Origin of the sequence: Marinobacterium stanieri (assembly GCF_900155945.1) — a bacterium.
Taxonomy (GTDB): domain Bacteria; phylum Pseudomonadota; class Gammaproteobacteria; order Pseudomonadales; family Balneatricaceae; genus Marinobacterium; species Marinobacterium stanieri.
Genome location: NZ_FTMN01000008.1, coordinates 57,672 through 114,163, shown reverse-complemented (window position 1 = coordinate 114,163; position 56,492 = coordinate 57,672). Strand labels below are relative to the sequence as shown.

The window sequence follows — 56,492 nt, the reverse complement described above, 5'->3', positions numbered from 1 at the left end:
GATGCAGGAGCAGGTGGAACGCTGCAGCCAACGCCTGCAGCAGTTGGCACATCAGGTGCGTGACGACCAGCCCCAGGCCAAAGCGCTTGGCAAACTGCTCACGCGCGTACTGGAAGAGTGGAGTCTGATGCGCCCCGAGGTCGAGTTCCAACTGGAGCCTCTCAATCCGCAACTGGAACAGGCCCGACTGCTGACCTCCGTGTCCCTGCAGCAGGCCTTGCTCAATCTGCTGAACAATGCCGCTGATGCCAGCCCTAAAGGAATCGAGATCAGTGTAGAGCGGGATACATCCGGTATCAGACTGCATATTCACGACCAGGGGCCCGGCTTGCCGCTGGAGCAGGCAGACCAACTGGGTAAACCCTTTGTAACCACCAAGGGACGCGGCCTGGGCATCGGCCTGTTCCTGACGGCGACCACCCTGTCACAACACCAGGGCGAGGTGCGCCTGTACAATCACCCGGCGGGTGGCACCTTGACCGAGGTGCTGTTGCCCCTGCTGGAAGAGGAATCAACGGATGGCTGAACACTTTCTGATTGTCGATGACGACCCTGCTTTTACCCGCGTACTGGCTAGGGCCATGACAAGGCGTGGTTTTGTCACCCAGGTGGCACGCAATGTGGAGCAGGCACTGGAGATGGCCCAGCAGCAGGTACCGGATTACGCTAGCGTCGATCTGAAAATGGAGGGTCCTTCAGGTTTGGCCTTGATTCCGCAACTGAGGGCACTCAACCCGAATATCCGTCTGCTGGTGCTGACCGGCTATGCCAGTATTGCCACTACCGTGGATGCCATCAAGGCCGGTGCCGACAACTACCTGCCCAAACCAGCCGATGCCGATCAGATCCTGAAAGCCTTACAGGCTGAGCCGGACTCGGAACCCGGCGACTCGGATATCCCGGACACCCCGTTGTCGGTGAACCGGCTTGAGTGGGAACATATTCAGAAAGTGCTGCACGAGCACGAGGGTAATATTTCTGCCACGGCGCGGGCACTGGGCATGCATCGCCGCACCCTGCAACGCAAGCTGGCCAAACACCCGGTCAGACGCTAGCCGCCGATCTGCAGTATTTATTGCTCGTCGATGTAGCGGCGTGCATCGAAGGTGCGGATCCAGTCCGGGTGAAACACCATCATGCCGGTCATGAGAATGCCGTTCAGCAGCCCTTCCGGGAACATGATCAGCGGCAGGAAGCGCACGTACTCCAGATAAATCTTCATCCAGGGATAGACGCCGTCGACCCAGAGCAGCAGTGCCATCACCATACCGCCCACTGCGGTGGCAACGCCCGCACCAAAGAACGCACAGAGAAACAGATAGACAAAGAAATTGGGCGGCAGCTTGGCTTCTACCAGCCGTAACACGCCCAGACTGGCCAGCACCGGCACCACCACTGAGCAGAGTACATTGACGCTCAGTGTGTCCCAGCTTTCCTGACCGATAATGGCCATACCTACCAAAGCCAGACTGCCCGAGAGGATCGCCAGATCCCAACCGAACATCAGCGTCAGTGTGGTCATGCCCAGGAAATGAATACTGAGGCCTGGTGACAACCCCGCCCGCATGGTCCACATCAACATCAGCACCACGGTGGCCCCAAACAGCAAATGCTGCAGGCGGCGCTCACCGGTTAGAACGCCCCAGGGAGCGCGAATCAACGCCAACAGAATTATCAGACCGGCCAGCAAGCCAGTGCCCCACAGCCAGCCAGTACTGATCAACCCCTGAGTCAGACTCATGTTTAATCCACGCTTCCTCGACACAAACTGAACAAGAGCGCATCCTCGCGCCCGGTTTCGGCCGGGTAGTAATCGGCCCGTCGCCCTGACAGCTGCCACCCTTGAGCCTGGTACAGCGCCTGAGCAGGTGTATTGGACGCCCGTACTTCCAGGTAAAGCTGCACAGTACCCGCCGCCAGCAAGGCCTGCTCGGCATGTTGCAACAGGAGTGCGCCCAAGCCCTGTCGACGGGCTTCAGGTGCCACAGCGATGCGTAACAGCTCCGCTTCATCCAGCACACGACTGAACAGGGCATACCCCACCAGCTCAGCCCCCTGCTGCAGCACCCAGGCATTGGCGCCACGCTGCTGTGCCGCCTTAAGCCACCAGCTGGATGCAAAAGGCTCACCCGGGAAGCAGCGCTCATCCAGCTTGATCAACGCTTCTATATCCCCCTCAGCCAGCAGGTTCGGTTCTGCCGTCATGAGGCCGTATTCCGGATGGGCTGAATATCCTGCCAGAGTTCAGCTTTACGTTCCGGCAGGCGCAGGAGTTCACTCAGGCTGATCGATGCCACACAAGTACGTCCGGACAACGACGGCAAGGCGCCTTGCTTAAAGGGCTCACCTGTTACCCAGTGCATGGCCGCATCACCCAGCAGCAGAATGCGGCTGATGTCCGGGCGAAACTCCAGCGTACGCTTAAGCTTGTGTTCCACGGCCAGCCTTGCTTCGGTCGGCCCCTGATCCAGCGTTTTACTGGCCAGCATGGGCCAGGGCAACATGGCGGGATCAGACAGTTCCTGCTCAGCCGTCAAGCCCAGTGCAGTGGTAACCCCCTGCAGCAGACGCTTGTGCTGGCGGCTGAAACCTTCGCGATGATGCGGTGGCAGGGAGTCGATAATCAACAGATCACCCCGTACCAGATAGGCCAACTTGAAGTGCGGTGCAGGCTCCACCGGCTTTTGTGCCGTCGGGGCAGCAGCATCCGCTGCAGGCGCTGGATCGGCACTGGCAGCCGGTGGCGGTGTTTGCGGTTTGGGCTGGGGTTTGGGCGCCGACCTGGTCTGGATATCACCCAGCAATGCCTGGGTATCGATACCCGAGCCGCCACCGGGTTTTCGAGCCGGTGCAGCTCCCTGGGCGGGCCCTGACAATGAGGATTCAGCAGCACTGTCCTCATAATCGGCGAAATCCGCCGCTCCATCAGCCTGCGGATAGCGGAAGTCGGCAACCCAACCAGCCGGCGCAGCGGCACCGGGCAGCGGCTGACGTGGCAACCAGCTGTCGATGCCGATTGCTTCCAGCCACTGGTGGCGCTGCTGCTCCTGAGCCTGTACCGACATCAATGCCTCTTAAACCTGGGGATGAGCTTTCTGGATGTTGGCATCCAGCATGTTCAGGGCATGAATGTAGGCCTTGGCCGACGCGATGATGATATCGGTATCGGCCCCCAGACCGTTGACGATACGACCGGCCTTCTCCAGACGCACAGTCACTTCACCCTGAGAGTCGGTACCGCTGGTAATGGCGTTCACCGAGTACAACTGCAGGTTGGCACCGGAATTGGCCAGCTGTTCCAGCGCTTTGAAGGCGGCATCCACAGGGCCACTGCCGGAGGACTCGACAGAGTGCTCGTCACCATCAACGGACACGACCAGGCTGGCCACCGGCGTTTCGCCGGTCTGGGAAGTCACGTTGAGGCTGCTCAGCTTGAACTTCTCGTGCCCGGCGGATGCGCGAGCATCGCTGACCAGTGCCACCAGGTCGTCGTCAAAGATTTCACTCTTCTTGTCCGCCAGTTCCTTGAAGCGGGAGAACGCCGTATTCAGCTCGGCATCGGACGCAAAGCTGGTACCCAGCTCTTCCATACGGGTACGGAAGGCGTTACGGCCAGACAGCTTGCCCAGTACCATGCGGTTGGTGTTCCAGCCCACATCTTCAGCGGTCATGATTTCGTAGGTTTCACGGTGCTTGAGCACGCCGTCCTGGTGGATACCGGACTCATGGGCAAAGGCGTTGGCACCCACGATCGCCTTGTTCGGCTGTACCGGGAAGCCGGTCACACTGGAGACCAGACGCGATGCCGGCACGATCTGGGTGGTATCGATGCCGGTGCTCAGGCCCAGAATGTCTTCACGGGTGCGCAGCGCCATCACGATCTCTTCCAGAGACGCATTACCGGCACGCTCGCCCAAACCGTTGATGGTACATTCCACCTGACGTGCACCGGCGCTGACCGCTGCCAGCGAGTTGGCGACCGCCAGACCCAGATCGTTATGGCAATGCACGGAGAAGATCGCCTTGTCCGCATTGGGGATACGCTCGATCAGCTGCGCGATGGTGTTACCATATTCTTGGGGTACCGCGTAGCCCACGGTGTCCGGAATGTTGATGGTGGTGGCACCAGCATCGATTACCTGCTCAATGATGCGGCACATGAAGTCCAGCTCGGAGCGGCTGGCGTCTTCCAGCGAGAACTCCACGTCGTCGATCAGGTTACGGGCACGCTTGACGGCCCTTACGGCATTCTCGACTACCTGATCCGGCTCCATCTGCAGCTTGTACTGCATGTGGATCGGAGAGGTGGCGATGAAGGTGTGAATACGACCGGAGTTGGCACCGCGCAGGGCTTCACCGGCACGGTCGATATCCGCATCCAGCGCACGGGACAGAGAGCAGACGGTGCTGTCCTTGATGCTGTCGGCAATCGCTTTTACCGACTCGAAATCACCCGGGCTGGCAATGGCAAAGCCGGCTTCAATTACGTCTACACGCAGCTTTTCCAGCTGTTTGGCGATACGCAGCTTTTCGTCACGGGTCATGGATGCGCCCGGGCTCTGCTCCCCGTCACGCAGGGTGGTATCAAAAATAATTACGCGATCATCATTGCGGCTCATGCTCACTACTCCCGTCAGCTGCGGACGATGCCTGTCCGGCGAAATAAGGCCTGCCTCTAACGCACCGATTGGAAGGCAGTCAAAGTTAGGCTTATTGTATCATCAAGCAGCAACACCAAACACGCTATCGCCGTTAAGGAGCAAGGACATGAATGCGACCCGCTTTGATGCACAGATCGACCGCCGCGCCACCTCCAGCCAGAAATGGGAGAAGTACGCCGACAGCGAGATTCTGCCGATGTGGGTCGCCGATACCGACTTCATGGCGCCTCAGCCGGTGATCGATGCTCTGCACCAGCGCATCGACCATGGCGTGTTCGGCTACACCAACACCCCGTCGGAACTGAACCGGCTGGTCATTGAACGCATGCAGGTGCTGTATGGCTGGCAGATTGAAGCCAACGATCTGGTCTGGCTGCCGGGCCTGGTGTGTGGCCTGAATCTGGCCTGTCGCGCCACTGGCGAGAGTGGTTCGGCCGTGATCAGCCCCTCTCCGGTATATCCGCCGTTCATGTCAGCGCCGCGGCTGTCGGACCGCAGCCTGATCAAGGTGCCACTGAAGCGCAACGAGGATGGCCGCACGCTGATCGATCTGGAGGCACTGGAAGCTGCGATCACCCCGGAAACGCAGCTGATGCTGTTCTGCAACCCGCACAACCCGGGCGGCACCCTGTATCGCTGCGAAGAGCTGGAAGCTCTGGCCGAGATCATCATTCGCCATGATCTGGTCATCTGCTCCGATGAGATCCATTGCGACCTGATTCTGGAAGAAGGCCTGACGCACACTCCCATTGCTTCGCTGGGGGATGAGATCGCTGCCCGCACCATTACCCTGATGGCGCCGAGCAAAACCTACAACATTGCCGGCCTGGGCTGCTCCTTTGCGGTGATTCAAAACCCGGAACTGCGCCAACGCTTCCAGCGCGTACGCAAGGGCATAGTGCCGGATGTGAACCTGCTTGGTTTTACCGCCGCGCTGGCGGCCTATCGGGATGGAGATGAGTGGAACCGGGCTCAGCTCGATTACCTGCGCGGCAACCGCGACTATCTGGTAGAAGCCATTAACGCCCTGCCCGGCCTGAGGCTGGACCCGATTGAGGCCACCTACTTGGCCTGGATCGATGTATCCGCTGCCTGCCTGGAAAACCCGCCGCACTTCTTTGAAAAAGCCGGCGTGGGCATGTCACCGGGGCGTGACTTTGGCGATGATCGCTTCATGCGCCTCAATTTCGGATGCCCAAGAGCCCTGCTGGAGCAGGCCGTCGATCGGATGCGCCGCGCCCTTCTCAATGAACTGCCGGCTTGATCCAAAAAACCACTGAGCCCGCCAAGGCCCCGCTCGTCGGATGGGGCTTCGGCTCGGGCAGTCAATAACTGATGTCCAACTCCCCGGTCAGATCATAGAGTTCGTTAATCTGCTCAATTCTTGATCGGCCCTGCTCCAGCTGATGGTGCAACAGCAGGTTACTGAGCAGGCTGGCCAGGCTCATGGGCAGGGCATAGCTGTCAAATGCGGATACGGTATCCAGCGGCAGTTCCAGCACCATGCCTTTTCCACCCGCCATCAAGCCACTATTGCTTTCACATAGCAGAACGGTCGGTATCTGCTGCTGTTGCAAGGTGTTCAAAAGGGTTCGGAAACCGGATGGGCGGCGGTGAAACGCCACCAGTATCACCAGGTCATCGGGCGTCAGTTCGACCAGCTCTTCGCCCAGCGTCTGCCCCGGCTGAGGCAAAAGCCTCACGGATGCACGCACCTGCTGCAGCTGCTGACGCAGGTGCAAGGCAATCGGGTAACTGTTGCGAAAACCGATCACGGCAACATTTTTGGCTTCGGCCAGCTGCTCGGTGATATCACTGAGTTGGCTGGACTGTGCCAATGCAGCCAGACGCTGCAGGTTTTGCTGCTCACTGGCGAAATGGCGATCCACCAGACTGACACCGGCTTGCATGGAACCGGGCAAGGGCACGCCCGACTGCCGCAGTCGACGCAGCTCTTCTCGGGCCTGCTTGAAGCTGTCGTACCCCAGACGACGAAACAGCCGACTGATTGTCGCTTTCGACGTATTACACTGGCGACTCAATTCAACCGAGTTATAGGTTGCCAGATCATCCAGATGATCAATGATGAAACCGGCCACTCGCCGCTCACTGGGCGAGAGCTGGTCATAATTTTGCCGGATCGTTTCGGTAATCTGACGCACAGCCCCTCTCCCTACAGCACGGCGTTGATGAAACTTTGCAACTCAGGGGTCGACGGATTGGCAAACACTTCCTGTGCAGGCCCACTTTCCCAGATGGTGCCCTGGTGCATGAAGACCACCCGATCCCCCACATCGCGGGCAAAGTTCATTTCATGGGTGACGAGGATCAGCGTCATGCCTTCCGCCGCCAGCTGTTCCAGCACTTTCAGTACTTCACCGACCAGTTCCGGATCCAGTGCCGAGGTGATCTCGTCACACAGGAGCACCTTGGGTGACATGGCCAGTGCACGGGCAATCGCCACACGCTGCTGCTGACCACCGGAAAGACGGTCGGGATACTGGTCAAACTTGTCCACCAGCCCCACTTTCGCCAGCTTGTCCTCCGCCAGCGCGCGTGCTTCTTTATCGGCCACACCCAACACCAGCTTGGGCGCCAGCATGATGTTTTCACCCACTGTCAGGTGCGGAAACAGGTTGAAGCTCTGAAATACCATACCCACGCTGCGCGACAGCAGTCTGACCTGTTTTTCGTCGCTGCAGACTTCCTTGTCATCCAGGGTGATACCACCCTGTTGATACTCTTCCAGACCATTCATGCAACGCAGCAGCGTGCTTTTCCCGGACCCGCTGCGGCCAATAATGGAGACAACTTCACCGGCCTTTACTTTAAGGTCGACACCTTTGAGTACATGCAGGTCACCATAATATTTATGGACCTGATCAATATTAACGAGCGCCATTGAATTTCTTCTCCAGTTTTTGACTAGCCAGTGACAGCGGGTAACAGAGTGCGAAATAGATCAGCGCTACCATGGCAAATATTTTAAAGGGCTCAAACGTCGCGTTATTCAGCATGGTGCCGGCCTTGGTGAGTTCGACAAAACCGATAATGGAGGCTAGCGCCGTGCCTTTCACAACCTGCACCGAGAAGCCGATGGTCGGTGCCAGGGCCACGCGCACAGCCTGTGGCAAAATCACCCGCGTCAGCGTTTGTGTGAAACTCAGTCCCAGACAACGTGAGGCTTCCCACTGCCCCTTGGGCAGGGTGTCGATACAACCACGCCAGATCTCCGTCAGGAAGGCGCTGGTAAAGCAGGTCAGAGCAATGGCCGCCGCCGCCCAGGCCGAGATATCGATACCCAGCATCGACAGTCCGAAGAACACCAGAAACAGCTGCATCAACAGCGGTGTCCCCTGAAAAAGCTCAACATAGCCGCGCACCACATACTGCAGTGCAGAGCGGCCGCTCAGGCGCATGGCCGTCAGCAACAGGCCAACCAGGGCGCCACCGACAAAGGCCGTCAGAGAAAGTGCGATGGTCCAGCGAGTCGCCAGTAACAGGTTGCGTAGCAGGTCCCAGTTTGAAAAATCGATCATGCGGCTGTCCTCCGGTGGCGAAATACACGTCGGCCCACCCACTCAAATACCTGTCGCATCAGAATTGCGAGCAGGAGATACATGCCGGCCACGACCAGATAGGCTTCAAAACTTCTGAAGTTGCGGGACTGAATCAGGTTGGCGGCATAGGTCAAATCCATCACGGAAATTTGCGATACCACGGCCGACCCCAGCATGACGATAATGCACTGGCTGGTCAGAGCCGGATAAATCTTTTCAAATGCCGGGTTCAAAATTACCCGGAAAAAAATCTGTCTTGAGCTCAGTCCCAAAACCCGTGCTGCTTCGACCTGCCCTTTTGGCGTAGCCGCCAGTCCGGCACGGATAATTTCGGTACTGTATGCACCCAGGTTAATCAGCATGGCCAGCAAGCCGGCTTCCCAGGCGGTTAATTTCAGGCCAATGGCGGGCAGCCCGAAGAAAATGAAAAATAATTGCACAATAAAGGGAGTGTTGCGGATAAGTTCGACATAACTGCCGATCACCCAACGCGTCTTTTTGCCACCGTAGTGCCGACCTGCTGCACAGGCGGTGCCTATGGCCACCCCGCCCAGCGTGGAATAGAGTGTCAGCAAAACGGTGACCCCTAGCCCCTGCAGAAGCAGGTCCGTATAGGGCAAGAGATCACTGAAGTTCAACATGAGCAGGCCTTAGCTCCCGAAACCGGCAGGCAGCGGCGCCTTGAGCCAGGTTTCTGAAATGCTGTTCAATTTGCCGCTTGCCAGTGCCTGAGCGATGATTTCGTTCACGCGGGCCTGGAGTTCGGCTTCACCTTTTTTCAGGCCGATGTAACACGGAGAGTCACGCAGCATGAACTTGGTCACCGGAGCCTGTTCCGGGCGACGTTCTGCAATTTCTGCGGCTACCAGGTTACCGGTCGCAATCAGGGACACCTGGCCGGAGAGATAAGCCGAAAGCGTGGTGTTGTTATCTTCAAAGCGCTTCATCTCGGCCCCTTCGGGCAGCACTTTTTCCAGCTCCATATCTTCGACGGCACCACGGGTAACACCAACAACCTTGCCTTCCAGGTCAGCAGGTGCAGCCACTTCGATATCAGGGGTGCCAAATACACCCAGGAAGAAAGGCGCGTAGGCATCGGTGAAGTCGATCGCCTTTTCACGCTCGGCGTTCTTGCCCAGGCTGGAGATCACCAGGTCGGCGCGACCGGTTTGCAGGTAGGGAATACGGTTGGCGCTGGTCACGGTAATCAGCTCGAGCTTAACGCCCATCTCTTCGGCAATGTGATTCGCCATATCGATGTCGTATCCACGTGGTTTCAGATCGGTTCCCACAGACCCGAACGGGGGAAAGTCCTGCGGCACGGCAACACGAATGACGCCACGATCTTCGATATCACCCAAGAGGCTGGCCTGAGCCCCGGCTGACATCACGATCCCGACAGCGGCCGCACCAACGGCCAAACTACGCTTAAAACCTTTCAACATTTTCTTCATGGCAACATCCTCAAACGGCTTCACGTTTCTGAAACAAAAGATTCAACACGAATAACTTTTGCAACCAATGTGCCAAAAATCGGAAGTTTTCTTACTTAACATTGAAAGTATTTTTAAAACATCAGTTTACGAGCGAAGCGCGAGAGGAAGGTAAAATGCACGGGCCGGCAGCAGCGCACCGATTCAAGGCAGTGCACAGAGATTGTGCACCTTTTCGTACCGGTCGCGCTGCCTTGTAGAGCACTCAGGCATCCAGGGTAGTATCAGGTTCGCTGTGTCGAGAGTACACGCAGGCTTTGCACCACCTCCGGGCTGAGCATGGCATCATCTTCGTTGGCAATCACCTCTGCGCGATTAAGTACAAAACTGCGCCCGGTGATGCGGTTTTCAACGACATCCTGCCCCTGCTTATTGGCAAGGCCGGTATAGGTGCCAACAAAGCGGGTGTCACGCAAGGAGACGGTTTCAAGGGAATCCCCCGGCTCAATCAATCCCTCATACTGCATCAGTGCCAGCCGCGCAGATGTACCGGTTCCGGTAGTGCTGCGACAGATCACACCGGGGTGCACATAGGTTGCCGAGCGAGAGCGGTAAGTCGTATCGCTGAGCTGCAACACAGGGCCCATGAAATGAAGAAAGGGCAAGGGCCCAACATTCCCGAGTGCATAGTGTTCAAACTCAGTCTCGGCGGTAATCGCTTCCACAATGGCATGGGCAGTATCAGCCAGTGCACGCTCTTCGGAAGCCTCCAGCACAAAACCAAGCTCGGCCGCCTCCACCAACGCGTAGAAACCACCGCTATAGGCGATGCTGTAGGTGACAGGCCCAATGCCCGGCACCTCTATACTGGCCTTGTAGGTGTGGATATAACTGGGCAGCCCCTCACAGGTGATGGCTTCCACCACCCCATCCTGTATCCGGGCTTCAATCTGCACCAGCCCGGCCGGCGCCTCCAGGGTAAACGTCTGTACGCCTTCCTGTTTTTTAATCAGACCGCTTTCCAGCAGTGCGGTGGCCGTACAGATGGTGTTGGAGCCCGAGTAGATGGGATACCCCATTACCTCCATGATGATATAGCCCCAGTCGGCATCCGGATGGCTGGCGGGGACGATCAGATCCACCGACATTTCTGGAATGCCGTAGGGCTCCTCCAGCAACAGCCGGCGCAAACCGTCAGCCTGATCTCGCAAGAACTCCATCTGCTGACGCACACTGGTGCCGGGCAAGCGCATGATGCCACCGGTCACGATGCGGCTGACATCACCGCCGGCATGGGTATCCATGAGTTCCAGTTTTACCTGGTGCTGCATAACATCCTCCCGCTGCACAAGCAGCACCTGAGGCTAGAGGTGGACAGGCCTGAGCCCTATCACGTCAAGGCAAATGGCTTGCCATGGGTATCCCACTGGCTATCGGGCACAATGACAATCTTGCCCAGATAGTTACTGCCACGGTGTACGAAATACTCTTCCGCTTCACGCAGATGTGACAGGGGAAAGGCCGCGTGCAACACCGGTTTCAAGGCGCCCTCACGGATCCAGGCAATGAGCTGCTCCGCCTCTTCGCGGGTGCCATGGGACACGCCAAAAATCTGCACCTGATAAAGATAGACCCGGGTCCACATGATTTCCGAGAGATTACCGCCACTGGCCCCGGCGATGCTTAAACGGGGATAGGTGGAGCGCTGTTTCATATCGAAAATCATGGTGTCGATGAAGGCATCGGTCATCTCACCGCCCACCAGATCCATCACCGCATCAATCGGCTTGCCACCCGTTACCGCTTTGACCTGCTCGGTGAACTGGCTCATATCCGAGCGATCCAGCACCGCTTCAGCCCCCAGCGCCAGCAAGGCATCGGCCTTGTCCTGCTGACTCAATGCATAGGGGATGGCGCCGATAATGCGGCACAATTGAATCAGAGCCGTGCCCACACCACCACTGGCACCACTGACCAGCACCCGCTCCCCCGCCGCAACCCCGGCGACGGTGAGCATGTGGTAGGCCGTCTGATAGGAACACATCCCCATGGACGCCAGCTCGGCATCGGCCAGCTCTGGGTTATCAACCCGATGAAACTGATCAGACGGCAAGGCCACATATTCGGCAAAGCCGCCATCGGCGCCGTGGCCGTAATAGTCCGGCGTCAGATTGATGTCGCGTCGGTTGTCAGGATAGAGATTGAAATCCAGCAGGCCGCGCTCGCCAATACGGAACTCGCTGACACCCTCGCCCACGGCCACAACACGCCCGACAATGTCAGCACCCTGAATACGAGGAAAAGTCAGCGTGGCTTCGCCGCCCATCTGGAAGGAGGTGACATCCCCTTTGTCCTTGGTAGGGTAAAGCCCCTCCCGCGCCTTACGGTCGGTATTGTTCTTGGCAGTCGCAGTCACCTGAACCAGCACGTCACCCTGGCCCGGTTTAGGCACAGGCACCTCAGTGCTGTACTGCAATTGATCCACACCGCCATGCCCAACCAATTGAACGGCGGCCATGGTTGCGGGCGTTTGGTTTTCTGATGTCACGCTGTCACTCCTTGCCAAATAGGGGCCAAGCCGGGTTGAACCCGGACCTTGTCACCCTTGCAAGCTAGTGGACAGATGGATAGCTGGCAACCTGAAGTCACATTTTCGAGTGCTCGAGCTACCTGAGTGGACTGGTCGACAGAACAGACCGGAAAAGTATCAGCAGGCTGGCCTGGTACTCAGCAGTTGAGGGGGCTCAAACAGTATCAAGCCCGCTCATGCATAAAGGACACCACCTGATCCAGGCTGTCCACACCCAGCGCCAGCATCACTAGCCGATCGACGCCCAGTGCCACCCCGGCGCACTCGGGCAGACCTGCTTCCAGCGCTTCTACAAGCCGTTGCTCCAGCGGGCGTTGAGGCAGCCCCAGGGCGGCACGTTGTTGCTGATCAGCCTGCAAGCGGCGCGCCTGCTCAGCAGCATCAGTCAATTCATGGTAGCCGTTGGCCAGCTCGACTCCGTCGACAAAAAGCTCAAAACGCGCCGCCACCTGACGCCCCTGTTCGTCATCACGCACCTGTGCCAACGCCGCCATGGAAGCCGGGTAGCTGTGGATAAACACGGCCCCATGCAAACGTGGCTCCAGCACATGCGACATCAGCAGGTTAAGCCAGGTGTCGCGGTCATCATCCTCAAAAGGCGCATCCACATGCTCACGGCAAACCTGTTGCAGCTGCTGCAGGGATGCCTGGTGCGGGTCCAGCCCCAGCTCACGTTCAAAGAGCTCGGCATAGCTGAGGTATTGCACCGATAATTCTGGCACAACAGTCCTGACCAGCGCCGCGACCTCAGCCATCAGTTGGCGATCATCAAACCCCAACCGATACCACTCCAGCATGGTGAATTCCGGATTATGGCGCCGCCCGAACTCGCCGTTGCGAAACACCTTGGCCATGGAATAGATATCACCACTGCCGGCGGCCAGCAGGCGCTTGAGGGCGTACTCGGGAGAGGTTTGCAGGTACAGGCGTTCGTCCTCTATGCCCGGCTGAAAACCGAAGCTGACCTCCAGACTGTCCAGAAACGGATCACTGACGGCGCATTTGGACAGCACTGGTGTTTCCACTTCCAGCACATCCTGCTCGGCAAAGAAGCTGCGAATCTGCGCCAGTACCCGAGCACGGGCACGCAGGTTTTCAATGGAGGCATTGGGACGCCAGAGATCTTGCTGCATGAAGGATCACCAGAGGAAAGAAGCGGAAACCTGAAGCAAAAACGGCAGCCGAAGCTGCCGTAATATCTCAAACTCAAAAGAGTCTGTTGTCTTGCGACCTGATCAACCGTTTGCGCGGCTCACGTACTCGCCGGTACGGGTATCGATACGCAGGGTTTCACCCTGTTCGATGAACAGCGGTACACGCACGACGGCACCAGTGCTCAGGGTTGCCGGCTTGGAGCCGCCCTGTGCTGTATCGCCTTTCAGGCCGGGATCGGTTTCAGTCACTTCCAGCTCAACGAAGTTCGGCGGGGTAACACTGATCGGGTTGTCATTCCACAGAGTCACAACACACTTGTCCTGTTCCTTCAGCCACTTGTCAGCATCGGCAACAGCGTTCTTGTCAGCCGCTACCTGCTCGAAGGAGTTCGGGTCCATGAAGTGCCACATGTCGCCATCGTTGTAGAGGTACTCCATGTCGATATCCATAACATCGGCGCTTTCAGCGGATTCGTTGGACTTGAAGGTACGCTCCCAGATACGACCGGTCAGCAGGTTACGCAGACGTACGCGGGTGAATGCCTGGCCCTTACCCGGCTTAACGAACTCCACGTCGACCATGGAGCAGGGGTCGCCGTCGATCATCACTTTCATGCCGTTTTTGAACTGGTTGCTGGAGTAGTTAGCCATAAATAGAAGGTTCCGCACTCAATAATTCGAAGGAGACCGCGCAGTGGGCGGTCAGAAAATTGACAGCCATTCTACTGCAAAGGAGAATGCTGGCAAATCCATCCCGCACAACCAGCCCCGAGCATCCCGTTCCGATGAATCTGCTGCACCCTGCTGATACTGACTGGCAGACCGAACTGCGTCACCTGGTCACCGATCCTGCCGAACTCTTGCAGGCACTGGAACTGCCGCCGAACCTGCTGGCAGGCGCACAGATGGCTGAGCGTGCATTTGAACTGCGTGTACCCCGTCCGTACCTGAATCGCATCCGCAAGGGCGACCCCGAGGACCCGCTGCTGAAGCAGATACTGCCGTTACAGCAGGAATTGCTGGAAGTGCCGGGCTTTGGCACCGACCCTCTCGCCGAAGCCGCCGCCAGGCAATCCAGCGGCGTCATTCACAAATATAAGGACCGGGTGTTGCTGGTGCTGTCCGGTGCCTGCGCCATCAACTGCCGCTACTGTTTCCGCCGCCACTTTCCCTATGGCGAAAACCAGCTGGGCGGTGCCGCCTGGCAGGATGCTCTGGACTATATCCGTCAGCAACCCAACGTCAGCGAAGTGATTTTCTCCGGCGGCGACCCTCTGGCCACGCCCGATGCGCGTCTGGCCCGCATGCTGGCCGATCTGGAGCAGATTCCGCACCTGAAGCGTCTGCGCATCCATTCACGCCTGCCGCTGGTGATTCCACAGCGCGTTACGTCTGAGCTGACTGAGATGCTGGCCAGCAGCCGTCTCGCCAGCACGCTGGTGTTGCATATCAACCACCCGCAGGAAGTGGATGAAAGCGTACGCCTGGCCCTGCGCCCGTTGCGCCAGGCTGGTGTGACGCTGCTCAACCAGGCGGTGCTGCTCAAGGGCGTGAACGACAGCCTGAGTGTACAAAAAACACTCAGCGATTCCCTGTTCAGCGAGGGTATACTGCCCTATTATCTATTTGTCCTTGATGCAGTCGCCGGGGCTGCCCATTTTGATGTCAGCGACGAACGTGCACGCCGCCTTGTGGGACGCCTGCAGGCAGAATTGCCTGGCTATCTGGTGCCACGCCTGGCGCGGGAAATCCCGGGCAAACCGTCCAAGACGCTGCTGCTGCCGATCGCACCCGAGGACTGAAGTCAGCTCAGGTTCAGCTTGGTGGAACCAGTCTGACGGTCCGAATTAACCCCAGATGTAACGGATCAGGAGCTCCATGAATACTCAGACCCCCTCTACACCGAACCTCCTAAAGCTGGGGGGGCTGTTCGCCGCCACCCTGCTGCTGGCAGCCTGTGCCAGCAAGCCCGAACCTGAACCCGTTGCCGAGAAGCCCGTTGCACCGCCGAAACCGAAACCGGTTCTGCTGATCAGCTTCCACGCTCCGCAGGACAACAGCGCCGCCCAGATCAACTTTACCAACGGTACCGACAAAACCCTGCAATACGTGATGTTCAAGACCACTGCCTATACCGGCAAAGGAGACCTGGTACCTTCGAAGAAAAGCGGTCGACCCAATGCCTGGCTGCGAGTGGCCGGTCCATTTGCACCCAACGAAGTGGTAGGCAAAAAGGTCTGGCCGAAGGTCTGGCAGCACCCCGATCTGAGCTGCTTCCGCATTGAAGGTGCTGAACTGATCTTTGCCGACCAGAGTGTGGAATATCATGGCGTAGAGCGTATGGCGCTGCTGAACCAGAGCGCATTCCGCAATAGCGCCTGTGGCGGCGACGGCCTGAACACCGCCGCACAGTAAGATTTATTTGCGGGGCGGTGTCATCGGAAAGGCGGTGATATTGCCCTTCGCATCGCTGATCTTGGCCACGCCCTCGCGCTTTACCTCATCAATGCGAATAATCGCCTGCATGGGTACGTAGCAGGTGTTCACATCGGCAAATTCCTGTTTCAGCTTGTCTTCGCTGGGGTCGACCAGCAACTCTGAACGATTGCCGAAAACGAAATCTTCCAGCTGAATAAAGCCCCACATGTCGCTCTGATACACATGGCGCACATAGACTTCGTACACCTTATCCTGATTCACGAAACTGACGCGATACAAACGCTCGTCATTCGCCATGGTTAGACTCACTCTTCATCACTCTGATGCAGGCGGATATGGGGGCAACTGGTCAGAAAACAAGACTGGACATTTTTTAACCAGTTTCTAGCCTAAGCCTCAGTGCTTGGGTATAATTTTGCACCTTTTGAATTCCGCACCCTTTTAAAACCTCCTCAGTACACAGGTGATTCATGGCGAAAAAGCTGTTTATCAAGACACATGGTTGTCAGATGAACGAATACGACTCCTCCCGCATGGCGGATCTGCTGGGCGAAAGCCACGCACTGGAGTTGACGGACAACCCGGATGACGCGGACGTCCTGCTGCTGAACACCTGCTCCATCCGCGAGAAGGCTCAGGAAAAGGTATTTCACCAGCTGGGCCGCTGGCGCAAGCTGAAGGAAGAAAAGCCCGACCTGATGATCGGGGTCGGCGGCTGCGTTGCCTCCCAGGAAGGTGAAGCCATCCGTGACCGTGCCCCCTACGTGGACATGATCTTTGGCCCGCAGACACTGCACCGCCTGCCGGAGATGATCTCCGAAAGCCGTAACGGCGGTGTCGGCATCGTCGATGTCAGCTTCCCGGAGATCGAGAAATTCGACCACCTGCCCGCGCCCAAGGTAGAAGGTGCGGAAGCCTTCGTTTCCGTGATGGAAGGCTGCAGCAAGTACTGCACCTTCTGTGTAGTGCCCTACACCCGTGGCGAAGAAGTCAGCCGTCCGCTGGACGATGTACTGACCGAGTGCGTTGAACTGGCCGAACAGGGTGTGCGTGAAGTGAACCTGCTGGGCCAGAACGTGAACGCCTACCGCGGTGCTACCCATGATGGCGACCACGCCGACCTGGCCGAGCTGATCCGCTGTGTTGCCGCCATCGACGGCATCGACCGTATCCGCTTCACCACCTCACATCCGGTGGAGTTCAGCGACAGCCTGATCGACGTCTACGCCGAAGTGCCGGAGCTGGTCAGCCACCTGCATCTGCCAGTCCAGAGCGGTTCTGACCGCATTCTGATGGCGATGAAACGTGGCCACACGGCGCTGGAGTACAAATCCAAGCTGCGCCGCATCAAGAAACTGCGCCCGGATATCAGCTTCTCGTCCGATTTCATTATCGGTTTCCCCAACGAAACCGATGCCGACTTCGAAGCGACCATGAACCTGATCGCCGATATCGGTTTCGATGCCTCGTTCAGCTTTATCTACAGCCGTCGCCCGGGCACGCCCGCCGCCGACCTGCCGGATAACGTGGATGAAGAAACCAAGAAGCAGCGCCTGAAGATCCTGCAGGACCGTATCACGGCCCAGGCCTTCCAGATCAGCCGCCGCATGGTCGGCACCACCCAGCGCATTCTGGTCAACGGCTATTCCAAGAAAGATCCGGGCCAGCTGTCCGGTCGCACCGAGAATAACCGTGTCGTCAACTTCCGCTGCGATAATCCGGACCTGATCGGCCATTTTGCCGATGTGCGTATTGAACAGGCCTATGCCAACTCACTGCTCGGCGAACTGATCAGTTCCGAGCTTGATGCCTGATAACACAGGGAGAGTTTTTTTGACCTCACAACAAACTGCCACGATTCTGCTGGAACCCAACAACCCGACCGCACTGATCAACCTGTGCGGTCAGTTTGACGCCCACCTCAAACTGCTTGAGGAGCGCACCGGTGTCGAGATCCGCAACCGTGGCAACCGTTTCCAGCTGGTCGGCCCCGAAGCCGCCACCCGTGCCATGGGCCGCCTGCTGGAACAGCTGTACCAACAGGCTCTCAAGGGTGAAGAGCTCACCCCCGAGGCCCTCCACCTGCTGCTGCAGGACTCCGGCATCGAACAGCCGCCCAAACGCAAGGACAAGGCCCAGAGCGAAGATGACAAGCGCTTTGGCATCCGTACCCGCAAGGTGCTGATCAAGCCGCGCCCGGGCAAGCAGCAGGACTATGTGCACCAGATCCGCACCCACGATATCAATTTCGGCATCGGTCCGGCCGGTACCGGCAAGACCTACCTGGCCGTTGCCTGTGCCGTGGAAGCGCTGGAGCGCGAAGAGGTCAGCCGTATCCTGCTGGTGCGTCCGGCCGTTGAAGCCGGCGAGAAGCTGGGCTTTCTGCCCGGCGATCTGAGCCAGAAGGTCGACCCTTACCTGCGCCCGCTGTACGACGCCCTCTACGAAATGATGGGCTTCGAGCGTGTCGCCAAGCTGATCGAGCGCAACGTGATCGAAGTCGCGCCGCTGGCCTACATGCGTGGTCGCACCCTGAACGGCTCCTTCGTCATTCTGGATGAAAGCCAGAACACCACGCGCGAACAGATGAAGATGTTCCTGACCCGTATCGGCTTTGGTTCCACCGCCGTGATCACGGGCGACAAGACCCAGATCGACCTGCCCAAGGGCGTTAAATCCGGCCTTCTGCACGCCATGGAGGTCCTCGATGGCGTCAAGGAAATCGGCTTTACCTACTTCGGTTCCAAGGACGTAGTGCGTCACCCGCTGGTACAGCACATCGTCGAAGCCTACGAGCGTCATGAAGAGGCACAGCCGGACGGAGACGCACGATGAGCATCGCCGTAGACGTTCAATACGCCATCGATGCCGCCGGCCTGCCCGCTGAGGGCGATTTCAGCCGCTGGGTTGAAACCGTGCTCAAGGATCGCAAGGTCGATGGCGAAGTCTGCATCCGCATCGTCGATGCCGAAGAGAGCCAAAGCCTCAATGCCGAGTACCGTGGCAAGGACAAGCCCACCAATGTGCTGTCCTTTCCGTTCGAGGTGCCACCGGGCATTCCCGTCACGCTGCTGGGCGATCTGGTGATCTGCGCCGAGGTTGTGGCGACTGAGGCTGATGAGCAAGAAAAAGCCCTGTTCGATCACTGGGCACACATGGTGGTACACGGGACCTTGCATCTACTCGGATTCGATCATATAAATGACGACGACGCCGAGGAAATGGAGGCTTTGGAACGTACCCTCCTGGCTCGGTTGAATATAGCCGATCCCTATTCCGTTTAGAGGACACATATGAGCGAAGACCGATCGGGCGGCACGTCCAAGGGCTGGCTTGAGAAACTGACACAAGCCTTCTCTGACGAACCCCGCAGTCTTGAGGACGTCCGCGAGATCCTGTATCAGGCCAGCGACTCCGGCATTCTGGACAATGATGCCCACGGCATTATTGAAGGAGCCATGCAGGTTACCGAAATGCAGGTGCGCGACGTCATGATTCCACGCTCTCAGATGACCATGGTGCAGGTCAACCAGACACCCCGGGAATTCCTGCCGGTCATCATCTCCAGCGCCCACTCCCGCTTCCCTGTGTGCGGCGAGAACCCGGACGAAGTGCTGGGTATCCTGCTGGCCAAGGACCTTCTGCCCTATATGCTGGAAGGGACTCTGGACCAGTTCGATATTCGCCAGTGCCTGCGCAAGGCCACCTTCATTCCCGAAAGCAAACGCCTCAATGTGCTGCTGAACGAGTTCCGCGGCACACGCAATCACATGGCGATTGTGGTGGATGAATACGGTGGTGTTGCCGGCCTGATCACCATCGAAGACGTGCTGGAGCAGATTGTCGGCGAGATCGAAGATGAACATGATGCCGACGATGACGACGGCAACATCCGTCCCTTCGATGACAACGGTTTTCTGGTCAAGGCTCTGACGCCGATTGAGGACTTCAACGCCTACTTCGACGTCGGCCTGTCCGATGACGCCTTCGACACCATCGGCGGCATCGTCACCCAGCATTTCGGACACCTGCCAGCCAAGGACGAGCAGATCGACATCGACGGATTCAGTTTCAAGGTACTGGCCGCCGACAACCGCCGTCTTCGTCTGTTGCAGGTCACCCGACGCTAAGCCGGTGAACGCTCAGTCAAAACGCCGCCCGCGCGGCCTCACTGCGGTGCTGGCCCTGCTTGGCGGCGCCAGCATCACGCTGTCACTGGCGCCCTTCAATCTCTGGCCGCTGGCCCTGTTGGGGCCGGCGCTGCTGTACCTGCTGCAGCGTCACCAGTCCGTGCGTCAGGCAGCCTGGAGCGGCTGGGCTTTTGGTCTGGGCTTCTGGGGCGCCGGGGTTTCCTGGGTCTACGTCAGCATCGACCGTTACGGGGGTGCACCGCCCTGGCTGGCGGGCACCCTGACCTTCCTCTTTGTGGCCGCGCTGGCACTGCTGTTTGCCCTGCAGGGCGGGCTCTTTGCCCGCATGGCGAACAACGCCCGTCATCGCTGGCTGATGTTTATCCTCACCTGGCTTGGCTTTGAGTGGCTGCGCAGCTGGTTCCTGACCGGCTTTCCCTGGCTCTATCTGGGCTATGCCTGGCTGGATACACCGTTCAAAAGCTGGGCACCCATCGGCGGGGTCTGGGCTCTGTCACTGCTGAGTCTGCTGCTGTCCATGGGGCTGGCACGCCTGCTGGCCGACCGCCATATCCCGACACTGATTCCGGGCGTTGTTCTCGCGGCAGCCGCCTGGCTGTTACCGGCCCAGTGGACCCAGCCGAAACCGGATGCCAGTCTGGATGTGGTGATGATTCAGCCCAACATCCCCCAGCTGGCAAAATGGCAGCCGGACCAACTGGATGGCATCCTGCAGCGCCAGATCAACATGAGCCTGAGCGTTACGGACGCTGACGTGATTGTATGGCCGGAAACCGCCATACCCGCCACGTTCAGCCGCGCCAGCCAGCGCCTGACACCCTTCCTGAACCTGTTGCAACAGGATGATATTGCCCTGATCAGCGGCTTTCCCTACGTCGAGGCCGACCCTGAGCGCCCGCGAGGCGTGCGCTTCCACAACAGTCTGGGGATATTTGGCGCCGGTCAGGATATCTATCACAAACAGCGACTGGTGCCCTTTGGCGAGTATGTGCCCTTTGAAGACCAGCTACGTGGCCTGATTGCCTTCTTTGACCTGCCCATGTCCAGTTTTACCCTGCCCCGGCAGGACACGGACAACCTGAGCCTGGGCACCCGGAAAATAGCACCCGCCATCTGTTACGAGATCGCCTATCCACAATTGGTGGCAGAACTTGGACGTGAGGCCGAGGTGATCCTGACCGTCTCCAACGATACCTGGTTCGGCCGCTCCATCGCGCCCGACCAGCACCTTCAGATCGCCCGCATGCGCGCGCTGGAAAATGGCCGCTGGGTTATTCGCGCGACCAATAACGGCCTGACCGCTTTTATCCGCCCGGATGGCAGCCTGGCGGCTCAGGCACCGGTGGATGAGCAGGCTATCCTGCGCCACGAAGTGGACATGATGACGGGCCAGACGCCCTGGCAGTATCTGGGTGTCTGGCCACTGGCGGGACTGCTGACGCTGATGGGATTATTTGCCGCTCGGCGACCAGGGTAGAGACACCCGCTCAAACACGACGGCAGAGCAGTTGCCACAGGGTTGAATGCGATCAGTGGCGCGCAGCTGCTGGGTATGACCGCATTGCAGGCAACGCAGGGTACCCGGTGCACTTACTTCACCCGCCAGGTACTGGTCTTCGGCATGGGCCAGCTGCTCACGCAGCAGCTCATGTTGCACGCGGGTTTTGTCGGCCAGATCCAGCAGACTCTGCTTCAGTTTCAGTTCCAGGTAATCCAGATCGAAATGCAGCCAGGCCGCCAGGCCTTCGCCGGTTCCCTGCGCATAGTAGCCCAGCTGTTTGAGGTCACGACGCAGATAGGCCTTGAGCAGCTCGACCTCGTCCCGCGTCATCTCTTCAGCCGCCAGCTCGACCTCCGCAGCTTCCTCAATCTGCTGCTGCAGAAAGTCCCAGCTGACCTCACCGGCATCGTCCAGGCGTTTACGCAGTTGCTCCAGCACCCGGTCATAGGCAGCAGGAGCCTTGGCAGAATGTTGCGGGGTTTGCGGATCTTGCTTAGTCATGGGCGAACTCCTGTTGGCACCGGCGACGGACACCCGCCGCCTTTGCCTTCAGTATATCGCTGATTTCAGGAAAGTAATGGGCCGAGATCAATCAGGCTTCAGCGAGCGCTGGCCACACCACGGCCCGCCGTATCGCGAATCCAGACCTCGACACGACGGTTACGCTCACGCCCGGCGGGAGTTGCGTTGGACGCGACCGGTGCCAGCGACCCCAGACCATGCACATCCGCCACGTTGATGCCACGTGACAGCAGCTGGTCACGCACCACTTCCGCGCGCTTGAGCGACAGGCGGCGGTTATGCTCGGCATTGCCGGTGCTGTCGGAAAAACCGATCAGGAAAGCACGCTGCCCCGGATGCTGCTCAAAGAAGCGGATCACACGCTGAAGGTCGCGCTGCGCCTTGTTGTCCAGATCAAAGGTACCGCTGTTGAAACGGAAGTTAAGGGAAAGACGGCTGTCGCCCTGTACCAGCTCCAGATATTCCTTGGGCAATTCTTCACTCAGCACCGGCTGAATACGCTGAATGTTCTGTGAGATAAAGCCGGTCTTGCGCACTATCTCCTGCCCCTCTTCCGAGGTGACGAAGTTGATAAAGTCATGCGCAGGGCTGTTCAATGCCAGCGTCATCGGCTCATACATGTAGAGACGGCGGGTCAGCGGGTAGTCTTCCGTGGAGATGGTGAAGGTGGTTGGGAACACCGGCAGCGCACCCTCCTCATCGGCCACCGCCAGCGCCTTGGCACGCAGCACATAGGGCAGACCAATAAAGCCAATCGCACCCGGCTCCTGGCTGACACGGTCCGACAGTTCCATGCTGGATTCGTAACGACGCGCCTTGGGTGAGAGTTTCACGCCATGCTTTTTCAGCACCATGCTGCGAAAGGAGTCCCAGGTACCGGAGTTTTCATCACGGCTGTAGATACTCACCGGCACATCGGCACCGCCCAGCTGTTTCCAGTTGCTGATCTGTCCGGCAAAGAGTTTCGCCAGTTGCTCGGTGTTCAGGCTGCTGATCGGGTTACGCGGGTTAACAATGATCGCCAGGCCATCCATACCCACGATATGTTCGGTACGGACACTGCTCAGATCACCGTAGATCGGCGCCAGACGTTCGATCTCCTTGCCCTTGATACGACGTGATGCCATTGCCAGGTCGGCCTGGCGAGCATGCAGTCCCTTGAAGCCGGTGCTGGACCCATGGGCCTTCAATTCAACACGCTGCAGTGCCTTTTCCCCCGGCAGCTGGAAGAGCACATCGTGCTCAACTTCAGATTCCTGCTGTTCAACGCGAATATTGTCGGCGCCCTGCTGCAGCCAATAGGCTTTCAGCAAGGCCGGCGCCAGCGCCTCACCAATAGTGTTGGAGCCATGCAGGCGGAACAGAGTGTCCACCTCCTGCTCGGACGAGGTCAGGGCCGCCACAGCCACCTGGGTCTCGACCGGCGCTTTGGGAGCGGGCGCTGACGGCGTCGGTGTTGTGCCAGACACCTCGGTGCTCTGCACGCTGCTGCCCGGTTTGAGGCCGGCACTGGCAATCAGGTCCGAAACGACGGAGTCACTGGTCAGTTCCACCACAGCCACGGCAAACGCCAGCAGGATCAACACCAGAATACCGCCACTGAACAGGCCCGGTCCCTTGCGTCCTGTTTCCAGACTGTGCACCTGGCGCGCCTGTTGAGGTTCACGGGTGCGTGGCACCGCTGCTACCTGGCGGGTAATTTCCAGCGGGTTGCCGGACAGCAACTCCGGCAGGATCTGGCGAAAAGCCGGATTCAGCGCCTTGGCATTCGCCGCCTTGAGCAGACGACGGCGGTACTCTACGTCATCGATAAACTTGGGCATATCGATCTTGTCGGCGCCCTGACGTTCCAGTTCGTGCTTCAGCTGCCACAGCAGATCGAAGAGGGTGGTATTCACGTTCGGTCTTATCCCTGATCCGGTTTTTGCAGATTCCCGCCGCCTAGGGAAGCTATGAATAAGTCCATGGCATCTCAGGCCACGCTGAGTCGCTATAGACTTGTTCACAGCTTCCCTAGGGGCAGGTCAGATGGGGCGGAAGGATAAAGACTTCAGGTTGCAGTAAGATGACGCCCACTCAAGCACACTCTGGCTCTGTTGACAGCAGGGCGAATATTGTATGCTATGCGCCATTCGTCTTTTTTACGGCGTGGCCCCAACGGCCCTCCCGACAGCGGAGTCTGACGCCGACATCCCAGCTACCAAGAGTTGCAACCAACCACAATGAACGAACAATACAATCCCCAGGATATCGAACCCCAGGTACAGAAACATTGGGAAGAACAGGACAGCTTCAAGGCAGATGAAAGCGCCGCAGGCGAGCCCTTCTACTGCCTGTCCATGTTCCCCTACCCCAGCGGTCGACTACACATGGGGCATGTTCGTAACTACACCATCGGTGATGTGGTGTCGCGCTACCAGCGCATGAAAGGTCGCAACGTGCTGCAGCCGATGGGCTGGGATGCCTTTGGCCTGCCTGCTGAAAATGCAGCGATGAAAAACAACGTCCCGCCGGCCAAGTGGACCTACGAAAACATCGACTACATGCGCAACCAGCTCAAGCAGATGGGCTTTGGTTACGACTGGGATCGCGAACTGGCGACCTGCCACCCGGAATACTACCGCTGGGAACAGTGGTTCTTTACCCGCCTGATGGAAAAAGGGCTGGTGTACAAGAAAGAAGCCGAGGTGAACTGGGACCCGGTCGACCAGACCGTTCTGGCCAACGAACAGGTCATCGACGGCCGCGGCTGGCGCTCCGGTGCGCTGGTTGAACGCAAGAAGATCCCGCAGTGGTTCCTCAAGATTACCGATTACGCTGACCAGCTGCTGGATGATCTGGATCAGCTGGATGGCTGGCCCGAGCAGGTCAAGACCATGCAGCGCAACTGGATCGGTCGCTCAGAAGGCGTCGAGCTGAACTTCCACGTTGACGGTTACGGCGAACTGGAAGTGTTCACCACTCGTCCGGACACCCTGATGGGCGTGACCTACGTAGCCGTGGCAGCACAGCACCCGCTGGCACTGAAAGCCGCCGAGAACAATCCTGAACTGGCTGCCTTCATCGAAGAGTGCCGTCACACCAAGGTGGCCGAGGCTGATCTCGCCACCATGGAAAAGAAAGGCATGGCGCTGGGTATCGAAGCGATTCACCCGCTGACCGGCGAAACCGTTCCGGTCTGGACCGCCAACTTCGTACTGATGGATTACGGCTCAGGCGCCGTCATGTCCGTACCGGGCCACGACCAGCGCGACTGGGAATTTGCCCGTAAATACGGCCTGCCGATCCAGCAGGTGATTGCCCCGACCAACCCGGACGTAGTGGTCGATCTGGAACAGGAAGCCTTCACCGAAAAAGGCACCCTGATCAACTCCGGCGATTACGACGACCTGGAATTCGACGTTGCCTTCAAGGCGATCGCCAAGGCACTGGAAGAGAAGAACAAGGGTCGTACTACCATCAATTACCGCCTGCGTGACTGGGGTGTCTCCCGTCAGCGCTACTGGGGTGCGCCGATTCCGGTAATCAACTGCCAGAGCTGTGGCGCCGTTCCGGTACCGGAAGACCAGCTGCCGGTGGTACTGCCGACCGACGTGGAATTTGACGGTTCCGGCTCTCCGATCAAGAAAATGCGTGAGTTCATCGACACCACCTGCCCGAAATGTGGCGGTGCGGCTGAACGTGAAACCGACACTTTTGATACCTTTATGGAATCCAGCTGGTACTACGCGCGTTACGCCAGCATGAACCCGGACGCCATGCTGGACCCGAAACAGGCCAACCACTGGCTGCCGGTCGACCAGTACATCGGCGGTATCGAGCACGCGATCCTGCACCTGCTCTACTCCCGCTTCTTCCACAAGCTGATGCGTGACGAAGGTCTGGTGGATTCCGACGAGCCGTTCAAGCGTCTGCTGTGTCAGGGCATGGTACTGGCCGACAGCTTCTACTACGAAGATGAAAAAGGCGGCCAGGTGTGGATCTCGCCAGCCGACGTCAACACCGAAAAGGACGACAAGGGTCGCGTGATTCGCGCCACCGACGCCGAAGGTCGTGAGCTGAACCACGACGGCATGTCGAAGATGTCCAAGTCCAAGAACAACGGTATCGATCCTCAGGTGATGATCGACCGCTACGGTGCCGACACCGTGCGCCTGTTCATGATGTTCGCAGCTCCGCCGGAACAGTCACTGGAATGGCTGGACTCAGGTGTTGAAGGTGCTCACCGCTTCATGCGCCGTCTGTGGAAACAGGTTCACGATCACCTGCAGAGCGGTGCCGATTGCCCGGCCCTGGATGCGGATGCTCTGAACGACGAGCAACGTGATCTGCGTCGCAAGGTCCATGAAACCATCGCCAAGGTCAGCGATGACATGGAGCGCCGTCAGACTTTCAACACCGCCATCGCCGCTGTGATGGAACTGTCCAACGCCATCGGTCGATTTGTTGATGTCAGCGATCAGGGCCGCGCCGTTACCCGTGAAGCACTGGAAGCCGCGATTCGTCTGCTGGCACCGATCGTGCCGCACATGACCCATCAGCTGTGGCGTGAACTGGGCCACAGCGATGATCTGCTGCACAGCGCCTGGCCGCAGGTGGATGAAGCCGCTCTGACCCGTGCCAGCGTTGAGCTGGTGGTGCAGGTAAACGGTAAGGTCCGCGCCAAGATCAACGTACCCGCCGATGCCGACGAGGACGTGATCCTGCACACCGCACTGAGCACTGAAAATGTTCAGAAGCACATGGAAGGCAAGGCCATTCGCAAGAAGATCCTGGTGCCGAACAAGCTGCTGAACCTGGTTGTGGGTTAAGGAGAACTGCATGCACAAGCGCCTGACGCTACCCGTTGCTCTGCTGGGCCTGAGCCTGCTGCTGTCCGCCTGCGGTTTCCAGCTGCGCGGCCTGCAGGATGTACCGGAGCCTCTGCGCCAGGCGCAACTGGTGGTTGATTCCAAAACCAGCCAGCTGGAGCGCGAACTGCGCCGCACCTTCAGCATTAACGGCGTTGAGCTGGATGCCGGTGGGCGCTATCGCATCGAGCTGACGCGCGAGCGTCATACCCGACGCGCGGCAACGCTGACCGGTAACGCGGATGTAGCCGAGTACGAACTGCGCTCCGAAGCCTGGTTCCGGGTACTGGATACCCAGGACGAAAACCGGGCGCTGATACCGGAGCAACGCGTGATGATTGAACGGGTGTATTCCAACAACCCGGACAACATTACGGCCAGTGACTCCCAGGAGCACCTGATCCGCCAGCAGATGCAGCAGGAACTGGCACAACAGATCCTGCGTCAGTACATCAGTATCCGGCCCGGCGCATGAAAACACGCGCCGACCAGCTGGATGCCCAGCTGAAACGGCTATCGTCACCGCCTCCGGTATTTATGGTGACCGGTGACGAGCCCCTGCAACATGCGGAAAGCTGTGACAGCATCCGCCGCTACCTGCGTGATGACGGTTTCACCGAACGCGAAGTCATGCATGTGGATGCCCAGTTCAGCTGGGAATCACTGCTGGAAAGCGCCAACGCCCTGTCGTTGTTTGCTGAACGCAAAATCATCGAAGTACGCCTGGGCAGCCAGAAGCTGGACAAGAAAGCCAGCGGGCTGCTGCAGCGCTATCTGGATAACCCTGCCCCCGATAATGTGGTGCTGATTCTGGCGGATCGCCTGGATGCGGGCGCCAAGAAAAGCGCCTGGTTCAAACAGGTAGAAAAAGCCGGCGTAGTGGTCGAGATCTGGCCGATCGATGTGGATCAGTTGCCCGGCTGGGTGAACCAGCGCGCCAAGCGGTTGGGCCTGGAACTGACCGCGGACGCTGTTCAGCTGCTGACCAGCCGTATCGAAGGCAACCTGCTGGCAGCACGGCAGGAGCTGGACAAACTCAGCCTGCTATATGCCAACCAGACCATCGATGCAGAGCAGGTTATTGAGGCGGTGGCCGACAGCTCCCGCTTTGATATCTTCGCCCTGTCTGATGCGGTGCTGCACCGCGACCCGGCCCGCTGTCAGAAGATCCTGCTGGTACTGCGCCAGGAAGGGGTCGAAGCGACACTGGTACTCTGGGCACTCAGCCGCGAGATCCGCACCCTGCTGAACGTCCAGCGCGGTCTGGCCAGCGGCGTCAATTACGACACGCTTTGTCAGCGCGAGAAGGTGTGGGGCAAACGCAAGGCGCTGGTACGCAAGGCCAGTCAACAGACCCCGGCCAGCCAGCTGGAATCCCTGTTGGGCCTGTGTCAGGATGTGGATCAGGCGATCAAGGGACAACTCAAGACCGACCCCTGGCTACTGCTGTCGGTGCTGACGCTGGAGCTGTCCGGTTGCCAGCTGAATCTGCCACGCCCCATTCACGGATAGCCATATGGACCTGCGCCCCCTGCTCATCGGCCTTGTTGTGATGCCCCTGCTCAGCGGCTGCGGCGACACCCCACCCGAACGCATGAAGGCCGGCGATGAACTCTATGAGTACTACTGCCGCAGCTGCCATGAAAACAAGGGCCTGGGTCCCTATCTGGAGCAGCTCCCGGCCGGCCCGGATGCCCCAGCCATCTACGAAATCGTATTGATGATCAAGCACGGCTATGACCTTGGCCACAAGGGGATGCCGAGCTTCCCTCAGCTAAGCGATGAGCAGGCCGATGCCGTTTCCGACTTTATCCACTCGCGCCGCCCGCGTGCACCTCAAGCCAACTGATTCACACCAGCTGTTCGCGCACCTGATTGAGCAAGGTCTGCTCACGCCCTGATCGAATCAACGCCTCTACTTCCGCCGACGGCAGTGGAATAGGGCTGATCAGCGCCTGTGCCGGCAGTTCATAGTCGGCTTCGGTGGATGGCAGCAGACGATCACTGAGCACCACCAAGGGCAAACGCTGATGCTCCAGCAGTGCAACATTCACCCGCTGACTTTCATCGCTGCGCACCAGCAGGCTCTGACCTTCACTGGTGACACCAATCAGTTCCGAGGTAATGCCGGCGCGGTGATCATGGCTGGAGAGGCGTGTCAGAATCAGCGCATGCGACATGCGCAAGGGAGCATCCGCCATCAGACAGCTCCTGCGTAGTCGAGCTGACGCCAGGCTTCATAGACAACGACGGCACAGGCATTGGACAGATTAAGGCTGCGGCTATCGGGCAGCATGGGCAGGCGCAGACCGTCGAAGCGCGCCCTGACTTCAGGTGGCAAGCCACGGGTTTCCGGCCCGAACAGCAGCATATCTCCGGCCTGAAAGTCGGCATCGCTGTGACTGCGTTGCGCCTTGGTGGTCAGTGCCCAGACCCGCTTGGGCTGGATAGCCTGCAGACAGGCTTCCAGGTCCGCATGCCGGCAGACACTGGCCCACTCATGGTAATCCAGCCCGGCACGGCGCAGGCGCTTGTCATCCAGATCAAAGCCCAGCGGCTCGATCAAATGCAGGCGAAAGCCGGTGTTGGCACACAGACGGATTATATTGCCGGTATTAGGCGGAATTTCAGGCTGATATAGCACCAGATCCAGCATCAGGGCCTCCATTGAATCGGCCCGCCATTATACCGGCCGTAACCTATTCGTCACCCTCATCTTCCGCGAGTGTGGCGGTATCCATCTGCAGCTCCTTGATCTTACGGGTCAGGGTATTGCGTCCCCACCCCAGCAGTTGGGCTGCATCCCGGCGGCGCCCATGGGTCGCTTTAAGGGCAGCGCTGATCATGACCCGCTCGAACGCCGGAACCGCTTCGTTCAACAGCCCTTCGGCACCAAAGCTGATCTGCTGCTCGGCCCAGGCCTTGAGACTGTCCTGCCAGCTGCCGCTGACCGGCGCCGAAGGCTGAGACAGCAGCTCAGGTGGCAGATCAGACACCAACACTTCCCGGCCGGACGCCATCACGGTCAGCCAGCGACAGGTATTCTCCAGCTGACGTACGTTACCCTGCCAGGGCAGGTCGCACATGAATGCCGCGGTTTCAGGCTTGAGTATCTTGGGCTCCACCGCCAACTCCTTGGCCGAGCTGGCCAGGAAGTGGCGCGCCAGACGCGGAATATCCTCACGACGCTCGGCCAGGCGAGGAATGTGGATACGAATCACGTTGAGGCGGTGAAACAGGTCCTCACGGAAACGGCCTTCCTGTACCAGCTGCTCCAGATTCTGGTGAGTCGCGGCGATAATACGCACATCCACTCGCACCGGTGTATGACCACCAACTCGGTAAAACTCGCCATCCGCCAGCACACGCAGCAGACGTGTCTGGGTATCCGCCGGCATATCACCGATTTCGTCCAGAAACAGGGTGCCGCCATCGGCCTGCTCAAAGCGACCGCGACGACTGGCCGCAGCGCCGGTGAACGCACCCTTTTCATGACCAAAGAGCTCAGATTCAATCAGGTCCTTGGGAATCGCCGCCATATTCAGCGGGATAAACGGATTCTTGGCTCTGGGGCTATGGCGGTGCAAGGCGTGGGCGACCAGCTCCTTACCGGTACCGGACTCACCATTGATCAATACGGTGATGTTGGAATGTGCCAAACGGCCTATGGCGCGAAACACCTCCTGCATGGCGGGAGCTTCACCGATGATCTCAGTGGCCCGCTCCGGTGTAGGCTCGGCACGCTCCTGACGCTGCTCACGCGCATGCTCTACCGCACGTTTGACCAGTGCCAGCGCTTCATCCACATCAAAGGGCTTGGGCAGGTATTCAAAGGCACCGCCCTGATAAGAGGCAACGGCACTTTCCAGGTCCGAGTGTGCCGTCATGATAATGATCGGCAGATCGGGATGCGCCTCATGCAACCTGTCCAGCAGCTGCAGGCCATCCATCCCTGGCATGCGAACGTCCGTAAGAACAGCATCCGGTACTTCATGGTCAAGCCGATCCAGCAAGCCATCAGCACGGTCGAAACTCTGGGTGTTCAATCCGGCCGATGTCAGTGCTTTATCCAGCACCCAGCGGATGGAACGGTCGTCATCGACGATCCAGACATTAGCAGCTTCAGTCATGACCTGACTCCAACGGTATAAACAGGTTAAACCGGGTCTCGCCCGGCACCGAGGTGAACTCAATCAGGCCTCGGTGTTGATTAACAATGGACTGAGCGATGGAGAGCCCCAGCCCCGACCCCTGAGCACGACTGCTGACCATCGGGTAGAACAGCGTATCGCTGAGCTCTTCCGGTATACCGGGGCCGTTATCGACGATTTCCAGGGCCAACACCAGGCGGTGGCGTTCCGCGCCCAGAGTGACCTGGCGCAATGCCCGGGTACGCAGGGTAATACGCGGCTCGGGTGTCGCGGACTCTTCCATCGCCTGCATCGCATTGCGGATAATATTGAGCACCGCCTGGACCAGCTGGTCACGGGCGCCTTCAAACTCGGGAATACTGGGATCGTAATCGCGCACGATCTCGATGCGGCCATCGGTTTCGGCGTTGACCAGCCGGCAAACGTGCTCCAGCACGGCATGGATATTGAGCAGCTCGATCACCGGCAGTTTGTGCGGCCCCAACAGGCGGTCCACCAGGTGACGCAGGCGGTCTGCTTCTTCGATGATGATCTGGGTATATTCGTGCAGTTCATCCCGGTCCAGCTCCCTGTCCAGCAGCTGCGCCGCCCCCCTGATCCCGCCCAGCGGGTTCTTGATCTCATGAGCCAGGCCCCGCACCAGTACACGCGCACTGGCATGACGTGCCAACAGCTCTTCTTCGCGCTCGATACGAATCAGGCGATCACGCGCCTGGATTTCCAGCAGAATACCGGCCTCTGGTACCGGGTTAACGCTGTAGTCGACCGTCAGAATACGCCCGCTCTGGGTCACCAGACGCGCTTCGCGCTTGCTGTACGGGTGACCACTGGCCAACGACTGGCGCAACACAGCCAGTTCTTCTTCGCTGGACGACAGCCAGTCCTCGATGGGACGATCCTTGAGCCGCCTGACAGAAGCTTCCAGCAACATTTCCGCCGCCGGGTTCATGTACTGGATACACAGCTCATCATCCAGCACCAGAACGGCGCCGGTCAGATTTTCCAGGATCTGTTTATGCGTGTTTGCGTTCACCATAGGTATTCCAATCATGCCTCATAGCAGTGCAAGCAAGAAAAGCGCCAACTTTGCCAAGAGCTCGATTACCGAAGCTTAAGGCCTTGACCCATCTGAGCCAAAACCCATATGCACCAATATAGTGCATAAAAGAAAATAAGGTTACTCACGCCCCAGGTTGGGGCAAAACGCAGAAACAAAAAAGGCTTCCCTCGGGAAGCCTTTTTCAATTCACAACTCTGGATTAAACAGAGTAGTACAGGTCGAATTCGACCGGGTGAGTAGTCATGTTGACCTTGGCTACTTCTTCACGCTTCAGCGCGATGTAAGCATCCAGCATGTCGTCAGTGAACACGCCGCCCTGAGTCAGGAACTCACGGTCTTCTTCCAGAGCGTCCAGAGCTTCGGTCAGAGAGCTGACAACAGTCGGGATCTCTTTAGCTTCTTCAGCCGGCAGGTCGTACAGATCCTTGTCAGCCGGGTCGCCCGGGTGGATCTTGTTCTTGATGCCGTCGATACCAGCCATCAGCAGTGCTGCGAAGCACAGGTACGGGTTAGCTGCCGGGTCCGGGAAACGCGCTTCTACACGACGCGCTTTCGGGCTGGTGGTGTACGGAATACGCAGGGAAGCAGAACGGTTACGGGCAGAGTAAGCCAGCATTACCGGTGCTTCGAAGCCCGGTACCAGACGCTTGTAAGAGTTGGTAGACGGGTTGCACAGCGCGTTCAGAGCTTTAGCGTGCTTAACGATACCGCCGATGTAGTACAGCGCGTATTCGCTCAGACCACCGTAGCCGTCTCCAGCGAAGATGTTCTGGCCATCTTTGCTCATGGACAGGTGGACGTGCATACCGGAACCGTTATCGCCAACCAGCGGCTTCGGCATGAAGGTCGCAGTCTTGCCGTATGCGTGAGCAACGTTGTGTACGCAGTACTTCAGGATCTGTACTTCGTCAGCCTTGTCTACCAGGGTGTTACCGCGCACACCGATTTCACACTGACCGGCAGTTGCCACTTCGTGGTGGTGAACTTCGATGGTCAGACCCATGGCTTCCATGGCATCACACATGGCGGCACGCAGGTCGTGCAGGGAGTCGATCGGCGGAACCGGGAAGTAGCCGCCTTTAACGCGCGGACGGTGACCGGTGTTGCCACCTTCGATCTTGTGGTTGGACGCCCACGCAGCTTCTTCAGACTGGATGCTGTAACCGCAACCGCTGATGTCAGCGTGCCATTCAACACCGTCGAATACGAAGAATTCCGGCTCCGGGCCGAGCATGGCGGAATCAGCAATACCAGTAGACTTCAGGTACTCTTCTGCGCGCTTGGCAACGGAACGCGGATCACGCTCGTAACCCTGGCCAGTAGCCGGCTCAATGATGTCGCAACGTACGATAACGGTGGCATCTTCAGCGAAGGGGTCCAGTACAGAAGCGCTGTCGTCCGGCAGCAGAATCATGTCGGACTCTTCAATACCTTTCCAGCCAGCGATGGAGGAACCATCGAACATCTTGCCGTCTTCAAAGAACTCGTCACCCATGTCGCTTACCGGGATGGTAACGTGCTGTTCTTTGCCTTTAAAGTCGGTAAAGCGCATGTCGATCCACTTTGCGCCGCTTTCTTTGATCAGATTCAGAGTCTTCTCTGACATTTGGCTATCCCCACTCGTTATCAGTTTGCCTTGGCAAAACATCATTACATTAGGATCCGGAAAACCGGTTTGTGCTTGATAAAGCAAGGGATGTGCCAGTTTTTAATGCGAGCTAACTTGTTGATTTTCGGTAGCACGCACCGAAAGCAATCGCGACAAGGCACTACAATGGTGCATATATCACGCTTATTGCCCACATATGGTGCATGGCGCACCATTCAGTGGCAACACTCCCCTGAAGCGAGCCTATCATAGTGCAAAGCCCACAGGATTTCTCGGCCAACCTTGCTTCAACGCATACCGCATTCGGCGTATGCTGATGCAGCCCCCTATATATACAGGACCTCAAGGATCATGACTGCTTTCAAGACAGTGCGTGGCACCATCGCCCTGTTATGCTTCACCAGCCTGCTGGCCAGCCCGGTCGCTGCTGATGACGAATATGCCAAACGTTTCCCGGCCCAATGGCTGGAGAACAATGGCCACATTCGTCTGGACACCATCTGTTACAACTATCCTCGCCAAAGCCACATGTACCCTTTATGCCGTCTGCAGGCCGTAAACCGTTTGGATGAACGTTGCGAACGCTACCGTACCCGCCTGGCCAACACCGAGGACCCAGCACTGCAGGAGCACTTTTCCGGATTGAGCGACAAGTACTGCACAGCCAGTGAGGCCTACCGAAAACTGATGACCCGAACAGGGTTTCTGCAATAATGATCACCAAATGATCGAATGTTTCACATCCCTTCCGTATAATGTCGCGCTTTACAACATCACAGGGTACTTCGCGTGATCGATAACCTACGTAATATTGCCATTATCGCCCACGTTGACCATGGTAAAACCACACTGGTCGACAAGCTGCTGCAACAGTCAGGAACACTGGGCCGCCGCGATGAAGGTGCCGAACGCATCATGGACTCCAATGATCAGGAGCGTGAGCGAGGCATTACCATCCTGGCCAAGAACACGGCCATCAAGTGGAACGACTACCGCATCAACATCGTCGACACTCCGGGACACGCCGACTTCGGTGGTGAAGTTGAACGCGTTCTGTCCATGGTCGATTCTGTACTGCTGCTGGTGGATGCGGTTGACGGCCCCATGCCGCAGACCCGCTTCGTAACTCAGAAAGCATTTGCCCGTGGCCTGCGCCCGATCGTTGTTATCAACAAGATCGACCGCCCGGGTGCGCGTCCTGACTGGGTCATGGATCAGGTCTTCGACCTGTTCGATAACCTGGGCGCCACTGACGAGCAGCTGGACTTCCCGATTGTGTATGCCTCTGCCCTGAACGGCATCGCCGGTGATGACCCCGAAGCCATGGCAGACGACATGACGCCGCTGTTCGAAGCGATCGTCAAGCACGTAGATGCGCCTCACGTCGACGTTGAGGGCCCCTTCCAGATGCAGATCTCCGCACTGGACTACAACAGCTACACCGGTGTTATCGGTGTTGGCCGCGTATCTCGCGGCAGCGTCAAAACCAACACCCAGGTTAAAGTTATCGACAGCCACGCCAAAGTGCGTAACGGCCGTGTGCTGAAAATCATGGGTTACCATGGCCTGGAGCGTGTTGAAGTTGATTCTGCCCAGGCGGGTGACATCATCTGCATCACCGGCCTGGACGAGCTGAACATTTCCGACACTCTGTGTGACCCGGAAGTGATCGAAGCTCTGCCGGCCCTGTCTGTAGACGAACCGACCGTGTCCATGACCTTCCAGGTCAACGACTCTCCGTTCGCCGGTCAGGAAGGCAAGTTCATCACCAGCCGTAACATCAAGGACCGCCTGGATCGCGAACTGATCCACAACGTGGCCCTGCGTGTCGAGCCGGGTGATACTCCTGAGAAATTCCGTGTATCCGGCCGTGGCGAGCTGCACCTGTCCGTACTGATCGAGTCCATGCGTCGTGAAGGCTTCGAGCTGGGTGTTTCCCGTCCGGAAGTTATCCAGAAAGAAGTGGATGGCGAAATCCACGAGCCGTACGAAGTTGTGATGATCGACGTTGAAGAAGATCACCAGGGTTCGGTTATCGAGGAACTGGGCAAGCGTAAGGCCGACATGACCAACATGGAAGTGGACGGCAAGGGTCGCGTGCGTCTGACCTTCATGATGCCGTCACGTGGCCTGATCGGTTTCCGTAGCCAGTTCATGACCATGACCTCCGGTACCGGCATCATGACCTCCATTTTCGACCACTACGGTCCGGTCAAGCAGGGTGATGTGGTATCCCGTCATAACGGCGTACTGGTTTCCATGGTCAACGGTAAAGCGCTGGGCTACGCCCTGTTTACCCTGCAGGAACGTGGCCGTCTGTTCATCGACCCGAACATCGAAGTCTATGAAGGCATGGTGCTGGGCATCCACAGCCGTAACAACGACCTGGTGGTCAACCCGACCAAGGGCAAGCAGCTGACCAACGTACGTGCCTCCGGTACTGACGAAAACATCGTGCTGACCCCGCCGATCAAGTACTCGCTGGAACAGGCGCTGGACTTCATCGAAGACGATGAGCTGGTGGAAGTAACACCGGAAAGCATCCGTATCCGCAAGAAGCTGCTGAAAGAAAACGAGCGCAAGCGCGCCAACAAGAAGTAAGTAACTCCCTTGTGGACAAAAAAAACCGATGGTACTGCCATCGGTTTTTTTATGCCCGCCGCCTCACTCTGATTTGGCTTCGGACCCTGATACCAAAGGTGCCGGGCGACCAATCCCAAACCCCTGCGCCAAGCTCACGCCCATCTCCTCCAGCAGGGGCAGCAGCCGCTCGGACTCAACAAACTCGGCAATCAACGGGATATTGAGGCTGACCGCAAACTGGCAGATGGCCGCTACCAGCACGCGAGACGCTTCATCCTCATCGATTCGACGGATCAGCGAGCCATCTATTTTGAGATAATCCGGCTCTATCTTGAGAATGCGGTCAAAATTGGAATAGCCGCTGCCGAAATCATCAATGGCGACTTTTACCCCCATCTGGCGGCAGCGGCTGAGTACATCCACCACATCGTCCTGGTATTCGATGGAATCGGACTCCAGCACCTCAATCAGTACCCGCCCCTCCATGCCATAGGCATGCAGGGTGTCAAACAGGTACGCCATGGTCTGCTCATCCAGCAGATCCTGCTTGCTCATATTGATCGCCACCATTTCGTCACGATCACTGAAGCTGGCCAGGCTCTGTTCGATCATGCTACGCGTCAGCAGGGGATAGAGATGACTGCAGCGAATGGCAGGCAGAAACTGCCCCGGCAGATAGACCTCGCCATCGCGCCCCACCAGGCGTGCCAGCGCTTCAAAGTGCTTTACACCGCCACTGTGGATATCACGAATGGGTTGAAACCAGGGCTTAAGACGCCCTTCTGCCAGTGCCTGCCCGGCCTCATTCAGCCAGTGCAGGTTGCGCTCGTAGTACTGATCAGGCGAGTCAGTGCCTGTATAAGCACGATAGGGCAATCCCATGACCGATGCCTGTTTCATTGCCTGCTGGGTTCGGCTAAGCAGTGACTTGATTGAATCGCAGCCACTGGCAACTCCGGCCCGTGCTGAAACGGAAAAGCGGGCGCTGGTGCTTTCATCTGACTGCGAGAAAACCGCTGCCAGCAACTGCCGGGCCAGGCCGAGCAGAGTATCCGGCTCGGCCACCTGGCAGACGACGAGAAACTCGTCCACCTCCAGGTGATACAGCTGGGCCCCTTGAGGCAACTGCTCCTGTAAACGCGGCGCGATACGCTGTATCAACTGGTCTCCGGCTTCACGGCCAAACAACATATTGATGGCATGGAAGTTATTCAGGTTGAGCAGGATACCGCTAACCCCGGATAAGGCTTCCCCCTCCTCCCGTATCAACCAGGCGGTATTGGGCAAGCCGGTCAATGCATTGCTATAGAGCTGACGTTCCAACTCTTCCGCGCGCAATCGTTGCAGACGCCGGTAGAACAGGAACAGCAGATAGACCGGTAATAGTGCAATCAGGCTAATGGTCGCAGCCGTACCCAGACTGTGCATAAACAGGTCACGTCGGCCATCGACCTTAATATCCGCCGCCATAATGTAATAGGTATCATCGAAGCGTTTGGTGGGTACAAACGCCGAGCGAAAGGAGCCCCATTCATTGCTGTATACCGGTGTGAACACCGGTTCCCGGTTACGATAGGCGGTGTAAAGCTCATCCGGCGCCGACTGGTAGGGATTGTAGAACCGGCTGGGGGTGCCCCGTTCCAGATCTTCCTGGGTTTCGTTGCTGATCACGAAGTAGGCCTCGCCTTCGATCACATCCATCGAGTACACATACTCGACACCGGGCAGGTCATCCACCAGGCTGTCCAGCGCCTCGACCAGCAAGCGGTAATGGTCCTGCCCTGGCGGGCTGGATTGGCGATAGGTGTCATGAAAATACTTGCCGACAATGTGACCACCGGCGCGGGCGGCGGTCAGCAGCATGGAGCGCGTAGTTGCCAGCTGTTGAGCCTGGGAGGTGTTGAAGCTGAGAACGGTAATAGCGGATGTGGCGAGAATATAAAGCGCGAACAGGGACAGGATAAGCCCTTTTTCAGTCAATAGTGGCCGGGGGAGCCGCCTGGACGTCCTGTCATACTGCATGGAATATCCTGTAGTGTAATGATTCCTGTCTTAACGGCCACACCGAACAAGCACATCCTTACTATCTGGAAGCACCTCTTCAACAGGCTAATCTCGATTCATGACCGGGTCATTGCACCTCACTGGATAGTTTCCAGCACACACAGGCCCGCTCACAGCAGAGAAGTATAGGCCGGTATTTTGTGCGGTGCGAGCATGAATTACATCACACCACCACTGAGCCGGGCCTTAACCTCCCTCGGGCACCCTGTCCTGCTTACTTATCAGGACGCGCTTACCTCCTGTTTTTCAGCGGTTCGCCTGCCGGTCTGCCAGCCCGCCAACAGAGAGCCTGCAACAATAGCAGCACTGGCCCACCAGATTTCGCTACTGGAATCCGCCAGCCCCGTCAGCACCAGCAACACCACCGAGATCAAGGGCGCGGCGTAGGCCAGCACGCCCAGCAGCTGCAAATCGCCCCGCTTGACGCCATGATCCCAGGTGAAAAAGGCGATGCCCACCGGCCCAAGCCCCAGACCAATAACTCCCAGCCATTGAGTGCCCGAGTCCGGCCAGACGGTTTGTTCAAATTGCCAATGACAGAGCAGCGCCAACAGTGCCGTAACACCGCAGAACCAGCCCGCCGCATCGGTCGGCACGTGACTGACCAGACGGCTGGCCACCGAATAGGACGACCAGATCAACGCGCAGGCCAGCGCCAGCAGGTAGCCGTCCAGGTACTGCCAGGCAAAACCGGTGCCTCCGCGCCCGACCAGGAGCCAGCAGCCCAGTAGCGCCAGCAGGGCACCACTGAGATGACGCAGATAAAAATGGTGCCCCGGCAACAGAGTCGAAAACAGCACAATCAACAGGGGCCAAAGGTAGGCCAACAGACTGACCTCCACCGCCGGTGCCTGTGACATGGCGAGAAAATAACAGAAGTGGTAGCCGAAATAGCCGCCCACTCCCAGCAGCCAGGCCAGTGGCGGCTGTCGCAGGTGTTTCAGCCCCAGATGTCCTTCACGCCACCACTTACCGCACATCAGCAGGAAAGCAAGCGCAAAGGTCATGGCAAGCAGCTGGAAAGGCGGGATACGCCCTTCGGTCAGACGGGTCAGTAGCGCCAGCGCGCCCCATAGCCAGATCGATACAGTGCCGATCAAGGTGGCATTCAACGTTGCAGACATGCAGCGGGTCTCCATTGCCAAAAACCAGCAGTCTGCCTGATTCGAGCAGGTTAAAGGTGCGCGTTTCGGCGCTATGCCTGCTCGTTTCGGCGATAGTAGCCGGGGCTGACATCAAAACGCTGTCGAAAGCGATGGCTGAACGCCGACAGGCTGGTATACCCGACCGCATCACTGACCTGCTGCAGGCTCATATCGGTCTGTTGCAGCAGCGCCTGCGCCTTCTCCAGCCTCAGGCTGATCAGGTATTGCTGGGGCGACTGACCGGTCGCCTGACGAAAGCGGGCACTGAACTGACGCACACTGAGACAGGCCAGCGCTGCCAGCTGCGGCAAGCTGACGGCCTCGGCAAAGTGCTGGCTCATCCACTCCCTGACAGGCTCGATGCGCCGATCCACCACCGGCGACTCAGCGCCTGCTATCAGCAACTCGGACAGTACTTGATCGCTGCCCGGTACGCTGGCCGTATGCCCGGACGCCAGCCAGCTCTGTAAAAAACCGATGTACTGGCGCAGCGGCTGCGACAGGGGCAGAAAAGGAGGCAATGCCTGCCAGGCATCAGTGTTGGCCAGCGGCAAATCAGCGACCAGAAAGCGGTTATCCCCCCGGGCAGCAAACGCATGGCTTTCACCGGCAGCCACGACCGCCAGGTAACCATGACCGACCTGACCTTCACGGCTGCCGACCTGCATTTCCAGCGCCCCTTCACAGGGCAACACCAGTTGATGGTAGTGATCATGCTGGTGGGCATGGACTTCGCCGGGGTAACTGCGCATGTCCAGCTGAGCTTCATCAATGTTCATGGCCGGATTTTAGCACGCCTTCACGGGGTCGGTTCACCTGCCCAGACAGGGTCGATATACTGGCGGCTCACCCAAGCGTCAGGAGATCGGCATGCGTATCCTCTATCCGGAGATCGGCCACAACCACGAGTACTACCTTGAAGTCGGTCAGGGGCATACCCTGTACGTGGAGGAGAGTGGTAATCCGAACGGCATTCCGGTCCTGTTTGTGCATGGCGGCCCCGGTGGCGGCTGCGGCCCGGTGCACCGACGCTACTTTAACCCGGAGCGCTACCGCATCATCCTGTTTGATCAGCGCGGCTGTGGTCGCTCGACCCCACACGCCACTCTGGATGACAACACGACCAGCAACCTGGTCGCTGATATGGAGCGCATTCGCGAGTTCCTCAGTATCGAGCAATGGCTACTGTTTGGCGGCAGCTGGGGCTCAACCCTGAGCCTTGTCTACGCCGAGACACACCCCGAACGCACCCTGGGTCTGATCCTGCGCGGCATTTTCCTGTGCCGTGATCGCGATATTCAGTGGTTCTACCAGCAAGGCGCCAGCGCCCTGTTCCCGGACTACTGGCAGGACTACCTGGCACTGATCCCGACCGAGGAGCACGGCGATCTGCTGAACGCCTATTATCAGCGCCTGACCTCCAATAACGAACTGGCACAGATGCAGGCGGCCAAGGCCTGGTCTATCTGGGAAGGCCGCTGTTCAACCCTTACTCCCAACCCCAGCGTGGTCGATCATTTTGGTGACCCGCACTTTGCCCTGGCAATGGCGCGGATCGAGGCGCATTACTTTATCCACAAGGCATTTCTGGAGCCGAACCAGATTCTGCGTGACGCCGACAAGCTGACCGATATCCCCATCACTATCGTGCATGGCCGCTACGATATGGTGTGCCCGCTGGAGCAGGCCTGGGCTCTACAGCAGGCCGCGCCTCATGCCGAGCTGCATATTGTCCGTGAAGCCGGCCACTCGGCACTGGAACCGGGCATTATCGATAATCTGGTGCACGCCACCGACCGTTTCGCTGAAAGGAGCGCCTGAGAGTGAAAGGACTGATTCAACGGGTTCGTCATGCCAGTGTCACTGTGGACGGCGAGATCACCGGAGCCATCGACAACGGTATCCTGCTGCTGTTGGGTGTGGAAAAAGAAGATGACGAGGCCAGCGCCGACAAGCTGCTGAAGAAGGTGCTGAACTACCGCATTTTTGCCGATGCGGACGACAAGATGAACCTGAGCCTTACCGATACCGGCGGTGGCCTGCTGGTAGTCTCCCAGTTCACACTGGTCGCGGATACGCGCAAAGGCCTGAGGCCGAGCTTCTCATCCGGCGCCTCGCCTGCCGAGGGTGAACGCCTCTACAACTACTTCGTCGAACAGGCTCAGTCTCAACATAACCCGGTCGCCACCGGCCGCTTTGGTGCGGATATGAAAGTGGAACTGCTCAACGACGGGCCCGTCACCTTCCTGCTGGAAGTCTGACCGGCCCGAAGAACAAGCCCGGCTGCGCCTCAGATCACGCAGCTGGGTTCCATCAGGTGGTGGGTTACCTGGGTTTCCAGTTTGATGTTGGCATGCAGCGGGCAGCGTTCGCAGACAGCATCCAGAAACGCCTGCTTGTCCTCATCGCTCATATCCGCGTCGATTTCGGCAGCCACCGAGATCTGTTTGAAGCCGGTCGGGTCATCACTGGGTTTACCCAGCAGGCCAGCCGGGTTGTAGTCCCCTTCTACGCTGACTTTCATGCCACGCAGGTCGATTTTCTGCTGCATGGCGGCGATACGGCCGATGGTGCAGATACAGCCGCCCAGTGAAAACAGGAAGTACTCCAGCGGAGTCGGCCCCTGGTCAGTTCCCCGCGCCGCCTCCGGCTGGTCGATCTGCACCTGGTGGCCACGAATATCCGCACTTACCAGAAAGCCCTGCTCCATGGATGCTTGTACCGCAACACGCTTGTCCGCACTCATCTCGCTACCCTTACTATTAGTTAAGATATTACTAATATTAAGAATTTGTGCACCGCATCGCAAGACATAAAAAAAGCGCCCTGAGGCGCTTTTCATTCCTGACAAGGACGGGTCAACCGACCTTTTCCCCTTTCGCCTGCAGATCGGCGTGGTAGGAGGAGCGTACCAGAGGGCCACTGGCCACATGGCTGAAGCCCAGTTCACGCGCAATGCGCTCGTACTCGGCAAACTCGTCCGGGGTCACGTAGCGGTCCAGTGCCAGGTGGTCACGGCTTGGCTGCAGATACTGACCAATGGTGATCATATCGACATCGTGCGCACGCAGGTCACGCATTACTTCGATGATCTCTTCATTGGTTTCACCACAACCCACCATCAAACCGGACTTGGTGCGTACATTCGGCTGCAACGCCTTGTAGCGCTTGAGCAGATCCAGTGACCACTGGTAGTCGGCACCGGGGCGAACCTTGCGGTACAGGCGCGGAACGGTTTCCAGGTTGTGGTTGAACACGTCCGGCGGCGTCTGGTTCAGAATATCCAGCGCCACATCCATACGGCCGCGGAAGTCCGGCACCAGCGTTTCTATCTGGATACTGGGGATGCGCTGACGCGTTTCACGGATGCAGTCGGCAAAGTGCTGGGCACCACCATCGCGCAGGTCATCACGGTCGACCGAGGTGATCACCACGTATTTCAGCTGCATGTCGGCAATGGCTTCAGCCAGTTCACGCGGCTCATCTTCCGACAGCGCATTGGGACGGCCGTGGGCAACATCACAGAAGGGACAACGGCGGGTACAGATATCGCCCATGATCATGAACGTGGCGGTACCATGGCTGAAACACTCCCCCAGGTTGGGGCAGCTGGCTTCTTCGCAAACAGAGGCCAGTTTGTGTTTGCGCAGCTTCTCCTTGATCCGCTTAACTTCCGCATTTGATCCCATGCGAACACGCAGCCAGTCCGGCTTGCGCAGCATTTCGTCCTTTTCGGTCGGAATTACCTTGACCGGGATACGGGCAACCTTGTCAGCACCACGCAGCTTCACGCCCTGCTCGACTCGGCCTGCTTTCTTTTCGGAGGATTCAGCCATACTTAATCAGTTATCCCATGTATGTGTGCGTGTCAGTACAGTATACCCCAACTTCTTAACCAAGTGTTTTACTAGGTTATCGGACACAGCGGCCAGATCAGCCTGGGGTGCCTGGGTACGAACCTGCGTCATCTGCAGGCCAGCATAGCCGCAGGGGTTGATGCGCAAAAAGGGCTCCAGATCCATATCCAGATTCAGCGCCAACCCATGGAAGGAGCAACCGCGACGGATGCGCAGCCCCAACGAGCAGATTTTCTGTTCGTTGACGTATACGCCCGGCGCATCCGGCTTGGGGTAGGCTTCCACCCCCAGATCCGCCAACAAGGCCACGATGGACTGCTCGATAATATCGACCAGATCACGCACGCCCAGCTTGCGCCGGCGCAGGTCCAGCATCAGATAGGCGATGAGCTGACCCGGCCCGTGATAGGTCACCTGGCCACCTCGGTCCACCTGAACCACAGGAATATCGCCGGTACTGAGCAGGTGTTCAGCCTTGCCTGCCTGCCCCTGGGTGAATACAGGTTCATGCTGCAGCAGCCAGATTTCGTCGGGCGTCGAGGCGTCACGGCTGGCCGTCAGGGCCTGCATTTTTTCCCACACCGATGAGTACGGCTGCAGCCCCTCGGGTGTGCGAATAATCAGCTCTTCGGACAGGGCCATTAAAGAACCATTTTCACACGACCCGTTGCTTTCAGATCCTGGTGCAGATTATCCAGCTGTTCATGGCTGGTCGCGGTGATACTCAGGCGCACTGAGCTATAGTTGCCCTTGCCGCTTTCCTGTACCACCACCTGCTCGACATCCAGATCCGGTGCATGAATCTGCACAATCTCAACAACCAGACCTTTGAAGTCGTCATGGTTGTCACCGATGATCTTGAGGGTGTAATCGGGATGGGGGAATTCAATTTTGGGTGCTTGAGGTTCGCTACTCATTACTTCTCTCCGGTCATTAGCCGGTGTTGAAAACGTGTAAACAGGGCAAACATCTGTTGCCACAGCGGGCCTTTCTGACCATCGGCCACCGGAGTGCCGTCGATCTCGATCACCGGGATTACCCCCCGAGTGGAGCTGGAGACCCAGACTTCATCTGCATTGGCCAGTTCTTCCGGGCGGATATCCACCTCCTGAAAGGGGATACCGGCCTCGGCGGCCAGTTCAAGAATCAACTCGCGTGTGGTGCCGCCCAGAATTTCCGAGCTGCGCTTGGGTGTATAGATCACCCCCTGGCGCACCACAAACAGGTTACATGAGGTCCCTTCACTGAGCAGTCCATCGCGCACCAGCAGTGCTTCATCGGCACCGGCTTCACGGGCCTGCTGCAATACCAGAATATTGGGTAACAGCCCTGTGGACTTAATGTCACAGCGGTGCCAACGCAGGTCGGCTGATACAATCACAGTATAGCCCTTGACCTGATCCGCCCCCAGCGCGTAGATATCCTTGATTGGCGAGCAGCAGGCAAACACTGTCGGCGTCATGCTCTGATCATAGGCATGGGTACGGCTGCCGGCGCTGCCACGGCTGATCTGCAGATAGACTGACAGATTACCGCCACCGTTACGTTCTACCAGGCCGTCCAGAATACTGCGCCAGTCGTCATCAGCGGCAATACGTATGGCGCGCAGGCTGTAAGCCAGGCGGTCCAGATGCTGTTGAAGACGGAAACCGACACCCTGATAGTAGGGGATCACTTCGTAGACGCTGTCCGCGAACAGGAAGCCACGGTCAAAGACCGATACCTGGGCTTCATTCGCAGGCAGATAACGACCATTGAGATAAACAATATCAGTATTCATAAGTGCAACTGCCCACACCTTGGACAGAGCGTTGAACATCTATCTGCGTGGCCGAATACTGCGTTAAAAACAGGCTCAAAATGCTCATTTAGTTTACTAAACTGCGCTTTTTCGCCTGTTTTTGCCTTGTCTCGCCGGCCTCGATGACGTCTTCAACACTCTGTCATTGAGATGTGGGCAGCATATACCGATTTCAAGGGTAAAGTCGCGATCAGCTGATCAGACCGATGAAGAACAGCATGATGGCGTGCCAGATACGCTTGAACAGACTGCCTTCCTGTACCGGCTCCAGAGCCACCAGCGGTACGCTGGTAACTGTTTCACCATCCAGGGTGACACGTACCTGACCCAATTCCTGCCCCTGTTCAACCGGTGCCTTGATCACCTTGTCCAGCTCCAGGGAGGCTTCCAGCAGGTCGGTTTTGCCACGCGGAACGGTCACTGCCAGATCCTGCGTCAGGCCCAGACGTACCTGGTCACGGGCACCGGCCCAGACTTTGGTGTCCTGCAGAACCTGACCCGCTTCATACAGCTGGTGGGTACGGTAATAGCGGAACCCGTACGACAACAGCTTCTGGCTCTCGCGGGCACGGGCCTCTTCGCTGTCGGTGCCCATCACAACCGAGATCAAACGCATACCATCACGTTTGGCAGAGGATACCAGGCAGTAGCCAGCCGCGTCGGTGTGACCGGTCTTGATACCGTCAACACTGTCGTCACGCCACAGCAGCTTGTTGCGGTTGGGCTGACGGATGTTGTTGTAGGTAAAGTATTTCTGCGCGTAGATGGCGTAATGCTCAGGGAAGCGCGTGATCAGGGCCTTGGCCAGCTTGGCCAGATCTTCGGCTGATGAGTAGTGATCATCGGCCGGCAGGCCCGTGGCGTTTACAAAGTGGGAGTTTTCCATGCCCAGCAGACGCGCATGCTGGTTCATCAGGTCGGCGAACGCGCGCTCGCTGCCGGCAATGTGTTCAGCCAATGCCACTGAGGCATCGTTACCGGACTGGATGATAACACCACGCAGCAGGTCACCCACCTTCACCTGGGTACCCTCCTGGATAAACATGCGCGAACCACCGGTACGCCAGGCCTTTTCGCTGACCAGCACCAGATCATCTTCGGCAATGTTGCCCTTGCTGATCTCGTACTCAACGATGTAGCTGGTCATCATTTTGGTCAGACTGGCCGGCGGGAAGCGTTCACCCTCGCGATCAGCCGCAATCAAATGGCCGGTATCAGCATCCATGACCAGGTAGGCGCGGGCGGAAACCTGCGGCGGGGCCGGGATCAGGGCTGAAGCTGCCTGGGCAGTGGCTGCCACCAGCAGCGCGAGCATCAGGGCCAGGTACAGGAATGCGTTGGTAAGTGTCTGTCGTTGCGCCATAGTCGGTCAGTTACATCTTGGTTGAAGTGAAGGGTTTTGGGTGACGAAGTGCCTCTCGACACGCAGAAAGCTAAACTCTACCCGCGCCATCAGGGCAAGTCCACCAGGTGGGCACCGGGGTACCCCGCCTGTGACAACTGCTGCAGCAGCCAGTTCAATGTATGGCGGCCGGTCAGCGGACTCAGCTGTACCCGGTGCAAAATGCGGTCGCCTCGCTCCACCGGTACCACCATGGCCGGCTCCTCCAGCTGTGCACCCAGTTGTGCCGCCAGACGCTGGGCATTGGCCTCATTCGACAGAGCCGCTACCTGCAGGGTGCGGCCGGTGATGGCAGCACGATCACTGGAGACGGGGCTGAGTTTTTCGGTAGCCAGCAGACGCGCATCCGCGGCACTGCCCGGCGTAATCGCTTCGATTTCCACACGGGCGGTACCATGCTGCAGCACTCCCAGCCGGTAAGCCGCGGCGTAGGACAGGTCAATCAGGCGCTTGTCATGAAAGGGCCCGCGGTCATTGACCCGTACCACCACCTGGCGGTTGTTATCCAGATTGGTTACACGCACAAAGCTGGGCAGCGGCAGGGACTTGTGGGCCGCGCTCATCTGGTACATGTCGTAAATTTCGCCGTTGGATGTGGTATGGCCGTGGAACTTTTTGCCATACCAGGAGGCAATGCCCCTCTCCCGATAGCCCTCGGCGGTAGGCAGCACATAATAGCGCTTGCCCAGTACCTGGTAAGGGCTCTTGTTACCCCAGCGGCTGTGGGGTTCAGGCCGAGGCACCGCATCAGGCACCTTGGACAGGTCCACGGCCTGATCCGGGCCACGGTCCTGCTTGATGCTGTAGCGGCTGCTTTCCTTGGAAGCACAGCCCGACAACAGCACCAGCACAGCCAGCAAAGGGAGAGAGAGCCGTTTCATGCCATCAGTTCTCCGTGGCGGCCTCACGGGCCTCCTTGATCGCCTGACTCAGCTCATAGACCGCCATGGCGTAGAGTCGGCTGTGGTTATAGCGGGTGATAACATAGAAGTTCTGCAACCCGAACCAGTAATGCTCACCGTCTGCCATTGTCAGCTCCATCAGTGTGGCAGGCTGATCCAGCGACAGATCCTTGCGGGTGGCAATGCCTCGCTCGGCCCATTCAGCAAGGCTCACTTCCGGCTTGAGGCCAGCATTAAACCAGCTTTCATCAGCGGCCTTGTTCATCACCACATTGGAGCGTACCGGCTCACCGGACTGCCAGCCATGGGCGTGGAAGTAGTTTGCCACGCTGCCGATGGCATCGACCTTATTGCTCCAGATGTTGCGTTTGCCATCACCGTCGAAGTCCACGGCAAAGTCACGGAAGCTGGACGGAATAAACTGGCCATAGCCCATGGCGCCGGCATAGGAACCGATGGGACCGGTGGGGTCCAGCGACTCTTCACGGCTCATGCGCATGAACTCAATCAGCTGGCCACGGAAGAAATCAGCGCGTTTGGGATAATCAAAGCCCAGTGTCGCCAGCGCATCCAGCACACGATAACGGCCCATGATGCGACCATAGCGGGTTTCCACCCCGATGATCGCAACAATGATTTCGGCCGGAACACCATAGGTTTCTTCGGCACGCGCCAGTGTCTCGGCCTGCTCGTTCCAGAATGCCACACCCTGACGAATGCGCTTGGGCTCGACAAATATCTTGCGATACTCACCCCAGGTCAGGCGACGCTCCGCCGGACGTGAGATCGCTTCCAGAATGGAGTCCTTGCGCTCGGCCTTGGCCAGCACCTTGCGGACCTCGGCAGCATCAAAGCCTTCCGCTTCAAGTGTACTGACCACTTCGTCTGCCAGCGGGTGCTCCTCATATCCACTGCCAGCCATGGCGCTGGAGGTGCCCGTCAGCAATGTACCGGCCAGCAGCCAGCTTCCCAGTGTGTTGCGCATTTTAATCTCCCTATCGGGTCAGCATCTGTCTGTGAGTGCGGATTGACATCAGAATGCCGAATCCTGCCATAAGTGTCACGATCGAGGTGCCGCCATAGCTGACCATTGGCAGAGGAACCCCCACCACCGGCAGCAAACCGGATACCATACCGATGTTAACGAATACGTAGACAAAGAAAGTCAGCGTAATACTCCCCGCCAACAGGCGAGAAAAACTGTCCTGTGCCTGGGCGGCAATAATCAGCCCGCGAGCAATGATCATCAAATAGATCAGCAAGAGCACCAGCACACCGGTCATGCCCAGTTCTTCACCAATCACCGCAATAATAAAGTCGGTGTGGGATTCGGGCAGGAAATCGAGCTGGGACTGGGTTCCTTCCAGCCAGCCCTTGCCGGATAAACCGCCAGAGCCAATGGCCGTTTTCGACTGGATAATGTTCCAGCCCGCGCCCAGAGGGTCACTTTCCGGATCCAGGAACGTCAGTACACGCTGTTTCTGATAGTCCTTCATGATTGACCAAAGTGCCGGCAGGGCTGCCCCAGCCAAGCCAAGCGCGACGAAAATCCAGCGCCAGTACACGCCCGAGAGCAGAATAACAAACACACCTGACGCCGCGATTAACAGCGAGGTTCCCAGGTCAGGCTGTTTCATGATCAGCGCCGTGGGAATCGCCAGCAGCACCAGTGCCAGCACCAGGTGGCGGAAGGTCGGCGGCAACTGATGTTTGGTCAGCCAGGCCGCCACCATCATCGGCAATACCAGCTTCATGATTTCCGATGGCTGGAAGCGGAATCCGGGCAGCTCAAGCCAGCGCTGAGCGCCCTTGGCCCCAACCCCGATCAGCAACACAGCCACCAGCAGTCCCACGCCCGCGACATAGCCCCAGGGGGCCAGGCGTCTGTAGGTCCTTGGCTGCAGCTGCGCCAACACAATCAGCACAAAAAAGCCGGCACCCATACGCACTGCCTGACGGACCACATAGCCCATATCCTGACCCGAGGCGCTGTACAGCACGAACAGGCCAAAGCCGCACAGGGCCAGCAGCAGCACCAACAGCCAGGCATCCAGGTGGGTATAGGACCAGAGCCCGGACGGACGCTGCAGGTGAACATTACTGCCCGGCATGGTGCGTTGAAAATCGCGCGGCACCATCACTTGTTCTCCAAATCGTTTTCGTAATCGCCCAACAGCCAGGCATCCAGCACCTCACGGGCCACGGGCGCGGCTGTACTGGAGCCACCACCACCACGCTCACCGCCATTCTCGACGATCACGGCCAACGCGATCTTGGGGTTTTCCACCGGCGCAAAGGCCACAAAGAGGGCGTGGTCACGGTGCCGTTCAGCCAACGCCTCGGCGTCATATTCGGCGTCCTGTGCGATACCGACCACCTGCGCGGTACCGGTCTTGCCCGCTATGGTGTAAGGTGTTCCCGTCGCCGAGCGACGTGCCGTCCCCTTGGGACCATGCATTACGGAAACCATTCCCTCAATCACCTGATCCCAGTGGTCCGGGTTCTTGAGGTTGATATTGGCCGGCTTTTCCTTGCGGTTCAGCATGGGGGCGTAAGGCTGGGGGTCATCGCCGGGTTGATCGATCAATCCCTGCAGCATGCGTGGCTGCACCCAGCGCCCGCGGTTGGCCATGACAGCGGTGGCGGTCGCCATTTGCAGCGGGGTCATGACGAGGAAGCCCTGACCGATACTGAGGTTGATAGAGTCCCCCGGGTACCAGGGCAAACTACGGCTGCCCTGCTTCCACTCTTTGGAGGGCAGGAAGTTGGCCAGCGCCTCGGGCTGGTCAAGACTGGTATCCTGGCCGACACCGAATTTGCCCAGCATCTCGGACATGGGGTCGACGCCCATCTGGTGGCCAGCCTCATAGAACCAGACGTCACAGGATTCGGCCAGCGCGTCATTAAGGTCCACCCAGCCATGCCCCCAGCGTTTCCAGTCGCGATAACGGCGGCCATTCCGGTTGATCTGATAAAAGCCCGGATCCCACACCTTGTCCTCAGCGGTGAAGGTATTGGTTTCCAGCGCCGCCAGTGCGATGACAGGCTTGATGGTTGAAGCCGGCGGATAGCTGCCGCGCAAGGAGCGGTTGAACAGCGGAAGGTCCGGCGAGTTACGCAAGGCGTTGTAATTCTTGCTGGAAATACCGGTTACGAACATGTTCGGGTCGTAGGTCGGCGTACTGACCAGCGCCAGAATTTCACCGGTATTCGGGTCCAGTGCCACCACCGAGGCACGCTGCCCCTTGAGCAAGGTTTCGATAAAGGTTTGCAGACGCAGATCCAGGCTCAGCTGCAGATCCTTGCCCGGTACCGGGTCCTGTCGTTCCAGTACTCGCAGCACACGACCACGGGCATTGGTTTCGACTTTCTGGAAGCCCACCTGGCCGTGCAGGATATCTTCGTAGAATTTTTCTATGCCGAGCTTGCCGATGTAATGGGTGGCGGCATAGTTTTTCTCATCGACACGGCCCAACTCACGCTCGTTGATACGCCCCACATACCCCAGTGCATGTACCAGAGACGCCCCGTGCGGATAATATCGAATCAGGTCAGCCTCGACCTGAACACCGGGCAGGCGATGATAATTGAGAGAAACGCGGGCAATTTCTTCTTCAGTCAGACGGAAACGCAGGGGCACAGTTTCGTAAGGACGCCGCCGCTGATTCAGGCGCTTCCGGAAACGTTCGATATCACGCGGGGTCAGCTCGATCAGCTCTCCCAGCCGTGCCAGTGTCTGATCCAGGTCTTTTACTTCCTCCTTCAGCAGGGTCACGCTGAAATGAGGACGGTTGTCTGCCAGCAAGGCGCCATTACGGTCGTAAATCAGGCCACGCCGGGGCGCAACCGGCTGCAACTGCACCCGGTTTTCCTCGGAGATGGCGGCATAGCGATCATGCTCTATTACCTGCAGATAATAGATACGCCACACCAGCACCAGCATCATCAACACCACGATCACAAAGGCCAGGATAGACCTGTTGGTGAAGGTAATGTTTTCGCGGGTGTAATCTTTTAAACGCTCGAAGGGTGCCATGCCTGACGACTACTTGTGGTAGGGATGGCCCTGGAGAATGCTCCAGGCACGGTAGAGCTGTTCGGCCAGCACCACCCGCACCAGCGGATGAGGCAGTGTCAGCGCCGACAGGGACCACTTCTGGTCGGCCAGCGCCAGGCAGCGTGGATCCAGACCATCAGGACCACCCACCAGCAGACTGATATTGCGCCCATCCATGCGCCAGTTCTCAGCCTGTTCAGCCAGTTGTTCAGTAGACCAGGGGCGCCCTTTCACATCCAGCGCGACCACCCGGTCCCCCTTGCCAATAGCCGCCAGCATGGCATCACCCTCGCTGCGGATGGCGCGGGCCAGGTCGGCATTCTTGCCTCGGTGTCCGGGGGCCAGCTCGATCAATTCCAGTTGAAAATCGGCGGGCAGACGGCGGGCATATTCTTCATACCCGGCCGTCACCCAATCCGGCATGCGGTTACCCACCGCCAGCAAACGGATACGCATGGGGTGCCGTTACTCCGCCGCCGCTTCGTCGTCGGCGTCAAACTGCCACAGGCGTTCCAGATCATAGAAGCTGCGGGCATCCGGCATCATCACATGCACGACCATGTCGCCCAGGTCGACCAGAATCCAGTCACCTACGCCCTGCCCCTCTGTACCCACCGGCAGCAGGCCGGCCGCTTTTACCTTTTCCAGCACTTCCTGCGCTACCGACATGACGTGCCGTTTGGACGTACCGCTGGCAATCACCATGTAATCCGTGACACTGGATTTGCCACGCACGTCCAGTTCCGTGATGTCACGTGCTTTCATATCTTCCAGTGCAGAGTGCACCACTTCACGCAGCTGTTCGATCTCCATTACGAGAAAGTACCTTTTTTAGTGATAACCATAGAGTGTGTTGTCTTGAATATAGTGCCATACCGGCTCCGGCATCAGATAACGCGGTGATTGCCCCTGGGCGATCAACTGACGAATCTGGGTTGCCGAGATCCCCAAGGGGGTCAACTCCTGAATAAATACCCTGCCTGATGGCGCCTTGAGCAGCTCGTCCACCGCCGGCGCCTGATGGCACCGAGTGAAGTCCAGCAGCTCCGCATTGGCATCGCCACCGTCATAACCGGGACGTGCCAGCACCAGAATATGGGCATAGTCCAGAAAGGACTGCCACTGATGCCAGCTGGGCAGGGTTTGATAGGCATCCATGCCCATCGTCATGATAATCGGACAATCCGCCCCACGCTCCGCGCGCAACGCCTGCAGCGTCAGCAGGGAATAGGAAGGATCATCCGATTCAATTTCACGGGCATCCGCCGCCAGTGCCGGTTCGTCCTGCACGGCCAACTGGACCATTTCCAGCCGCTGTTGCGGGGTGCAGCCCGGCTCATCCCGATGCACCGGTGCACCAGAGGGAATCAGGCAGACCTGATCGACCCCGAGCCACTGTTTGAGTTCCAGCGCGGTGCGCAGATGTCCGTTGTGGACGGGATCGAAGGTCCCACCCATGAATACCAGAGGCTGCATTAAACGCGAACCTGGCCATCACCCAGCACGACATACTTCTGCGAGGTGAGACCCTCCAGCCCCACGGGGCCGCGGGCATGGATCTTGTCGGTGGAGATACCGATCTCGGCACCCAAACCGTATTCAAAACCGTCGGCAAAACGGGTAGACGCATTGACCATCACCGAGCTGGAATCCACCTCGCGCAGGAACGCCCGCGCCTTGGTGTAGTTCTCGGTAATAATGGCATCGGTGTGGTGCGAGCCATACCGGTTGATGTGCGCAATCGCCTCATCCATGCCGTCTACCAGCTTGACCGCCAGTACCGGCGCCAGATATTCCGTCGCCCAGTCCTCTTCAGTAGCCGCGTTGATGTTGGGCAGAATTTCCAGTGTGCGTGCACAGCCACGCAGCTCGACACCCAACTGAGCGTAATGGTCCGCCAGCTCCGGCAGGGTTTCAGCGGCTACGGCCGAGTCCACCAGCAGGGTTTCCATGGTGTTGCAGGTACCGTAGCGGTGTGTCTTGGCGTTGATAGCGATATTCAGCGCCTTGGTCTTGTCCGCCTCGGCATCGATATACACATGACAGATGCCATCCAGATGTTTGATCACCGGAACACGGGCATCATTGGCAATACGTTCGATCAGCCCCTTGCCGCCGCGCGGTACGATAACGTCCACATAGTCCGGCATGGTGATCAACTGGCCAACGGCTTCACGGTCAGTCGTGGCCACCACCTGGACCGCCGTTTGCGGCAGACCTGCGGCCTCAAGCCCCTGGCGGATGCAGGCAGCGATAGCCTGGTTGGAATGAATCGCCTCGGAGCCGCCACGCAGAATGGTGGCATTACCGGACTTCAGACACAGGCTGGCCGCTTCACAGGTCACATTGGGACGAGACTCGTAAATGATGCCGATAACGCCCAGAGGCACACGCATTTTGCCCAGCTGGATGCCGGATGGTCGGTAGTTCATATCAGTGATGCCGCCAACCGGGTCCGGCAGCGCCGCAACCTGACGCAGGCCTTCAATCATGCCGTCAATACGCGCCGGGGTCAGTTCCAGACGGTCGAGCATGGCTGCATCCAGGCCCTTGTCACGGCCGTTCTGCATGTCTTTCTGGTTGGCATCAACCAGCGCCTCACGACTGGCATCAATGGCATCCGCCATGGCCAGCAGGGCACGGTTCTTGTCTCCGGTGTCAGCACGCGCGATTTCGCGGGACGCGGCGCGGGCCTGTTCACCCAGTTCGGTCATATATTCAGCTACATTCATCTTATATATCCGCGGCGATCACTTTAACGGCACAGTATAACCCGAGCAGGGGGCAAAGGTCTTTGCCTGAGGGCGCGGATCCACATGAATTTGCCGCCCTCTCTTCGGCGCCGGGCACTGTGCCCTGCATCCGAATATTGCTATCATCGAGACGACTATTCCGTCATCAGCCAGCCTCGGACCCAAACAGGATGGAGCCTAAGGACATCCCTCAGCAAAGTACCTCGACCCTGTCTCTGCGCGCCCTGCTCTCGGCAGCCCTGATTCTGCTGCTCAGCCTGGCGTTGAGCGGCACCTTTGAATACCTGCGCAGTCGAGACCATGCCGCCCAGCAGGCTTCGGAGCTGAGTCTGATGTTTGGCCGCAGCAGTGCCATTCTGATTCAGCCTCTGGTGCTGGCCGATGACCGTATCAGCCTGAACTACCTGTTCAATGAGCTGGCAGGTCAGCCAATGATCAATGGCCTGCGCCTGACCGCACCGGACCAGACCCTGATTGCCCTGGCGGGCCAACCCCAGGGCCGAGGCCACACACTGGAACTGGCACAGGGCGATGAGGTAATCGGACAGCTCACCCTGTGGAGCAATGCCCAGCCCTTTGCCGCCTCATTGCAGCAGCAGCTCTATGAAATAGCGCTTTTGTTGGCCGGCAGCCTGGGCATCACGGCCATATTGATCGGTTTCAGCCTGAAACAGCGCACCCGACTGGATGCACCCGAAGCCCCCAGCTTTGGTGAGGTCGCACGTCAGGTAGTGAATCGCGATAGCCGCGACAGCATTCCCGAATTCGATTTCAGCCAGCCACCGGAACAGGCCAGCAGCCCCGCGCCTGACAAGTCGCCAGCAGAAAAAACCGAGGTAAAAGCAGAGGATAAACCGGCACCGGTTAAGCCAGCGCCGGCACCCAAGCCTGCGTCCGATGATATTCCGGCACTGGATATTCCGCCGCGAACCACTGCACCGGAACCGACCTCCGTGTCTGAATCCCGGGTCGCCGAAGCACCTGAAAAGCCCCTGACCGAAACACCAGCTCGCCCTGCTGAAGCAGAGTTTGAAACAGAGCCCAGCCTGCCCAGCACCTCAGATTCAGCGGTTCACTTCGAGCCTGAAGAGGAGGCGAAAACCGAACCCGAGCCTGAGCCGGCACCTGAACCTGCCCCCTCTCCGGCAGCGACCAGCGGACGCCGCGAGCCGTCCTTCGATACCGATGATCTGGTGTCCCTGCTGAAACCGGAACAGGCTGCAGAACGCATGCCGCGCTTCACTCCCAAACCGGTGGGCCATGTCGAAGATGATGACAGCGATGAAGCCATGGTGCCGGACATGGAACTGACCGAACTGGACAGTTCCCCCAGGGAAACACTGGACGAGCCCCAGGATGATTCGGACAACCCGCTGCGCCTCAGCGATGAAGAGCAACTGGGACTCTATACCTTTGAGCAGGAACTGGAGATGCTGCTGACGCCGGAAGAGGCCGGCTACCTGTTCCTGATCGATACCCGCAGTGCCCATTCAGAGAACCTGGACGGCCCTGAACGGGAAGCCCTGCTGAAGAACTACCGCACGCTGGCCAACTCCGTGGCCCGCATCTACAGCGGCCGTTTGGAAGCACTCAAGGACGGTAACCTGCGTATCCTGTTTACCCAATCCGACGACAAGGACAGCCATGGCGTTAACGCCATCTGTTGCGCCATGTTGTTCACCTACCTCTACCAGCATTACAACCAGCAGCAGATCCGTGCTTTCCAGCCGGTGATGAACCTGCACATGTCACTGGTTCGCGGTGCACTGGATAAGGTCGAACGCATGCAGGAGGAAGCCCACTTCCTCAGCCGCACCACCCAAAGCAATGCCCTGATCAGCCATACGGCCCTGACCGAGGCGCCCCTGCTGAAGGAATCCCTGTTAAGTCAGGCAGATATACGCCGTGAGGATGAAGACAAGGTATTGCTGCTGGCGGTCAATGAGTCCTACCAGAACCTGCTGGAGAAGCAGGCACGCCACTTGCTGACCAAGTTGGCAGAAAGGAGCAAGGCCGGCAACTGATCAGGTTACCGGCCTCGAGGGTCAGTCGCTGACGACTTCCAGGCTATCGACTCGCTGATAGCCCCTTGGCAGTTTGCTGCCACGGCGTCCGCGCTCACCACGGTAACGCTCCAGCTCGCTGCCCTTGAGTTTCAGGTGCTGACGCCCGGCATTCACCACCAGCGTATCTTCCGGCCCCATCAGGGTGATGTGGCTCATCAGCTCCTCACCGGTCGCGGCACGA

General features: G+C 58.4%; 58 protein-coding genes (2 of these 58 cut by a window edge). 19 read left to right on the top strand and 39 right to left on the bottom strand.

Going from position 1 to position 56,492, the window contains the following annotated elements; genetic code table 11:
• Window positions 1–526, top strand: partial view of an ATP-binding protein gene (locus BW956_RS16695; RefSeq protein ID WP_083703122.1) — the final stretch only. It extends 674 nt beyond the left edge of the window; the window shows 526 of its 1,200 coding nt (coding positions 675–1,200); its start codon lies beyond the left edge, outside the window; the stop codon is at window positions 524–526.
• A complete protein-coding gene (locus BW956_RS16690; RefSeq protein ID WP_076464451.1) occupies window positions 519–1,055 on the top strand; it encodes a response regulator transcription factor in 537 nt (178 codons plus the stop codon). The genes BW956_RS16695 and BW956_RS16690 overlap by 8 nt, the downstream gene beginning before the upstream one ends.
• 17 nt (window positions 1,056–1,072) lie before the next feature.
• Here BW956_RS16690 and BW956_RS16685 read toward each other — a convergent pair whose 3' ends face one another.
• Genes BW956_RS16685 through BW956_RS16670 form a run of 4 tightly spaced genes read right to left on the bottom strand, consistent with a single transcriptional unit; the run spans window position 1,073 to window position 4,619 of the window.
• The gene (locus BW956_RS16685) at window positions 1,073–1,741 is read right to left on the bottom strand and encodes an energy-coupling factor ABC transporter permease (protein ID WP_076464448.1); all 669 of its coding nucleotides are present in this window, start codon (window positions 1,739–1,741) and stop codon (window positions 1,073–1,075) included.
• Between the two features lie 2 nt (window positions 1,742–1,743).
• Window positions 1,744–2,205 (bottom strand): ribosomal protein S18-alanine N-acetyltransferase, encoded by a 462-nt coding sequence (gene rimI, locus BW956_RS16680; RefSeq protein ID WP_076464445.1) that lies wholly within the window; start codon window positions 2,203–2,205, stop codon window positions 1,744–1,746.
• Window positions 2,202–3,065: a uracil-DNA glycosylase family protein gene (locus BW956_RS16675; protein ID WP_076464443.1), complete on the bottom strand. Its 864-nt coding sequence runs from the start codon at window positions 3,063–3,065 to the stop codon at window positions 2,202–2,204. The genes rimI and BW956_RS16675 overlap by 4 nt, the downstream gene beginning before the upstream one ends.
• 9 nt (window positions 3,066–3,074) lie before the next feature.
• Window positions 3,075–4,619 carry a 2-isopropylmalate synthase gene (locus tag BW956_RS16670; RefSeq protein ID WP_010323566.1) on the bottom strand — a complete coding sequence of 515 codons (1,545 nt, stop codon included), beginning with the start codon at window positions 4,617–4,619 and terminating at the stop codon, window positions 3,075–3,077.
• Between the two features lie 148 nt (window positions 4,620–4,767).
• On the opposite strand from BW956_RS16670, the gene BW956_RS16665 reads away from it, so the two are divergent.
• Complete coding sequence (locus tag BW956_RS16665) at window positions 4,768–5,925, top strand: MalY/PatB family protein (RefSeq protein WP_076464440.1); 1,158 nt, start codon at window positions 4,768–4,770, stop codon at window positions 5,923–5,925.
• Between the two features lie 61 nt (window positions 5,926–5,986).
• Here the strand turns inward: BW956_RS16665 and BW956_RS16660 are convergent, their stop codons facing one another.
• The 9 genes from BW956_RS16660 to efp form a co-directional block, all read right to left on the bottom strand.
• On the bottom strand, window positions 5,987–6,823 hold the full coding sequence (locus BW956_RS16660) for a MurR/RpiR family transcriptional regulator (RefSeq protein ID WP_076464437.1): 837 nt from the start codon (window positions 6,821–6,823) through the stop codon (window positions 5,987–5,989).
• Between the two features lie 11 nt (window positions 6,824–6,834).
• Window positions 6,835–7,563: an amino acid ABC transporter ATP-binding protein gene (locus tag BW956_RS16655; RefSeq protein WP_076464435.1), complete on the bottom strand. Its 729-nt coding sequence runs from the start codon at window positions 7,561–7,563 to the stop codon at window positions 6,835–6,837.
• Entirely contained in the window at window positions 7,550–8,200 is a 651-nt protein-coding gene (locus tag BW956_RS16650; protein WP_076464432.1) for an amino acid ABC transporter permease, read from the bottom strand. Before BW956_RS16650 ends, BW956_RS16655 begins: the two co-directional genes overlap by 14 nt.
• Window positions 8,197–8,862 carry an amino acid ABC transporter permease gene (locus BW956_RS16645; RefSeq protein ID WP_076464430.1) on the bottom strand — a complete coding sequence of 222 codons (666 nt, stop codon included), beginning with the start codon at window positions 8,860–8,862 and terminating at the stop codon, window positions 8,197–8,199. The genes BW956_RS16650 and BW956_RS16645 overlap by 4 nt, the downstream gene beginning before the upstream one ends.
• Window positions 8,863–8,871: 9 nt before the next feature.
• Window positions 8,872–9,675 (bottom strand): transporter substrate-binding domain-containing protein, encoded by an 804-nt coding sequence (locus BW956_RS16640; protein ID WP_083703121.1) that lies wholly within the window; start codon window positions 9,673–9,675, stop codon window positions 8,872–8,874.
• A gap of 263 nt (window positions 9,676–9,938) precedes the next feature.
• Entirely contained in the window at window positions 9,939–10,985 is a 1,047-nt protein-coding gene (locus BW956_RS16635; RefSeq protein WP_076464428.1) for a proline racemase family protein, read from the bottom strand.
• A gap of 59 nt (window positions 10,986–11,044) precedes the next feature.
• Window positions 11,045–12,172 carry a zinc-binding dehydrogenase gene (locus BW956_RS16630; protein WP_076464664.1) on the bottom strand — a complete coding sequence of 376 codons (1,128 nt, stop codon included), beginning with the start codon at window positions 12,170–12,172 and terminating at the stop codon, window positions 11,045–11,047.
• 236 nt (window positions 12,173–12,408) lie between these two features.
• Window positions 12,409–13,377, bottom strand: coding sequence for an EF-P lysine aminoacylase EpmA (gene epmA / locus BW956_RS16625; protein WP_076464425.1), 969 nt, complete (start codon window positions 13,375–13,377; stop codon window positions 12,409–12,411).
• Between the two features lie 102 nt (window positions 13,378–13,479).
• The gene (gene efp, locus BW956_RS16620) at window positions 13,480–14,049 is read right to left on the bottom strand and encodes an elongation factor P (protein ID WP_010323571.1); all 570 of its coding nucleotides are present in this window, start codon (window positions 14,047–14,049) and stop codon (window positions 13,480–13,482) included.
• Between the two features lie 86 nt (window positions 14,050–14,135).
• On the opposite strand from efp, the gene epmB reads away from it, so the two are divergent.
• Window positions 14,136–15,200: an EF-P beta-lysylation protein EpmB gene (gene epmB, locus BW956_RS16615; RefSeq protein ID WP_244894385.1), complete on the top strand. Its 1,065-nt coding sequence runs from the start codon at window positions 14,136–14,138 to the stop codon at window positions 15,198–15,200.
• A gap of 76 nt (window positions 15,201–15,276) precedes the next feature.
• On the top strand, window positions 15,277–15,813 hold the full coding sequence (locus BW956_RS16610) for a hypothetical protein (protein ID WP_076464422.1): 537 nt from the start codon (window positions 15,277–15,279) through the stop codon (window positions 15,811–15,813).
• A gap of 3 nt (window positions 15,814–15,816) precedes the next feature.
• Here the strand turns inward: BW956_RS16610 and BW956_RS16605 are convergent, their stop codons facing one another.
• Window positions 15,817–16,134, bottom strand: a complete 318-nt coding sequence (locus BW956_RS16605; RefSeq protein ID WP_010323574.1) for a DUF1820 family protein — start codon at window positions 16,132–16,134, stop codon at window positions 15,817–15,819.
• Between the two features lie 173 nt (window positions 16,135–16,307).
• Between BW956_RS16605 and miaB the strand changes: the two genes are divergently transcribed.
• Genes miaB through lnt form a run of 5 tightly spaced genes read left to right on the top strand, consistent with a single transcriptional unit; the run spans window position 16,308 to window position 21,465 of the window.
• Entirely contained in the window at window positions 16,308–17,651 is a 1,344-nt protein-coding gene (gene miaB, locus BW956_RS16600) for a tRNA (N6-isopentenyl adenosine(37)-C2)-methylthiotransferase MiaB (RefSeq protein ID WP_076464420.1), read from the top strand.
• Window positions 17,652–17,670: 19 nt separating this feature from the next.
• On the top strand, window positions 17,671–18,672 hold the full coding sequence (locus BW956_RS16595; protein ID WP_076464417.1) for a PhoH family protein: 1,002 nt from the start codon (window positions 17,671–17,673) through the stop codon (window positions 18,670–18,672).
• Complete coding sequence (gene ybeY, locus BW956_RS16590; RefSeq protein ID WP_076464414.1) at window positions 18,669–19,121, top strand: rRNA maturation RNase YbeY; 453 nt, start codon at window positions 18,669–18,671, stop codon at window positions 19,119–19,121. The genes BW956_RS16595 and ybeY overlap by 4 nt, the downstream gene beginning before the upstream one ends.
• A gap of 9 nt (window positions 19,122–19,130) precedes the next feature.
• Window positions 19,131–19,967, top strand: a complete 837-nt coding sequence (locus BW956_RS16585; protein WP_010323578.1) for an HlyC/CorC family transporter — start codon at window positions 19,131–19,133, stop codon at window positions 19,965–19,967.
• A 4-nt stretch (window positions 19,968–19,971) separates the two neighbouring features.
• Window positions 19,972–21,465 (top strand): apolipoprotein N-acyltransferase, encoded by a 1,494-nt coding sequence (gene lnt, locus BW956_RS16580; RefSeq protein WP_076464412.1) that lies wholly within the window; start codon window positions 19,972–19,974, stop codon window positions 21,463–21,465.
• Here the strand turns inward: lnt and BW956_RS16575 are convergent.
• Together BW956_RS16575 and BW956_RS16570 are read right to left on the bottom strand one after the other, a co-directional pair.
• Window positions 21,439–21,990, bottom strand: a complete 552-nt coding sequence (locus BW956_RS16575) for a zinc ribbon-containing protein (RefSeq protein ID WP_010323580.1) — start codon at window positions 21,988–21,990, stop codon at window positions 21,439–21,441. The genes lnt and BW956_RS16575 overlap by 27 nt on opposite strands.
• A 98-nt stretch (window positions 21,991–22,088) precedes the next feature.
• Window positions 22,089–23,909, bottom strand: coding sequence for a substrate-binding domain-containing protein (locus BW956_RS16570; RefSeq protein WP_083703120.1), 1,821 nt, complete (start codon window positions 23,907–23,909; stop codon window positions 22,089–22,091).
• A 324-nt stretch (window positions 23,910–24,233) separates the two neighbouring features.
• Between BW956_RS16570 and leuS the strand changes: the two genes are divergently transcribed.
• Genes leuS through BW956_RS16550 form a run of 4 tightly spaced genes read left to right on the top strand, consistent with a single transcriptional unit; the run spans window position 24,234 to window position 28,710 of the window.
• Complete coding sequence (gene leuS, locus BW956_RS16565; RefSeq protein ID WP_076464409.1) at window positions 24,234–26,822, top strand: leucine--tRNA ligase; 2,589 nt, start codon at window positions 24,234–24,236, stop codon at window positions 26,820–26,822.
• A gap of 10 nt (window positions 26,823–26,832) precedes the next feature.
• Window positions 26,833–27,336: an LPS-assembly lipoprotein LptE gene (locus BW956_RS16560; RefSeq protein ID WP_076464407.1), complete on the top strand. Its 504-nt coding sequence runs from the start codon at window positions 26,833–26,835 to the stop codon at window positions 27,334–27,336.
• Window positions 27,333–28,373 (top strand): DNA polymerase III subunit delta, encoded by a 1,041-nt coding sequence (gene holA, locus BW956_RS16555; RefSeq protein WP_076464404.1) that lies wholly within the window; start codon window positions 27,333–27,335, stop codon window positions 28,371–28,373. The genes BW956_RS16560 and holA overlap by 4 nt, the downstream gene beginning before the upstream one ends.
• A gap of 4 nt (window positions 28,374–28,377) precedes the next feature.
• Window positions 28,378–28,710: a c-type cytochrome gene (locus BW956_RS16550; RefSeq protein ID WP_076464401.1), complete on the top strand. Its 333-nt coding sequence runs from the start codon at window positions 28,378–28,380 to the stop codon at window positions 28,708–28,710.
• A 1-nt stretch (window position 28,711) separates the two neighbouring features.
• Here BW956_RS16550 and BW956_RS16545 read toward each other — a convergent pair whose 3' ends face one another.
• The 5 genes from BW956_RS16545 to glnA all read right to left on the bottom strand — a co-directional run bounded on the left by BW956_RS16545 (window position 28,712) and on the right by glnA (window position 33,678).
• The gene (locus BW956_RS16545) at window positions 28,712–29,062 is read right to left on the bottom strand and encodes a hypothetical protein (protein WP_076464399.1); all 351 of its coding nucleotides are present in this window, start codon (window positions 29,060–29,062) and stop codon (window positions 28,712–28,714) included.
• Entirely contained in the window at window positions 29,062–29,517 is a 456-nt protein-coding gene (trmL, locus tag BW956_RS16540; RefSeq protein WP_139327218.1) for a tRNA (uridine(34)/cytosine(34)/5-carboxymethylaminomethyluridine(34)-2'-O)-methyltransferase TrmL, read from the bottom strand. Before trmL ends, BW956_RS16545 begins: the two co-directional genes overlap by 1 nt.
• A gap of 43 nt (window positions 29,518–29,560) precedes the next feature.
• Window positions 29,561–30,991: a nitrogen regulation protein NR(I) gene (gene glnG, locus BW956_RS16535; RefSeq protein WP_076464394.1), complete on the bottom strand. Its 1,431-nt coding sequence runs from the start codon at window positions 30,989–30,991 to the stop codon at window positions 29,561–29,563.
• The gene (gene glnL / locus BW956_RS16530) at window positions 30,984–32,048 is read right to left on the bottom strand and encodes a nitrogen regulation protein NR(II) (RefSeq protein WP_076464391.1); all 1,065 of its coding nucleotides are present in this window, start codon (window positions 32,046–32,048) and stop codon (window positions 30,984–30,986) included. The genes glnG and glnL overlap by 8 nt, the downstream gene beginning before the upstream one ends.
• 223 nt (window positions 32,049–32,271) lie before the next feature.
• Window positions 32,272–33,678, bottom strand: a complete 1,407-nt coding sequence (gene glnA / locus BW956_RS16525; RefSeq protein WP_076464388.1) for a glutamate--ammonia ligase — start codon at window positions 33,676–33,678, stop codon at window positions 32,272–32,274.
• A 354-nt stretch (window positions 33,679–34,032) separates the two neighbouring features.
• On the opposite strand from glnA, the gene BW956_RS16520 reads away from it, so the two are divergent.
• A complete protein-coding gene (locus BW956_RS16520) occupies window positions 34,033–34,395 on the top strand; it encodes a hypothetical protein (protein ID WP_076464385.1) in 363 nt (120 codons plus the stop codon).
• Window positions 34,396–34,470: 75 nt separating this feature from the next.
• A complete protein-coding gene (typA, locus tag BW956_RS16515; protein ID WP_076464382.1) occupies window positions 34,471–36,282 on the top strand; it encodes a translational GTPase TypA in 1,812 nt (603 codons plus the stop codon).
• A 63-nt stretch (window positions 36,283–36,345) separates the two neighbouring features.
• Here the strand turns inward: typA and BW956_RS16510 are convergent, their stop codons facing one another.
• The 3 genes from BW956_RS16510 to BW956_RS16500 all read right to left on the bottom strand — a co-directional run bounded on the left by BW956_RS16510 (window position 36,346) and on the right by BW956_RS16500 (window position 40,252).
• Entirely contained in the window at window positions 36,346–38,286 is a 1,941-nt protein-coding gene (locus tag BW956_RS16510) for an EAL domain-containing protein (protein ID WP_083703119.1), read from the bottom strand.
• A 263-nt stretch (window positions 38,287–38,549) separates the two neighbouring features.
• Entirely contained in the window at window positions 38,550–39,452 is a 903-nt protein-coding gene (gene yddG / locus BW956_RS16505) for an aromatic amino acid exporter YddG (RefSeq protein WP_076464376.1), read from the bottom strand.
• A gap of 71 nt (window positions 39,453–39,523) precedes the next feature.
• Window positions 39,524–40,252 (bottom strand): AraC family transcriptional regulator, encoded by a 729-nt coding sequence (locus BW956_RS16500; protein WP_076464373.1) that lies wholly within the window; start codon window positions 40,250–40,252, stop codon window positions 39,524–39,526.
• A gap of 91 nt (window positions 40,253–40,343) precedes the next feature.
• Here BW956_RS16500 and pip point away from each other — a divergent pair, with 91 nt between their 5' ends.
• Together pip and dtd are read left to right on the top strand one after the other, a co-directional pair.
• Window positions 40,344–41,294: a prolyl aminopeptidase gene (gene pip, locus BW956_RS16495; protein WP_076464370.1), complete on the top strand. Its 951-nt coding sequence runs from the start codon at window positions 40,344–40,346 to the stop codon at window positions 41,292–41,294.
• Window positions 41,295–41,296: 2 nt separating this feature from the next.
• Complete coding sequence (gene dtd / locus BW956_RS16490; protein WP_076464368.1) at window positions 41,297–41,734, top strand: D-aminoacyl-tRNA deacylase; 438 nt, start codon at window positions 41,297–41,299, stop codon at window positions 41,732–41,734.
• A gap of 29 nt (window positions 41,735–41,763) precedes the next feature.
• Here dtd and BW956_RS16485 read toward each other — a convergent pair whose 3' ends face one another.
• The 14 genes from BW956_RS16485 to BW956_RS16420 form a co-directional block, all read right to left on the bottom strand.
• Window positions 41,764–42,219, bottom strand: a complete 456-nt coding sequence (locus tag BW956_RS16485) for an OsmC family protein (protein WP_076464365.1) — start codon at window positions 42,217–42,219, stop codon at window positions 41,764–41,766.
• Between the two features lie 112 nt (window positions 42,220–42,331).
• On the bottom strand, window positions 42,332–43,309 hold the full coding sequence (lipA, locus tag BW956_RS16480) for a lipoyl synthase (RefSeq protein WP_010323599.1): 978 nt from the start codon (window positions 43,307–43,309) through the stop codon (window positions 42,332–42,334).
• Between the two features lie 6 nt (window positions 43,310–43,315).
• Window positions 43,316–43,972, bottom strand: a complete 657-nt coding sequence (lipB, locus tag BW956_RS16475; RefSeq protein ID WP_076464362.1) for a lipoyl(octanoyl) transferase LipB — start codon at window positions 43,970–43,972, stop codon at window positions 43,316–43,318.
• A complete protein-coding gene (locus tag BW956_RS16470) occupies window positions 43,972–44,247 on the bottom strand; it encodes an HP0495 family protein (RefSeq protein WP_076464359.1) in 276 nt (91 codons plus the stop codon). The genes lipB and BW956_RS16470 overlap by 1 nt, the downstream gene beginning before the upstream one ends.
• Window positions 44,247–45,110 carry a D-amino acid aminotransferase gene (locus tag BW956_RS16465; RefSeq protein ID WP_076464656.1) on the bottom strand — a complete coding sequence of 288 codons (864 nt, stop codon included), beginning with the start codon at window positions 45,108–45,110 and terminating at the stop codon, window positions 44,247–44,249. The genes BW956_RS16470 and BW956_RS16465 overlap by 1 nt, the downstream gene beginning before the upstream one ends.
• A 211-nt stretch (window positions 45,111–45,321) precedes the next feature.
• A complete protein-coding gene (locus tag BW956_RS16460) occupies window positions 45,322–46,494 on the bottom strand; it encodes a D-alanyl-D-alanine carboxypeptidase family protein (protein ID WP_010323603.1) in 1,173 nt (390 codons plus the stop codon).
• Between the two features lie 89 nt (window positions 46,495–46,583).
• Window positions 46,584–47,414: a septal ring lytic transglycosylase RlpA family protein gene (locus tag BW956_RS16455; protein WP_076464356.1), complete on the bottom strand. Its 831-nt coding sequence runs from the start codon at window positions 47,412–47,414 to the stop codon at window positions 46,584–46,586.
• Window positions 47,415–47,418: 4 nt separating this feature from the next.
• Window positions 47,419–48,420, bottom strand: a complete 1,002-nt coding sequence (gene mltB / locus BW956_RS16450) for a lytic murein transglycosylase B (protein ID WP_076464353.1) — start codon at window positions 48,418–48,420, stop codon at window positions 47,419–47,421.
• A gap of 10 nt (window positions 48,421–48,430) precedes the next feature.
• Window positions 48,431–49,573, bottom strand: a complete 1,143-nt coding sequence (gene rodA / locus BW956_RS16445; RefSeq protein WP_076464351.1) for a rod shape-determining protein RodA — start codon at window positions 49,571–49,573, stop codon at window positions 48,431–48,433.
• Window positions 49,573–51,471: a penicillin-binding protein 2 gene (gene mrdA / locus BW956_RS16440; RefSeq protein WP_076464348.1), complete on the bottom strand. Its 1,899-nt coding sequence runs from the start codon at window positions 51,469–51,471 to the stop codon at window positions 49,573–49,575. The genes rodA and mrdA overlap by 1 nt, the downstream gene beginning before the upstream one ends.
• A 9-nt stretch (window positions 51,472–51,480) precedes the next feature.
• Window positions 51,481–51,948 (bottom strand): 23S rRNA (pseudouridine(1915)-N(3))-methyltransferase RlmH, encoded by a 468-nt coding sequence (rlmH, locus tag BW956_RS16435; RefSeq protein ID WP_076464345.1) that lies wholly within the window; start codon window positions 51,946–51,948, stop codon window positions 51,481–51,483.
• 9 nt (window positions 51,949–51,957) lie between these two features.
• Entirely contained in the window at window positions 51,958–52,305 is a 348-nt protein-coding gene (gene rsfS, locus BW956_RS16430; protein WP_010323609.1) for a ribosome silencing factor, read from the bottom strand.
• 18 nt (window positions 52,306–52,323) lie between these two features.
• Window positions 52,324–52,968, bottom strand: a complete 645-nt coding sequence (gene nadD, locus BW956_RS16425; RefSeq protein ID WP_076464342.1) for a nicotinate-nucleotide adenylyltransferase — start codon at window positions 52,966–52,968, stop codon at window positions 52,324–52,326.
• Window positions 52,968–54,224 carry a glutamate-5-semialdehyde dehydrogenase gene (locus tag BW956_RS16420; RefSeq protein ID WP_076464339.1) on the bottom strand — a complete coding sequence of 419 codons (1,257 nt, stop codon included), beginning with the start codon at window positions 54,222–54,224 and terminating at the stop codon, window positions 52,968–52,970. Before BW956_RS16420 ends, nadD begins: the two co-directional genes overlap by 1 nt.
• A gap of 191 nt (window positions 54,225–54,415) precedes the next feature.
• On the opposite strand from BW956_RS16420, the gene BW956_RS16415 reads away from it, so the two are divergent.
• Complete coding sequence (locus BW956_RS16415; RefSeq protein WP_076464337.1) at window positions 54,416–56,269, top strand: hypothetical protein; 1,854 nt, start codon at window positions 54,416–54,418, stop codon at window positions 56,267–56,269.
• A 21-nt stretch (window positions 56,270–56,290) separates the two neighbouring features.
• On the opposite strand, the gene parC is transcribed toward BW956_RS16415, so the two are convergent.
• Window positions 56,291–56,492 carry the 3' end of a DNA topoisomerase IV subunit A gene (parC, locus tag BW956_RS16410; protein WP_076464334.1) on the bottom strand. It continues 2,045 nt past the right edge of the window, so the window shows 202 of its 2,247 coding nt (coding positions 2,046–2,247); its start codon lies off the right edge, out of view; the stop codon is at window positions 56,291–56,293.

Excerpts from the sequence above, each read along its gene's own strand:
- rlmH (WP_076464345.1), bottom strand. The coding sequence starts at position 51,948 with ATGCGTATCCGTTTGCTGGCGGTGGGTAACCGCATGCCGGATTGGGTG.
- BW956_RS16665 (WP_076464440.1), top strand. The coding sequence starts at position 4,768 with ATGAATGCGACCCGCTTTGATGCACAGATCGACCGCCGCGCCACCTCC.
- pip (WP_076464370.1), top strand. The coding sequence starts at position 40,344 with ATGCGTATCCTCTATCCGGAGATCGGCCACAACCACGAGTACTACCTT.
- trmL (WP_139327218.1), bottom strand. The coding sequence starts at position 29,517 with ATGCTGGATCTGGTGCTATATCAGCCTGAAATTCCGCCTAATACCGGC.
- BW956_RS16485 (WP_076464365.1), bottom strand. The coding sequence starts at position 42,219 with ATGAGTGCGGACAAGCGTGTTGCGGTACAAGCATCCATGGAGCAGGGC.
- BW956_RS16655 (WP_076464435.1), bottom strand. The coding sequence starts at position 7,563 with ATGGCGCTCGTTAATATTGATCAGGTCCATAAATATTATGGTGACCTG.
- lipB (WP_076464362.1), bottom strand. The coding sequence starts at position 43,972 with ATGGCCCTGTCCGAAGAGCTGATTATTCGCACACCCGAGGGGCTGCAG.
- BW956_RS16550 (WP_076464401.1), top strand. The coding sequence starts at position 28,378 with ATGGACCTGCGCCCCCTGCTCATCGGCCTTGTTGTGATGCCCCTGCTC.
- BW956_RS16605 (WP_010323574.1), bottom strand. The coding sequence starts at position 16,134 with ATGGCGAATGACGAGCGTTTGTATCGCGTCAGTTTCGTGAATCAGGAT.
- yddG (WP_076464376.1), bottom strand. The coding sequence starts at position 39,452 with ATGTCTGCAACGTTGAATGCCACCTTGATCGGCACTGTATCGATCTGG.
- BW956_RS16415 (WP_076464337.1), top strand. The coding sequence starts at position 54,416 with ATGGAGCCTAAGGACATCCCTCAGCAAAGTACCTCGACCCTGTCTCTG.
- BW956_RS16545 (WP_076464399.1), bottom strand. The coding sequence starts at position 29,062 with ATGGCGGATGCTCCCTTGCGCATGTCGCATGCGCTGATTCTGACACGC.
- BW956_RS16585 (WP_010323578.1), top strand. The coding sequence starts at position 19,131 with ATGAGCGAAGACCGATCGGGCGGCACGTCCAAGGGCTGGCTTGAGAAA.
- lipA (WP_010323599.1), bottom strand. The coding sequence starts at position 43,309 with ATGGCTGAATCCTCCGAAAAGAAAGCAGGCCGAGTCGAGCAGGGCGTG.
- miaB (WP_076464420.1), top strand. The coding sequence starts at position 16,308 with ATGGCGAAAAAGCTGTTTATCAAGACACATGGTTGTCAGATGAACGAA.
- BW956_RS16465 (WP_076464656.1), bottom strand. The coding sequence starts at position 45,110 with ATGAATACTGATATTGTTTATCTCAATGGTCGTTATCTGCCTGCGAAT.
- efp (WP_010323571.1), bottom strand. The coding sequence starts at position 14,049 with ATGGCTAACTACTCCAGCAACCAGTTCAAAAACGGCATGAAAGTGATG.
- ybeY (WP_076464414.1), top strand. The coding sequence starts at position 18,669 with ATGAGCATCGCCGTAGACGTTCAATACGCCATCGATGCCGCCGGCCTG.
- BW956_RS16675 (WP_076464443.1), bottom strand. The coding sequence starts at position 3,065 with ATGTCGGTACAGGCTCAGGAGCAGCAGCGCCACCAGTGGCTGGAAGCA.
- BW956_RS16610 (WP_076464422.1), top strand. The coding sequence starts at position 15,277 with ATGAATACTCAGACCCCCTCTACACCGAACCTCCTAAAGCTGGGGGGG.
- BW956_RS16645 (WP_076464430.1), bottom strand. The coding sequence starts at position 8,862 with ATGTTGAACTTCAGTGATCTCTTGCCCTATACGGACCTGCTTCTGCAG.
- BW956_RS16685 (WP_076464448.1), bottom strand. The coding sequence starts at position 1,741 with ATGAGTCTGACTCAGGGGTTGATCAGTACTGGCTGGCTGTGGGGCACT.
- rsfS (WP_010323609.1), bottom strand. The coding sequence starts at position 52,305 with ATGGAGATCGAACAGCTGCGTGAAGTGGTGCACTCTGCACTGGAAGAT.
- epmB (WP_244894385.1), top strand. The coding sequence starts at position 14,136 with ATGCTGGCAAATCCATCCCGCACAACCAGCCCCGAGCATCCCGTTCCG.
- mrdA (WP_076464348.1), bottom strand. The coding sequence starts at position 51,471 with ATGGCACCCTTCGAGCGTTTAAAAGATTACACCCGCGAAAACATTACC.
- epmA (WP_076464425.1), bottom strand. The coding sequence starts at position 13,377 with ATGCAGCAAGATCTCTGGCGTCCCAATGCCTCCATTGAAAACCTGCGT.
- BW956_RS16630 (WP_076464664.1), bottom strand. The coding sequence starts at position 12,172 with ATGGCCGCCGTTCAATTGGTTGGGCATGGCGGTGTGGATCAATTGCAG.
- nadD (WP_076464342.1), bottom strand. The coding sequence starts at position 52,968 with ATGCAGCCTCTGGTATTCATGGGTGGGACCTTCGATCCCGTCCACAAC.
- BW956_RS16510 (WP_083703119.1), bottom strand. The coding sequence starts at position 38,286 with ATGCAGTATGACAGGACGTCCAGGCGGCTCCCCCGGCCACTATTGACT.
- mltB (WP_076464353.1), bottom strand. The coding sequence starts at position 48,420 with ATGCGCAACACACTGGGAAGCTGGCTGCTGGCCGGTACATTGCTGACG.
- leuS (WP_076464409.1), top strand. The coding sequence starts at position 24,234 with ATGAACGAACAATACAATCCCCAGGATATCGAACCCCAGGTACAGAAA.
- BW956_RS16460 (WP_010323603.1), bottom strand. The coding sequence starts at position 46,494 with ATGGCGCAACGACAGACACTTACCAACGCATTCCTGTACCTGGCCCTG.
- BW956_RS16455 (WP_076464356.1), bottom strand. The coding sequence starts at position 47,414 with ATGAAACGGCTCTCTCTCCCTTTGCTGGCTGTGCTGGTGCTGTTGTCG.
- rodA (WP_076464351.1), bottom strand. The coding sequence starts at position 49,573 with ATGGTGCCGCGCGATTTTCAACGCACCATGCCGGGCAGTAATGTTCAC.
- BW956_RS16560 (WP_076464407.1), top strand. The coding sequence starts at position 26,833 with ATGCACAAGCGCCTGACGCTACCCGTTGCTCTGCTGGGCCTGAGCCTG.
- rimI (WP_076464445.1), bottom strand. The coding sequence starts at position 2,205 with ATGACGGCAGAACCGAACCTGCTGGCTGAGGGGGATATAGAAGCGTTG.
- BW956_RS16520 (WP_076464385.1), top strand. The coding sequence starts at position 34,033 with ATGACTGCTTTCAAGACAGTGCGTGGCACCATCGCCCTGTTATGCTTC.
- glnA (WP_076464388.1), bottom strand. The coding sequence starts at position 33,678 with ATGTCAGAGAAGACTCTGAATCTGATCAAAGAAAGCGGCGCAAAGTGG.
- BW956_RS16690 (WP_076464451.1), top strand. The coding sequence starts at position 519 with ATGGCTGAACACTTTCTGATTGTCGATGACGACCCTGCTTTTACCCGC.
- BW956_RS16640 (WP_083703121.1), bottom strand. The coding sequence starts at position 9,675 with ATGAAGAAAATGTTGAAAGGTTTTAAGCGTAGTTTGGCCGTTGGTGCG.
- holA (WP_076464404.1), top strand. The coding sequence starts at position 27,333 with ATGAAAACACGCGCCGACCAGCTGGATGCCCAGCTGAAACGGCTATCG.
- BW956_RS16635 (WP_076464428.1), bottom strand. The coding sequence starts at position 10,985 with ATGCAGCACCAGGTAAAACTGGAACTCATGGATACCCATGCCGGCGGT.
- BW956_RS16420 (WP_076464339.1), bottom strand. The coding sequence starts at position 54,224 with ATGAATGTAGCTGAATATATGACCGAACTGGGTGAACAGGCCCGCGCC.
- BW956_RS16500 (WP_076464373.1), bottom strand. The coding sequence starts at position 40,252 with ATGAACATTGATGAAGCTCAGCTGGACATGCGCAGTTACCCCGGCGAA.
- BW956_RS16670 (WP_010323566.1), bottom strand. The coding sequence starts at position 4,619 with ATGAGCCGCAATGATGATCGCGTAATTATTTTTGATACCACCCTGCGT.
- glnL (WP_076464391.1), bottom strand. The coding sequence starts at position 32,048 with ATGGTGAACGCAAACACGCATAAACAGATCCTGGAAAATCTGACCGGC.
- BW956_RS16650 (WP_076464432.1), bottom strand. The coding sequence starts at position 8,200 with ATGATCGATTTTTCAAACTGGGACCTGCTACGCAACCTGTTACTGGCG.
- BW956_RS16470 (WP_076464359.1), bottom strand. The coding sequence starts at position 44,247 with ATGAGTAGCGAACCTCAAGCACCCAAAATTGAATTCCCCCATCCCGAT.
- glnG (WP_076464394.1), bottom strand. The coding sequence starts at position 30,991 with ATGACTGAAGCTGCTAATGTCTGGATCGTCGATGACGACCGTTCCATC.
- BW956_RS16575 (WP_010323580.1), bottom strand. The coding sequence starts at position 21,990 with ATGACTAAGCAAGATCCGCAAACCCCGCAACATTCTGCCAAGGCTCCT.